Origin of the sequence: Flavobacterium sp. FlaQc-49 (assembly GCF_044005985.1) — a bacterium.
Classification (GTDB): Bacteria; Bacteroidota; Bacteroidia; order Flavobacteriales; family Flavobacteriaceae; genus Flavobacterium; species Flavobacterium cupriresistens.
In genome coordinates this window covers 57,672-115,342 of record NZ_JBIPCS010000010.1, presented here as the reverse complement: position 1 = coordinate 115,342, position 57,671 = coordinate 57,672, and the positions used below count along the sequence as shown (strand labels likewise).

At 35.2% G+C, this 57,671-nt stretch carries 53 protein-coding genes (2 of these 53 cut by a window edge); 28 read left to right on the top strand and 25 right to left on the bottom strand.

Annotated features, from left to right (window positions below; translation table 11 throughout):
- From ACHRV3_RS18335 to ACHRV3_RS18320, 4 genes are all read left to right on the top strand, one after another.
- Positions 1-218: the 3' portion of a multidrug efflux SMR transporter gene (locus tag ACHRV3_RS18335; protein ID WP_047778919.1), read on the top strand. It extends 112 nt beyond the left edge of the window; only the last 218 of its 330 coding nucleotides appear in the window; its start codon lies off the left edge, out of view; it ends in the stop codon at positions 216-218.
- A gap of 337 nt (positions 219-555) precedes the next feature.
- The gene (locus tag ACHRV3_RS18330) at positions 556-1,317 is read left to right on the top strand and encodes a sensor histidine kinase (RefSeq protein WP_047778918.1); all 762 of its coding nucleotides are present in this window, start codon (positions 556-558) and stop codon (positions 1,315-1,317) included.
- Positions 1,280-1,999: a LytR/AlgR family response regulator transcription factor gene (locus ACHRV3_RS18325; RefSeq protein ID WP_395435754.1), complete on the top strand. Its 720-nt coding sequence runs from the start codon at positions 1,280-1,282 to the stop codon at positions 1,997-1,999. The genes ACHRV3_RS18330 and ACHRV3_RS18325 overlap by 38 nt, the downstream gene beginning before the upstream one ends.
- A gap of 212 nt (positions 2,000-2,211) precedes the next feature.
- Positions 2,212-4,482 (top strand): cation:proton antiporter, encoded by a 2,271-nt coding sequence (locus tag ACHRV3_RS18320; RefSeq protein ID WP_047778916.1) that lies wholly within the window; start codon positions 2,212-2,214, stop codon positions 4,480-4,482.
- 535 nt (positions 4,483-5,017) lie between these two features.
- Here the strand turns inward: ACHRV3_RS18320 and ACHRV3_RS18315 are convergent.
- The 3 genes from ACHRV3_RS18315 to pyrH form a co-directional block, all read right to left on the bottom strand.
- Positions 5,018-7,513, bottom strand: coding sequence for a DUF5686 family protein (locus ACHRV3_RS18315; RefSeq protein WP_395435755.1), 2,496 nt, complete (start codon positions 7,511-7,513; stop codon positions 5,018-5,020).
- A 116-nt stretch (positions 7,514-7,629) separates the two neighbouring features.
- Positions 7,630-8,193: a ribosome recycling factor gene (gene frr / locus ACHRV3_RS18310; RefSeq protein WP_047778914.1), complete on the bottom strand. Its 564-nt coding sequence runs from the start codon at positions 8,191-8,193 to the stop codon at positions 7,630-7,632.
- 75 nt (positions 8,194-8,268) lie between these two features.
- Positions 8,269-8,976: a UMP kinase gene (gene pyrH, locus ACHRV3_RS18305; RefSeq protein WP_047778913.1), complete on the bottom strand. Its 708-nt coding sequence runs from the start codon at positions 8,974-8,976 to the stop codon at positions 8,269-8,271.
- Between the two features lie 191 nt (positions 8,977-9,167).
- Here pyrH and ACHRV3_RS18300 point away from each other — a divergent pair, with 191 nt between their 5' ends.
- The gene (locus ACHRV3_RS18300; RefSeq protein ID WP_395435756.1) at positions 9,168-9,785 is read left to right on the top strand and encodes a thioredoxin family protein; all 618 of its coding nucleotides are present in this window, start codon (positions 9,168-9,170) and stop codon (positions 9,783-9,785) included.
- Positions 9,786-10,147: 362 nt separating this feature from the next.
- On the opposite strand, the gene truB is transcribed toward ACHRV3_RS18300, so the two are convergent.
- The 4 genes from truB to ACHRV3_RS18280 all read right to left on the bottom strand — a co-directional run bounded on the left by truB (position 10,148) and on the right by ACHRV3_RS18280 (position 12,903).
- Positions 10,148-10,843 (bottom strand): tRNA pseudouridine(55) synthase TruB, encoded by a 696-nt coding sequence (gene truB / locus ACHRV3_RS18295; protein WP_047778911.1) that lies wholly within the window; start codon positions 10,841-10,843, stop codon positions 10,148-10,150.
- Positions 10,843-11,640: an undecaprenyl-diphosphate phosphatase gene (locus ACHRV3_RS18290; RefSeq protein ID WP_395435757.1), complete on the bottom strand. Its 798-nt coding sequence runs from the start codon at positions 11,638-11,640 to the stop codon at positions 10,843-10,845. The genes truB and ACHRV3_RS18290 overlap by 1 nt, the downstream gene beginning before the upstream one ends.
- Before the next feature lie 83 nt (positions 11,641-11,723).
- Complete coding sequence (locus ACHRV3_RS18285; protein ID WP_047778909.1) at positions 11,724-11,969, bottom strand: DUF3098 domain-containing protein; 246 nt, start codon at positions 11,967-11,969, stop codon at positions 11,724-11,726.
- 58 nt (positions 11,970-12,027) lie between these two features.
- Positions 12,028-12,903 carry an ABC transporter permease gene (locus ACHRV3_RS18280; protein WP_047778908.1) on the bottom strand — a complete coding sequence of 292 codons (876 nt, stop codon included), beginning with the start codon at positions 12,901-12,903 and terminating at the stop codon, positions 12,028-12,030.
- 747 nt (positions 12,904-13,650) lie between these two features.
- Here ACHRV3_RS18280 and leuS point away from each other — a divergent pair.
- From leuS to ACHRV3_RS18255, 5 genes are all read left to right on the top strand, one after another.
- A complete protein-coding gene (gene leuS / locus ACHRV3_RS18275; RefSeq protein WP_395435758.1) occupies positions 13,651-16,554 on the top strand; it encodes a leucine--tRNA ligase in 2,904 nt (967 codons plus the stop codon).
- A 383-nt stretch (positions 16,555-16,937) separates the two neighbouring features.
- Entirely contained in the window at positions 16,938-17,789 is an 852-nt protein-coding gene (locus ACHRV3_RS18270; protein WP_395435759.1) for an alpha/beta fold hydrolase, read from the top strand.
- On the top strand, positions 17,789-18,259 hold the full coding sequence (locus ACHRV3_RS18265) for an RNA polymerase sigma factor (protein ID WP_230003638.1): 471 nt from the start codon (positions 17,789-17,791) through the stop codon (positions 18,257-18,259). Before ACHRV3_RS18270 ends, ACHRV3_RS18265 begins: the two co-directional genes overlap by 1 nt.
- Positions 18,249-18,845 carry a hypothetical protein gene (locus tag ACHRV3_RS18260; RefSeq protein ID WP_395435760.1) on the top strand — a complete coding sequence of 199 codons (597 nt, stop codon included), beginning with the start codon at positions 18,249-18,251 and terminating at the stop codon, positions 18,843-18,845. The genes ACHRV3_RS18265 and ACHRV3_RS18260 overlap by 11 nt, the downstream gene beginning before the upstream one ends.
- A 99-nt stretch (positions 18,846-18,944) precedes the next feature.
- Positions 18,945-19,634, top strand: a complete 690-nt coding sequence (locus ACHRV3_RS18255) for a zinc metallopeptidase (RefSeq protein WP_395435761.1) — start codon at positions 18,945-18,947, stop codon at positions 19,632-19,634.
- 129 nt (positions 19,635-19,763) lie between these two features.
- Here the strand turns inward: ACHRV3_RS18255 and ACHRV3_RS18250 are convergent, their stop codons facing one another.
- The 3 genes from ACHRV3_RS18250 to ACHRV3_RS18240 form a co-directional block, all read right to left on the bottom strand.
- A complete protein-coding gene (locus ACHRV3_RS18250) occupies positions 19,764-20,234 on the bottom strand; it encodes an Lrp/AsnC family transcriptional regulator (RefSeq protein WP_047778902.1) in 471 nt (156 codons plus the stop codon).
- A 154-nt stretch (positions 20,235-20,388) separates the two neighbouring features.
- The gene (locus tag ACHRV3_RS18245; protein WP_047778940.1) at positions 20,389-21,138 is read right to left on the bottom strand and encodes a uroporphyrinogen-III synthase; all 750 of its coding nucleotides are present in this window, start codon (positions 21,136-21,138) and stop codon (positions 20,389-20,391) included.
- 14 nt (positions 21,139-21,152) lie between these two features.
- Entirely contained in the window at positions 21,153-21,821 is a 669-nt protein-coding gene (locus ACHRV3_RS18240) for a DUF4271 domain-containing protein (RefSeq protein WP_395435762.1), read from the bottom strand.
- Between the two features lie 105 nt (positions 21,822-21,926).
- On the opposite strand from ACHRV3_RS18240, the gene ACHRV3_RS18235 reads away from it, so the two are divergent.
- Genes ACHRV3_RS18235 through ACHRV3_RS18225 form a run of 3 tightly spaced genes read left to right on the top strand, consistent with a single transcriptional unit; the run spans position 21,927 to position 24,505 of the window.
- Positions 21,927-22,652, top strand: coding sequence for a polyprenol monophosphomannose synthase (locus tag ACHRV3_RS18235; RefSeq protein ID WP_047778900.1), 726 nt, complete (start codon positions 21,927-21,929; stop codon positions 22,650-22,652).
- A 10-nt stretch (positions 22,653-22,662) separates the two neighbouring features.
- Positions 22,663-24,003 (top strand): dihydroorotase, encoded by a 1,341-nt coding sequence (locus tag ACHRV3_RS18230; protein WP_230003635.1) that lies wholly within the window; start codon positions 22,663-22,665, stop codon positions 24,001-24,003.
- A 10-nt stretch (positions 24,004-24,013) separates the two neighbouring features.
- Positions 24,014-24,505, top strand: coding sequence for a DUF4296 domain-containing protein (locus tag ACHRV3_RS18225; protein ID WP_230003633.1), 492 nt, complete (start codon positions 24,014-24,016; stop codon positions 24,503-24,505).
- Between the two features lie 2 nt (positions 24,506-24,507).
- Here the strand turns inward: ACHRV3_RS18225 and ACHRV3_RS18220 are convergent, their stop codons facing one another.
- Positions 24,508-25,509 carry an NAD-dependent epimerase/dehydratase family protein gene (locus ACHRV3_RS18220; protein ID WP_395435763.1) on the bottom strand — a complete coding sequence of 334 codons (1,002 nt, stop codon included), beginning with the start codon at positions 25,507-25,509 and terminating at the stop codon, positions 24,508-24,510.
- A gap of 178 nt (positions 25,510-25,687) precedes the next feature.
- Entirely contained in the window at positions 25,688-26,935 is a 1,248-nt protein-coding gene (locus tag ACHRV3_RS18215; RefSeq protein ID WP_395435764.1) for an outer membrane beta-barrel protein, read from the bottom strand.
- 248 nt (positions 26,936-27,183) lie between these two features.
- On the opposite strand from ACHRV3_RS18215, the gene tyrS reads away from it, so the two are divergent.
- Complete coding sequence (tyrS, locus tag ACHRV3_RS18210; protein ID WP_230003628.1) at positions 27,184-28,479, top strand: tyrosine--tRNA ligase; 1,296 nt, start codon at positions 27,184-27,186, stop codon at positions 28,477-28,479.
- 39 nt (positions 28,480-28,518) lie between these two features.
- On the top strand, positions 28,519-28,863 hold the full coding sequence (locus ACHRV3_RS18205) for a hypothetical protein (protein ID WP_047778893.1): 345 nt from the start codon (positions 28,519-28,521) through the stop codon (positions 28,861-28,863).
- Here ACHRV3_RS18205 and ACHRV3_RS18200 read toward each other — a convergent pair.
- The 4 genes from ACHRV3_RS18200 to ACHRV3_RS18185 form a co-directional block, all read right to left on the bottom strand.
- Positions 28,860-29,840: an acyl transferase gene (locus tag ACHRV3_RS18200; protein ID WP_395435765.1), complete on the bottom strand. Its 981-nt coding sequence runs from the start codon at positions 29,838-29,840 to the stop codon at positions 28,860-28,862. The genes ACHRV3_RS18205 and ACHRV3_RS18200 overlap by 4 nt on opposite strands.
- A gap of 495 nt (positions 29,841-30,335) precedes the next feature.
- Positions 30,336-30,677, bottom strand: a complete 342-nt coding sequence (locus ACHRV3_RS18195) for a T9SS type A sorting domain-containing protein (RefSeq protein ID WP_230003622.1) — start codon at positions 30,675-30,677, stop codon at positions 30,336-30,338.
- Between the two features lie 106 nt (positions 30,678-30,783).
- A complete protein-coding gene (locus ACHRV3_RS18190) occupies positions 30,784-31,977 on the bottom strand; it encodes a hypothetical protein (RefSeq protein WP_047778890.1) in 1,194 nt (397 codons plus the stop codon).
- A gap of 339 nt (positions 31,978-32,316) precedes the next feature.
- Positions 32,317-35,088 (bottom strand): TonB-dependent receptor domain-containing protein, encoded by a 2,772-nt coding sequence (locus ACHRV3_RS18185; protein WP_395435766.1) that lies wholly within the window; start codon positions 35,086-35,088, stop codon positions 32,317-32,319.
- A 231-nt stretch (positions 35,089-35,319) separates the two neighbouring features.
- On the opposite strand from ACHRV3_RS18185, the gene ACHRV3_RS18180 reads away from it, so the two are divergent.
- The 3 genes from ACHRV3_RS18180 (at position 35,320) to ACHRV3_RS18170 (ending at position 38,777) form a co-directional block, all read left to right on the top strand.
- Entirely contained in the window at positions 35,320-36,003 is a 684-nt protein-coding gene (locus ACHRV3_RS18180; RefSeq protein ID WP_047778888.1) for a response regulator transcription factor, read from the top strand.
- 230 nt (positions 36,004-36,233) lie between these two features.
- Complete coding sequence (locus ACHRV3_RS18175; RefSeq protein WP_047778887.1) at positions 36,234-37,313, top strand: cell wall metabolism sensor histidine kinase WalK; 1,080 nt, start codon at positions 36,234-36,236, stop codon at positions 37,311-37,313.
- Positions 37,314-37,481: 168 nt separating this feature from the next.
- Positions 37,482-38,777 carry a porin gene (locus ACHRV3_RS18170; RefSeq protein ID WP_047778886.1) on the top strand — a complete coding sequence of 432 codons (1,296 nt, stop codon included), beginning with the start codon at positions 37,482-37,484 and terminating at the stop codon, positions 38,775-38,777.
- Positions 38,778-38,779: 2 nt separating this feature from the next.
- Here the strand turns inward: ACHRV3_RS18170 and ACHRV3_RS18165 are convergent, their stop codons facing one another.
- The 3 genes from ACHRV3_RS18165 to ACHRV3_RS18155 form a co-directional block, all read right to left on the bottom strand.
- Positions 38,780-39,850, bottom strand: a complete 1,071-nt coding sequence (locus tag ACHRV3_RS18165) for a glycosyltransferase (RefSeq protein WP_395428117.1) — start codon at positions 39,848-39,850, stop codon at positions 38,780-38,782.
- Between the two features lie 235 nt (positions 39,851-40,085).
- Complete coding sequence (locus ACHRV3_RS18160) at positions 40,086-40,637, bottom strand: hypothetical protein (RefSeq protein WP_395435767.1); 552 nt, start codon at positions 40,635-40,637, stop codon at positions 40,086-40,088.
- Positions 40,638-40,699: 62 nt separating this feature from the next.
- Entirely contained in the window at positions 40,700-44,131 is a 3,432-nt protein-coding gene (locus tag ACHRV3_RS18155) for a hypothetical protein (protein WP_395435768.1), read from the bottom strand.
- A gap of 376 nt (positions 44,132-44,507) precedes the next feature.
- On the opposite strand from ACHRV3_RS18155, the gene ACHRV3_RS18150 reads away from it, so the two are divergent.
- The 3 genes from ACHRV3_RS18150 to ACHRV3_RS18140 all read left to right on the top strand — a co-directional run bounded on the left by ACHRV3_RS18150 (position 44,508) and on the right by ACHRV3_RS18140 (position 47,859).
- Positions 44,508-44,894 carry a helix-turn-helix domain-containing protein gene (locus ACHRV3_RS18150; protein ID WP_395435769.1) on the top strand — a complete coding sequence of 129 codons (387 nt, stop codon included), beginning with the start codon at positions 44,508-44,510 and terminating at the stop codon, positions 44,892-44,894.
- A 101-nt stretch (positions 44,895-44,995) separates the two neighbouring features.
- Positions 44,996-45,913 (top strand): type IX secretion system membrane protein PorP/SprF, encoded by a 918-nt coding sequence (locus ACHRV3_RS18145; protein WP_395435770.1) that lies wholly within the window; start codon positions 44,996-44,998, stop codon positions 45,911-45,913.
- A gap of 11 nt (positions 45,914-45,924) precedes the next feature.
- Positions 45,925-47,859 (top strand): OmpA family protein, encoded by a 1,935-nt coding sequence (locus ACHRV3_RS18140; RefSeq protein ID WP_395435771.1) that lies wholly within the window; start codon positions 45,925-45,927, stop codon positions 47,857-47,859.
- A gap of 110 nt (positions 47,860-47,969) precedes the next feature.
- Here ACHRV3_RS18140 and ACHRV3_RS18135 read toward each other — a convergent pair whose 3' ends face one another.
- Both ACHRV3_RS18135 and ACHRV3_RS18130 read right to left on the bottom strand, forming a co-directional pair.
- On the bottom strand, positions 47,970-49,229 hold the full coding sequence (locus tag ACHRV3_RS18135; protein ID WP_047778994.1) for an aspartate kinase: 1,260 nt from the start codon (positions 49,227-49,229) through the stop codon (positions 47,970-47,972).
- Between the two features lie 66 nt (positions 49,230-49,295).
- Positions 49,296-49,769 (bottom strand): GNAT family N-acetyltransferase, encoded by a 474-nt coding sequence (locus tag ACHRV3_RS18130; protein WP_395435772.1) that lies wholly within the window; start codon positions 49,767-49,769, stop codon positions 49,296-49,298.
- A 171-nt stretch (positions 49,770-49,940) separates the two neighbouring features.
- Between ACHRV3_RS18130 and fbp the strand changes: the two genes are divergently transcribed.
- Complete coding sequence (gene fbp, locus ACHRV3_RS18125) at positions 49,941-50,948, top strand: class 1 fructose-bisphosphatase (RefSeq protein ID WP_047778992.1); 1,008 nt, start codon at positions 49,941-49,943, stop codon at positions 50,946-50,948.
- 106 nt (positions 50,949-51,054) lie between these two features.
- On the opposite strand, the gene ACHRV3_RS18120 is transcribed toward fbp, so the two are convergent.
- Entirely contained in the window at positions 51,055-51,486 is a 432-nt protein-coding gene (locus tag ACHRV3_RS18120) for a TerB family tellurite resistance protein (protein ID WP_047778991.1), read from the bottom strand.
- A gap of 171 nt (positions 51,487-51,657) precedes the next feature.
- On the opposite strand from ACHRV3_RS18120, the gene ACHRV3_RS18115 reads away from it, so the two are divergent.
- From ACHRV3_RS18115 to ACHRV3_RS18100, 4 genes are read left to right on the top strand one after another with little or no spacing between them, the layout of a single operon-like run.
- A complete protein-coding gene (locus tag ACHRV3_RS18115) occupies positions 51,658-52,251 on the top strand; it encodes a HupE/UreJ family protein (protein WP_047778990.1) in 594 nt (197 codons plus the stop codon).
- Between the two features lie 5 nt (positions 52,252-52,256).
- Positions 52,257-52,688 (top strand): dCMP deaminase family protein, encoded by a 432-nt coding sequence (locus ACHRV3_RS18110; RefSeq protein WP_047778989.1) that lies wholly within the window; start codon positions 52,257-52,259, stop codon positions 52,686-52,688.
- A complete protein-coding gene (locus tag ACHRV3_RS18105) occupies positions 52,689-54,266 on the top strand; it encodes a S41 family peptidase (RefSeq protein ID WP_230003605.1) in 1,578 nt (525 codons plus the stop codon).
- 16 nt (positions 54,267-54,282) lie between these two features.
- The gene (locus ACHRV3_RS18100; RefSeq protein ID WP_047778987.1) at positions 54,283-54,648 is read left to right on the top strand and encodes a nuclear transport factor 2 family protein; all 366 of its coding nucleotides are present in this window, start codon (positions 54,283-54,285) and stop codon (positions 54,646-54,648) included.
- Positions 54,649-54,904: 256 nt separating this feature from the next.
- Here the strand turns inward: ACHRV3_RS18100 and ACHRV3_RS18095 are convergent, their stop codons facing one another.
- From ACHRV3_RS18095 to ACHRV3_RS18085, 3 genes are all read right to left on the bottom strand, one after another.
- Complete coding sequence (locus ACHRV3_RS18095; protein ID WP_230005129.1) at positions 54,905-55,510, bottom strand: FAD-dependent oxidoreductase; 606 nt, start codon at positions 55,508-55,510, stop codon at positions 54,905-54,907.
- Between the two features lie 4 nt (positions 55,511-55,514).
- Positions 55,515-55,715, bottom strand: coding sequence for a hypothetical protein (locus ACHRV3_RS18090; protein WP_047778985.1), 201 nt, complete (start codon positions 55,713-55,715; stop codon positions 55,515-55,517).
- 104 nt (positions 55,716-55,819) lie between these two features.
- Positions 55,820-56,398 carry a MarC family protein gene (locus tag ACHRV3_RS18085; protein ID WP_047778984.1) on the bottom strand — a complete coding sequence of 193 codons (579 nt, stop codon included), beginning with the start codon at positions 56,396-56,398 and terminating at the stop codon, positions 55,820-55,822.
- A 258-nt stretch (positions 56,399-56,656) separates the two neighbouring features.
- Here ACHRV3_RS18085 and ACHRV3_RS18080 point away from each other — a divergent pair, with 258 nt between their 5' ends.
- Together ACHRV3_RS18080 and ACHRV3_RS18075 are read left to right on the top strand one after the other, a co-directional pair.
- A complete protein-coding gene (locus ACHRV3_RS18080) occupies positions 56,657-57,226 on the top strand; it encodes a DUF3109 family protein (RefSeq protein ID WP_047778983.1) in 570 nt (189 codons plus the stop codon).
- A 336-nt stretch (positions 57,227-57,562) separates the two neighbouring features.
- Positions 57,563-57,671, top strand: the start of a protein-coding gene (locus ACHRV3_RS18075) for a ribonucleotide-diphosphate reductase subunit beta (protein WP_047778999.1). It continues 881 nt past the right edge of the window; the window shows 109 of its 990 coding nt (coding positions 1-109); its start codon is at positions 57,563-57,565; the stop codon falls past the right edge of the window.

Genomic DNA, 57,671 nt, shown 5'->3' with positions numbered 1-57,671 from the left:
TTTTTGTTTGTCTTTCTATTAGTATGATTTTACTATATAAAGCAACTCAGGTTTTACCAATTGGTACCGCTTATGCCGTTTGGACAGGAATCGGAGCAGTAGGAACCGTTTTGGTAGGGATTCTGATTTTTAAAGAACCGGTTACTTTTTGGAGAGTTTTTTTTCTTTCGACATTAATTGCTTCGATCATTGGGTTGAAGTTTGTGTCTAGTCATTAAAAAGTTTAGCCACAGATTAAACAGATTTGTACAGATTGTATATTTCAATTCGTGAAATTTGCTTAATTCGTGGCGAAAAAAGGTCGCAGATTAAACGGATTAAACGGATTTACACAGATCGTATATTTTAATTCGTGAAATTTGTGGCAAGAAAACGGTTGTAGATTTAAAGGGTTTTTTAGGGCCAAACAAAAAAAATCCGCGAGAATCCGTTTAATCCGTTTAATCTGTGGCAGAACAACGCAACGAATGACATGAATTAAATGATTTTTTTAGCGTCAAAAGAGAGCTCAATTTGTAAAAATTCGTGAAATTCGTGTTGAAAAAAAATAGTACTATGCAGGAAAACGATACCATTACTTTTATTTTTTTAGCCATTATTTTATTATTGGTTGTCATCATTGGTTTTATGGTGTACCAATTAATGCATTCAAAAAAAGCAAAAGACGATGCCGAAAAAAGTTTTTATGCACTCGAGATGAAAGTCAATGACTTGCAACTGGAGACACTGGAAGCAAAACTGAATCCCCATCTTTTTAAGAATATTCTAAATTCGATTCAATCGCATGCCTATCAAACCTATTTTGCTTTAGATAAACTGGCGAATGTTTTGGATTATATTTTATACGAAAGCAAAAAGAAATTTGTCACCGCAAAAGAAGAAATTGATTTTGCATTGAATTTAATCGAAATCAATAAAATCAAGATCAGTCCGCTGTTTGAGTTGAAAATCAAAACCAATATCAACAAAGAGGATAAATTGTACGAGCAGCCTTTACTGGCACCCCTAATTTCTATTGATTTAATCGAAAATGCTTTCAAACATGCCGATTTGCAAAGTGCCGATGCTTTTATTTCTGTGATTTTTGAGTTTAAAGACAACGCGTTTTCTATGACCGTTTCCAATAAAATCTCAGATAAAAAAGTGCTGAAAAAAGAGCGAAGCGGCATTGGCCACTCGACTTTAGAACATCGTCTTCGGATTATTTACAGAAATAATTTCAAACTCGAGAGATTTGTAGAAAATGATGTTTACATTGCTCACCTAAAAATTGATCTACTTGAATACAAAACTGAAATGCTTGCTTCTGGACGATGAGTTACCCGGATTAACGTATTTGAAAATGCTTTGCGAACAAATTTCCGAAGTCGAAATCGTAAAAACGTTTAATAATCCCGAGAAACTATTGGCCGAAATGGACCAACTCGATTTTGATTTATTAATTTCTGACATCGAAATGCCGGGAATTAACGGTTTGCATTTGGCTGAAATGTTGCAAAATAAGCTGGTTATTTTCTGTACCGCTTATAAAGAATATGCTGTAGATGCTTTTACAATCGAGGCAGTAGATTATATCACGAAACCGGTAAAATTGGAACGTTTGCAGAAAGCGATCTCAAAAGCAGCAGAACGATTCCACAAACCCGACGCAGCCAAAAAATTCATACAGCTCAATACCGATAAAGGAAAAACTTTATTGTATTTTGATCAGATTCAATACATAAAAACCGCGATCAGCGACAGCCGCGATAAAACGGTACTGTTGACCGATGGTAGTTTTCTGAATTTGAAAAACGTTAAATTTGATACCCTCCTAAAAGAATTACCTGAAACCGATTTTTGTCGCGTAAACAAAAAAGAGATTGTCGCCGTAAAAGCCATTAAGTTTTTCAATCACAACGAAATTGTTTTGCATCATTTAGAAAAGAATGAAAAAAACAGCACCCTATTACTAAGCGAAACCTATCGTTCAGACTTCCTGAAAAAAACAAAAATATAACCTCTCAACTGTCAAGCTGAGCGGAGTCGAAGCTCAGGCTGAGCGAAGCCGAAGCCCAAGCTGAGCAAAGTCGAAGCTCTTTTTCATCAGCTATTCCAACTTATTACAAAGTTTTTCGGACTTGTTACATGGATTGAAAATTAGGTTTAAATTTACTTCTTGGATAAGAAATCACTTCTGATATTTGCCCCATAAAAATTAAAAGAGAAGTTATGAACAGCATAAAAAACTCAGCGTTTTACGTTACCATTATTGGAGGTTTTACTGCTTTGATATATTGGGTGATTGTTAAGGGCGCTTCGCTGGAAGTAGGCCGTGGAATTGTTCGCAAAAAAATAGAAAGCAATCATTGGAATGATTTTCTACATTCTATGGTCGAAAACCTGCAACATCCTTTGGCGATTTTGTTAGCACAGATTGTTACGATTATTCTGGTGGCACGTTTATTCGGGTGGATTTTCAGAAAAATAGGGCAACCTTCCGTTATTGGCGAGATGATTGCCGGAATTGTGTTAGGGCCGTCTTTGGTAGGAATGTATTTCCCGGAATTCTCCGCTACACTATTTCCAAAAGAATCTTTAGGGAATCTACAGTTTTTAAGTCAGATTGGTTTAATCCTTTTTATGTTCGTTATTGGAATGGAGCTGGACTTAAAAGTACTGAAGAATAAGGCCCATGATGCAGTCGTAATAAGCCACGCCAGTATCGTAATTCCGTTTGCATTAGGGTTAAGTTTAGCCTATTTTATTTACCACACTTTTGCTCCAATTGGCGTAGAGTTCTCTTCTTTCGGATTGTTTATGGGAATTGCCATGAGTATTACCGCATTTCCTGTTTTGGCGAGAATTGTGCAGGAGCGAGGTATGCAAAAAACAAAACTGGGTACGATTGCGATAACCTGTGCTGCCGCAGATGATATCACAGCCTGGTGTATTTTGGCTGTTGTAATTGCAATTGTAAAAGCGGGTTCTTTTACTAGTTCTTTGTATGTAATTGGTTTGGCGGTTTTGTATGTTATTATCATGCTCAAAATAGTTCGTCCGTTTCTAAAACGAGTGGGAGACTTAAACTCAACCCGCGAAAGTCTGAATAAACCGGTTGTCGCCATTTTCTTTATAACCTTACTATTTTCTGCTTATGCGGCTGAGCTAATTGGAATTCATGCTTTATTTGGAGCCTTTTTAGCCGGAGCCATTATGCCGGAAAACAATACGTTTAGAAATATTTTTATTGAAAAAGTCGAAGATGTTGCCATCATTGTGTTATTGCCGTTGTTCTTTGTATTTACTGGATTACGTACACAAATTGGTTTACTGAATGATCCTTATTTGTGGAAAATCACAGGTTTAATTATTGCCGTTGCCGTAGTTGGGAAGTTTTTTGGAAGTGCTTTTGCTGCCAAGTTTATGGGACAAAGCTGGAAAGACAGCCTGGCGATTGGTGCTTTAATGAATACGAGGGGTTTAATGGAGCTCGTAGTACTGAATATCGGATATGATTTAGGTGTTTTGTCTACTGAGATTTTTACTATGATGGTGATTATGGCGTTAGTGACCACTTTTATGACAGGCCCGGCGTTGGATTTTATAGGCTTTATTTTTAAAGATAAAATAACGGCCATTCCACAAGAGATTGGGAACAAAAGCAAGTTTAAGATCCTTCTTTCCTTTGCGACTCCCGAGAAAGGTAAAAAACTGTTGCGAATTGCGAACAGCCTGGTTAAAAAACAATCTGATAATTCTATTGTTACAGCGATGCATTTGTCCTTAAGTACAGAAGTGCATTCCTTTGATGTGAAAGATCAGGAACGTAAAATGCTGGTTCCGGTTATCGAAGAGTCAGAACGTCTGAATCAAAATATGGTTAGTGTTTTTAAAGTTACAAACGATATTGATACCGATATCATCGATACGGCCAATCAAGGGGACTATGATTTGTTATTGGTAGGTTTGGGGCAATCTATTTTTGAAGGGACTTTGCTTGGAAAAATACTTGGCTTTACCTCCAGAATTGTAAACCCGGATCGCCTAATTGATAAGTTCACAGGAAAAGAAGGGCTGTTTGAAAATTCTCCTTTTGATGAAAGAACACGTCATATTATTGCTAAAAGTAAAATGCCGGTCGGAATTTTTATCGACAAAGACTTAGAAGACGTCAACCAGATTTTTATGCCGATTTTCAATAAAGAAGATGCTTTTTTAATTGAATATGCTAAAAAGTTAATCAATAATAACGGTTCTCAGATCACGGTTTTAGATGCAAGCGGTGAAATGAAAAGCACCCGTGATATTCAGGAAACCATTCGTTCGATAGAGCAAATCGCTCCAAATCACATCATGATCATGCACGATCGAACAATCAAAAAAGAGTTTTTAGAAAGTCAGAATCTGATGATCATCAGTCTAGACAGTTGGAAAAAACTGATTGAATCACAAAGTATATGGTTGAATAATACGCCCTCAGTTCTGATTTTGAAACCATAGAGGGGGTAAATTCCAATCTTTTTAAATTCCAAATTCCAATTTTGTTGGGGTTTGGTTTTTTTTGGTTTTTTCCTTCCGTAGAGATGCACAGCAGTGCATCTAACTCAATACCCGAATATTTAATTTTATAAAATAGAAGGGGGATGAAATTCCAATCTTTTTAAATTCCAAATTCCAATTTTGTTGGAGTTTGGGATTTTTTTGTTTGTGTGATGATTGATTTTAGTGATAAAGAATCAAATCCAGAAGATGCGAGGAAGCAAATACAGAAATCATTTTAATCTGTGAAATCTGTGGCAAAAAACAAAAGCCGCAGATTTAGGGATCAAGTGTTAGTAAAACATTAAAACTGGCAATTTAGTTTATCTAAAAAAGACACCCCATTTGTCCTTTCGACAAAGGAGAAATCTCCGCAAGCAACTCCGTAAAGATAAGCTCAGTAAACGCAGATTTATTCACATTTAACAAATTTCAGAATCATAAAAAGCATTCCATTGGAATTTGGAATTTTAAAGGATTGGAATTTTAAAATTTTTTAGATCCCCAAATCCAATACATAAGAGATTTTAACCGCAATATTATTCTCAAATCTTGGCAGTTGATTTGGCCCATATCTATAGAATCCTCCTAAGCCGATGCCTTTATAGATTTTGTTTAATTCGATCCCGGATTCAAAGAAACCTTTGTCAAGTGTTTTATAAGCAGGGCCGACATGTTGTTGTGGATTTTCCATATTTCCCCACGCCATTCGGGTAACCAATACCAAAGAAGGACGAACTTTTCTGAGGATTCGGATTCGGTCAAAACCATGTTTAATTTGAAACATTACATATTGACTAGAGAAAAACTCATTAAAATACATGGTCTCAAAACTGTTTCTGCCGGCAAAAGTAATACGTTGAACAACCGTTTCTTTGGTCAGGTTATTCGGAGCCGTATTGTATAGGTGGGTAATCGGCACATCGCCAAAAGCATATCCACCTTGCAGTAGTACACCGGTTTTCTGACCGTTTAGATATTTTTTTTCATATTCAGCTTTGAAATCTATTTTGCCAAATTTAAAATCATTTTCAAATACATCGGGTAGCGATTGGGTATATTGAAAAGTAAACTTTGGAAACCTTTTATCCGCTTCGGTTCTTCCGGTTGGGGTTTGCATGAAATCACTAAACGGCGACCAGGCAATAGAAAGCATTGCTGTAGTCATTATGTAGCTTGAATACAGTTTTCCGTGTAGATTAAAAAGATAATCAAATTTAGGTTCGATGTGATTTCGTGATAATTCCAGAACAGCCTCCGTTTTCGGAATGATCTTAGTCTGAATATTACCCCTCCAGCCGACATACTGATAGAAAGTACTAATGTTTATCGGACGTGGATCATAAATTTTAAAAACGCGTTTGTCGACAGCAAAAACGGTACTCGCAATTTCCCGAACATCATCCGAGTAATACCCATTTAGCCATGTATTGGTGTTTTTATCGAGTAAAAAACCGGAGCCGATGCTGTATTTCGTTGTGCCGTCTTTTGTTCCGTAAGCGGCATATCCTTCAATTCGGAAATTTTTAGAAAAACGGTCATTCGTAATTCCGCCAAGACCCAGACGAAAGCCTTCGTAATTATTGTAGCTGATTAGTTTTTTTAAGTCGAAGTCAATTGGCCCCATCGGAATGTAACCGTTGATGATTTTTCGGCCAAGGCCCAAACGTTTTTCAATTCTTTTTTTAATAGAAATGCTGTCCAGTAATAAATAGGTTTTTTGACTTTTCAGATCAAGCGTTTCTTTGCGATATTCGTTCCAGAAAGCTTCCGGTTTTTTGCTGGCATCCTCTTTAATTTCGATATAAAGTGCCGGGTTTTTTATGACCGGATTAGTGTTGTAGTGAATATCAAAATTGTTGCTCTCAGAAAGCAAATAGGTGAAGTCGGACGCTGCTTTTTTTCTCGGTTCAAAGTTTTCTCCGGTATCTGCATCAAATTGAATAGTTCCTCCCAGAATTTTAATATCCTCGTCGTTTTTCCCTTTTACGATTTTGAATGTGGTACGGCTTTGAAACCATATTTTTTCACTTGGAACATATTCAAACTCATGAATTCCGCTAATGTCCAAAACACCTTTTATACGCATTACAGCTTTGGCGATAGCAAAATTTTCTGCGTCTATGTATAAAACACCTTCCAGACCCGATGCATTTCTTTTTTGCTTGTTTTTGTAATGGATCATGTAGGTTTCACGCCCCTGTACCGTCACCGTGTCAAGCAGCTTGTAGGTGTAATCTTTAAGTGCATTGTTTGAAATCGGGCTCTCATATTTTGTTTCCAGCAATTCGTATTTCGGATCATAAATAGAAATAGATTGCAGACTGAAAGCGATAATTTCGTACACAGGCTGTTTGAAACCCGCCATTTTTGTACCCAATACGGTTTCTTTAAGCCTTTTACTCCCAAATTGATATTGTGATATTTTTTCTGTTTGAAATAAATGTTGTTTACTTATTATTTCTTTGAATTTATAATCGGAAGAATCAATATTGATTTTCTTTTTCTTTAAATCTTTATAAGTTGCCGAAGAGTCAATGCGTCCGTCGATAGAATCAGGATTGGCAGTGACGATAAGTTTGTTGTAAGTTTTGTACTCAAAACTACTCAGCTTTTTCTGTGGATTGTTGCTGTTTTTATTGGAAATGACCTTTCTTAAAATGCTCAGCGCCGGGTTTTCATTTGAAATAACAACCTCTTTTAAATCATCTGTTTTTTGAGAAAGTGAAACGGAGTAGAATTTTTTGTTGTTTGTTAGGGTAATGTTTTTGGTCTCGAAACCAATATAAGAAACCGTAAAAAATCCGGTTTCAGAGGAAACCGTAAAAGAAAATTTACCATCAACATCTGTAATGGTGTTATTGTGGTCTGCTGTTTTAATGCTGGCAAAGGGAAGCGGTTTGTTGCCGGAGTCCGTAACAATTCCGTTTATTTGAAATTGCGCCTGAATGGTAAGCGTAAAAAACAAAGTCAAAAAACAAAATAGCTTCATACAGAGGATTATAGTTTCAGAAACGAAAACATTTAATTTTCAATAGGTAAAAATAAGAATAAAAAAATCCGTCTGGTTAAATATACCAGACGGATTTTGTTTTGTATCGAATAAAATTAAACTTTCATGATCTCAGCTTCTTTCGCAGCCAATAATTCATCAATTTTTTTAATATAAGTATTCGTTAAATTCTGAACTTCTTCTTCAGCAGATTTACAAACATCTTCAGAAGTTCCTTCTTTTTCTAATTTTTTAATATCAGTATTGGAGTCTTTACGTACGTTACGAACACCAATTTTTGCATCTTCTGCCTCAGATTTTGCTTGTTTAGCAAGGTCTTTACGACGCTCTTCTGTCAAAGGTGGTACACTGATAATGATCACGTCTCCGTTGTTCATTGGGTTGAAACCAATATTAGCAACCATAATTGCTTTTTCAATTACAGACAACATGTTTTTTTCAAAAGGTTGTAAGGTAATTGTTCTCGCATCAGGAACACTAATCTTTGACACTTGCGAAAGTGGTGTTGCAGATCCGTAATAGTCTACAAAAACACTTCCAAGCATTGCCGGTGAAGCTTTTCCTGCGCGAATGTTAAGAAATTCTTTCTCTAAATGCGCTATCGAACCATTCATTGATTCTTCAGTACTATCTAATATAAATTCTATTTCTTCAGTCATTGTTTTTTTAGTTTTCAGTTTTCAATCCTCATTTTCAGTTCAAGCAGTCTGGGACTGTAAACTGTCACTGAAGACTTATATATTAACTACAGTTCCTATGTTTTCGCCTTCGCAGATTTTTAATAAATTTCCAATTTTGTTCATATCAAAAACAACGATTGGCAATTTGTTTTCCTGGCTTAATGTAAAAGCAGTTGTGTCCATTACATTTAAACCTTTTTTCAATACATCATCAAAAGAGATGTAATCAAATTTTACTGCCGATGCATTTTTTTCAGGATCAGAATCGTAAACACCATCGACACGGGTTCCTTTTAGGATCACGTCAGCATTGATTTCGATTCCTCTTAAAACAGCAGCTGTATCAGTAGTGAAATAAGGATTACCGGTTCCAGCACCAAAAATTACAATTCTTCCTTTTTCAAGGTGACGATCTGCTCTTCTTTTGATGTAAGGCTCTGCAATAGATTCCATTTTCAAAGCAGTCTGTAAGCGCGTTTTCATTCCTTTATCTTCAAGAGCACCTTGTAATGCCATTCCGTTAATTACGGTTGCAAGCATTCCCATATAATCGCCTTGTACGCGATCCATACCGGCACTTGCTCCTGCAACGCCTCTAAAAATATTTCCTCCTCCAATAACAATAGCAATTTCTACTCCTTTAGTGTGAATTTGCTTAATTTCCTCAGCATACTCGGCCAGTCTTTTTGGGTCAATTCCGTATTGTAAATCACCCATTAAGGCTTCGCCGCTTAGTTTTAGAAGAATCCTTTTATATTTCATGTGTGTCTTGCGTTAATTTGTGCAAATATAGACATATTCTGATTTTTAGAAATAGTGTTTTAAAAATAATTTCGGATTGTATACTTTGCTCTTTTGAGAGGAGTCCGGTTTTATTTCTTTTGAATGTGATAAAAATCAATTCAAGGTCTTTTTAAAAATCGTATTTTTATGGTATTCTAAACAAATTAAGTATGAAAAGTATTGTAGCCAAAGCATTATTCAATAGTCACTCTTATTCTGAATATCGAAAACTTGTTACGGATTTATTATCCGACGGAAAATCAACAGGCGATGAACAATCTGAAAGTTTAACGCATTACACAAGTCTCAATGAAGCTCGAATGAACCGATTGGAGAAAACAATAAAAATTTCGGAAGAAACAATCGAAAAACTTCAAAAACTGGAGAATCATTATATCTGGTTGGTAATTTCTGAAGGCTGGTGCGGTGATGCAGCTCAAATACTTCCTATACTAAATAAGATGGCCTCATCATCAGATAAAAAAGTTGATCTGCGAATTGTTTTGCGTGATGAAAATGATGAATTAATGAGTCATTATTTAACAAACGGAGGAAGGGCAATACCCAAAGTTATTGTGATTTGTAAAGAAGCCGGAATTGTCCGTACCGATTGGGGACCAAGACCCAAAGGAGCCACAGAATTAATGGCAAACTATAAAAAAGAATTTGGTGTAATTGATGAAAAAATCAAAACCGATTTGCAGTTATGGTATCTGGCAGACAAAGGGCTTTCTGTTCAAGAAGAATTGCTGGAGATTATGGAAAATATCAAATACGATCGCCTGTAATTTTGGGTTGTGACGCCCTTAATTTACTGCTAATTGGTTGATATTAAATAGGCTAAATGTTTAAAATGTATTAAAATGTTTTTTTTATTTTAATACATTTTGTATCTTGCTTGAGGAATCCCAATTCTATTATTTACTTTTTATTTGCTCTTTTTATTGGTGTTTTTATTATTTAACAACTAAAAAATACCACCATTATGAAAAAGTTATTCGAAAGGTTTTATGATTTTATTTCAGGTTTTTTGTTTGGAAGTGAAAAAGCGACTCACTACTAGTCCAAAACAACAGCGGGGATAAAAATAGCACTATTCTAATGTAAGAGTAGGCACATTACTATTGTCTTTTGTAATGTGCTTGATGTCTTATTTTTGTTCCAAAGTTTCTTCAAACAAAGTGATGTCGATGGCGTTTTTTACATCGTAGTCACCAATTTTAGTTCGGCGTAAAACAGTTAAGTGTGAACCCGAATTCATTGCTTTCCCAAAATCAAAAGCCAGGGAGCGAATGTAAGTTCCTTTACTGCAAACTACTCTAAAATCAATTTCCGGCAATGCAATTCGCGTAATTTCAAACTCGTGAATCGTTGTTTTTCTACTTGCGATTTCAACAGTTTCTCCCGCGCGTGCATGTTCGTACAAACGAACACCGTCTTTTTTAATGGCAGAAAAGATAGGCGGTTTTTGATCAATTTCACCTAAAAATTGTTTGACCGTTTCATGAATCAGCGTTTCATCGATATGTTCGGTTGGAAAGGTCTGATCGATTTCGGTTTCTAAATCGTAAGATGGAGTAGTGGCTCCAATATAAAAAGTTCCCGTATATTCTTTGGCCTGACCTTGCAATTCAGAAATGCTTTTGGTGAATTTTCCGGTGCAGATTAATAATAATCCGGTCGCTAAAGGGTCTAAAGTTCCCGCATGACCGATTTTGAACTTTTTTGGAAGTCCGACTTTGTTGATTAAAAGGTATTTTAATTTATTGACTGCTTGAAACGAACTCCATTTTAAAGGCTTGTCGATCAATAAAACCTGTCCGTTTAAATATTCTTCAGGAGTCATTATATAATGGTAAGCGGGTGAATGAAAAAGTGAATGGCCAATAAAATGATTCCGGCAATTATTCGATAAATACCAAATACTTTGAAACCGTTTTTAGTAAGGAAACCAATGAAAGTTTTAATGGCTAAAAGTGCTACAATGAAAGCTACTATGTTTCCAATAATTAACAGATTGATTTGATCGTGAGATAATACAAATCCGTCTTTGTAATAGTCGTAACATTTCTTTACCGTTGCGCCTAACATGGTTGGGACAGCAAGGAAAAACGAAAATTCGGCTGCGGTAGTACGACTTAGTTTTTGTGACATTCCGCCCACAATACTGGCACCACTTCTGGAAACTCCGGGGATCATGGCAATACATTGAAAAAGGCCTATTTTGAAAGCTTGTAAATAGGTGATTTCCTGAGAAGCTTCAGTTACATTTGGCTGATTGAACCATTGGTCAACTTTTAGTAAAATAAGTCCTCCAATCAAAAGAGATACGGCAACTGTAACCGGGTTTTCTAACAATCCGTCTATAAAATCACTTAACAATAATCCTAAAACGACTGCAGGAATAAAAGCGACTAAAAGTTTAAAGTAAAAGTCAAGTGTCTGAAAGAAACGTTTGAAATATAAAACGACAACCGAAAGGATGGCGCCTAATTGAATAACTATTGTAAAGAGTTTAGTGAAATCGTCATGGGCAATTCCAAAAAAAGAAGAGGCAATAATCATGTGACCAGTTGAAGAAACAGGTAAAAATTCTGTAATTCCTTCAATAATGGCAAGGATAATAGCTTGTAATGTGTTCATTAAAAGTTTAGATTTTAGATTTTAGATTTTAGATCGGTTGCCTTTACTAAATGCAAGGAAGCGGAATGAAAATCTATAAAATGCTATTGTTTTGATTTTTTAAAAATCGAGTAAATCGTGATCCCAAACCCTATTAAAACAGTTGTTGGAGCTAATCGGATACGTCTGAAGTTAAAAATATCTTCGTTAAAAACATTCGGATTATCACTACCACCACCGGACATTAAGATAAAACCCAATGCAATTACCGCAATTCCGATCAAAAGGATTTTGTAGTTGATGCCTTCAAAAAGGAATTCTTGTTTTTGTTCTGTTGTATTATTTTTCATTGCTATTAAATTCGATTATAAAGTGACTGAAAACTGCGACTGTGACTGTTTTTATAAGTTAATAAAGGTCGTCAGTTCTTAAATTCAGAAAACGTTGTGTGGCAAAGTGTGTGCTTACCCAGGTGATTAAAACTCCCAATCCGAAAACAATAAGTAAGATCAAACCGGTTACCAGTTTATCGTCTAGAATTCCTAGTCCCGGGAAATTGGTTTCTACATAAACTAAAAGCGCAATCAAGGCAATAATCGCCAGACCAGCGCCCAACATGCCCAGTTTTACACTACGCATTACAAACGGTTTACGAATAAACGATTTTGTTGCACCAACCATTTGCATGGTTTTAATGATAAAACGATTAGAATGTATCGATAAACGAAGGGAACTATTGATTAGTAAAACCGCAATTACAGTCAGGAATCCGCTGATAATCAAAATCCACATACTCACTTTTTTGATGTTGTCATTAACCAGATTGACCAATTGTTTGTCATAAACGATATCAGAGATCATGGTGTTTTTACGCAGATGGCTTTCAATTCTCTGAATGCTGTCTCTTTCAACATAATCCGCTTTGAAGTGAATGTCGTAAGAATTCAATAATGGATTTTCTCCCAAAAAGGTCAGGAAATCTTCACCAATTATATCAGTATGCTCTTTAGCCGCTTTTTCTTTAGTTACATAAACGTATGATTTTGCAAAAGGAGCTCTTTTTAGTTCGGTATTAAAGGCTTTTATAACACTGTCATTCGCTTCGTTTTTAAAGAAAACAGTCATGGCGATTTTTTCTTTAAAATCGTCTGCCAGTTTTTTAGAATTAACGATGAACAATCCCAATACTCCTAAAAGGAATAGTACCAGAAAGACACTTAATACAACCGAAAAATAAGAGGAAATTAACCTGCGCTTTTGAAATTTATCAAAGTTAGAACTCATAGTTTGCTTAAATTATGTGGTAAAAATAATAAACAATTTCTTTATTTAAAGTTAATAACGATCAAAGTTTTAACTTTTGTACAATATAAGCAATTTTAGTGTTGCATTTTGTCGGAATAAGAATGAAGAAATTAAAATTTAACGCATTTTGGGTTATTTCGCTAAATTTATTTAATACATAGAGACATAGATTTAGGATCTGCTATTTGTGATGTTTCAAGGAAATCACAATTTTTTCATGCAGTCTTAATGCTTGTTTAAATTTCATCAGAAAGAATTTTAAATCCGTTTTAATCCGCGTCTTCGTGATAACGAATCTGTTTAATCCGTGTTTGAAATTAATTTGCAAGGTTTCTATGTAAAGATTATGCAGAATTGGACGCGGATTATGCGGATTTGCAAGGGCAAAACGCTGACGAAAACGGATTTTTTTATATTGAAAAGCAATAGTGATCGATTAAGATGGAGTGGTTTTATTTTTACGTTTAAGAATTTAGTGTGGTTTTTTCTTTTTGGAATCAGAAATTTAAACAAGCTCTGATGTGATTTATTTGGAGTGAAACGTCTTTTTTAAGCTTTGTTAGCTATGCTTCTATGTGTTAAAATTAATTGCACCCATTGAGTTAATTGTTTTATGTGTTAAAATACTTTTTGTTACAATCTGTAATAAATGTAAATTTGCGATCTTATTACATAATGCATTAAAACTTAGCAACTCAGTTACTCAGTAACTCAGCAACTCACAAAATGAAATACAATCCGAACGAAATAGAAGCCAAGTGGCAAAAATATTGGGCCGATAATCAAACTTTTGCAGCCGTAAATAATTCTGACAAACCAAAACACTACGTATTAGATATGTTTCCATATCCATCCGGTGCTGGATTACATGTCGGACATCCACTCGGGTATATTGCTTCAGACGTGTATTCGCGTTTCAAAAGACATCAGGGCTTTAATGTTTTGCACCCGATGGGTTACGACAGTTTCGGATTGCCGGCAGAACAATATGCCATCCAAACCGGGCAACGTCCCGAAGATACGACCCGTGTAAATATTGACGGTGGAGTAGATAAAGAAGGAAAAGAAATTGCCGGATACAGAAAACAATTGGATAAAATTGGATTTTCATTTGACTGGGCGAGAGAAGTTCGGACATCAAATCCGGATTATTACAAACATACACAGTGGATTTTCATTCAGTTGTTTAATTCGTGGTACAATAAAGAGGCTGATAAAGCCGAAGATATTTCGACCTTAGTTTCTGTTTTTGAAAAAGAAGGAAATACAAACGTAAATGCCGTTTCAGATGATAATATTGCTCCTTTTTCGTCAAGCGAATGGAATTCGTATTCAGAAGATCAAAAAGAAAAAATAATATTACAATACAGATTGACGTATTTGGCGGAAACGGAAGTGAACTGGTGTCCCGGTTTAGGAACGGTTTTGGCAAATGATGAAATTATAAACGGGGTTTCGGAACGTGGTGGTTACCCTGTTATTCGTAAAAAGATGACCCAATGGAGCATGCGTATTTCTGCTTATGCAGAGCGTTTGTTACAAGGTCTAAATGATATTGACTGGAGCGAAAGCATCAAAGAAAGCCAACGCAACTGGATTGGAAAATCTGTTGGTGCGATGGTTAAGTTTCAAGTTTCAAGTTTCAACTCTCAAAGTGAGGAAACTTCAAACGTGAAACCTGAAACAAAATTTATCGAAGTATTTACCACGCGTCCTGATACTATTTTTGGAGTTACGTTTATGACTTTGGCTCCGGAGCATCCTTTGGTAGCCGAAATTACAACTCCGGAACAAAAAGCGGCTATTGAGGGGTATATCGAGAAAACGGCAAAACGTTCGGAGCGTGAGCGTATGGCTGATGTTAAGACTATTTCGGGAGTATTTACCGGAGCTTATGCAGAACATCCGTTTACAAAAGAACCTATTCCAGTTTGGATTGGGGATTATGTTTTGGCAGGTTATGGTACTGGTGCTGTAATGGCAGTTCCTTGTGGAGATGAAAGAGATTATGCTTTTGCAAATTTCTTTAAAGGTCAAAACGGAATGCCGGAAATCAAAAATATTTTCGCGAATGTTGATATTTCTGAGGCCGCTTACGGTTCAAAAGATAATGTTGAAATCGCTAATTCTGATTTCCTTAATGGATTAAATTATAAAGCAGCTACTCAAAAAGCAATTGCTGAATTAGAGAAAATTGAACAAGGAACAGCAAAGACCAATTACCGTTTGCGTGATGCAGTATTTTCGCGTCAGCGTTATTGGGGAGAGCCTTTTCCTGTATATTATGTAAACGGTCTACCAAAAATGATTGACGCACAACATTTGCCAATTATTTTGCCGGAAGTAGAGAAATATTTGCCAACCGAAGACGGTTTGCCACCTTTAGGAAACGCAGCAGTTTGGGCTTGGGATACCAAAGAGAATAAAGTTGTAGATACTGATTTAGTAGATCATGCAACGATTTTTCCTTTAGAATTAAACACGATGCCGGGTTGGGCTGGAAGTTCATGGTATTGGATGCGTTATATGGATGCACACAACGAAACCGAATTTGCAAGCAAAGAAGCTTTAGCATACTGGGAAAGTGTTGATTTGTATATTGGTGGAAGCGAACACGCAACCGGACATTTACTATATTCTCGTTTCTGGAATAAATTCTTAAAAGACAAAGGATTCGCTCCAACCGAAGAACCATTCAAAAAACTGATCAATCAGGGAATGATTTTGGGGACTAGTGCTTTTGTTTATAGAGTTGAAGGAACAAATAGTTTTGTGTCTAAGAATAAAATTGGAGATCAGAGCGTACAACCAATTCATGCTGATGTTTCAATGGTAAATTCATCTGATGAACTAGATATTGAAAGATTCAAAGCCTGGAGAGAGGATTATGCTGATGCTGAGTTTATTTTAGACGATAACGGAAAATACATTGTAGGCCGGGAGGTTGAAAAAATGTCAAAATCGAAATACAATGTAGTAACACCGGATGATATTTGTAATGAGTACGGAGCAGATACATTACGTTTGTATGAAATGTTTTTAGGTCCGTTAGAGCAGGCAAAACCTTGGAATACGGCTGGTATCTCAGGAGTTTTCGGATTCCTTAAAAAATTATGCCGTTTGTATTTTGATGACAACGGTTTGATTATAACGAATGAAGAGCCAACAAAAGACAATCTAAAATCATTGCACAAAACAATTAAAAAAGTAGCAGAGGATATCGAGAATTTCTCTTTTAATACTTCTGTTTCTCAGTTTATGATTTGTGTGAATGAATTGTCGACTCAAAATTGTCATTCACGTGCCATTCTAGAGCCATTGGCAATTGTGGTTTCTTCTTATGCACCGCATATTGCAGAAGAACTTTGGAGTTTGTTAGGACACACCACTTCGATTTCGACAGTTGCTTTCCCTGTTTTCGAACCAAAATATTTGGTAGAAAGTAGTAAAGAATATCCGGTTTCATTTAATGGAAAAATGCGTTTCACGATCGAGTTACCGCTGGATTTAACAGCAGCACAAATCGAAGAAATCATTATGAAAGACGAAAGAACACAACGTCAGTTAGAAGGAAGAACTCCGAATAAAGTAATTATTGTTCCCGGGAAGATCATTAATTTGGTCGGATAAAGGGAATAAATTCCAATATTTTAAATTCCAAATTCCAATTCTGTTGGGATTTGGAATTTTTTTTGCCACAAATTTCACGAATGATCACAAATCAATTCGTGGAGATTCGTGTAATTCGTGGCGAAATTTTTTTTTCACCACAAATTTTCAAAAAACAATCCGTGCAAATCCGTGTAATCCGTGTTAAAATTTACCCGCACTTCAGAGACGCACAATGGTAGTAGAGACGCACAGCAGTGCGTCTCTACGATGTCGTTAAAAATTGGAATTTGGAATTTAAAAAATTGAATTTTAATTTTATTTTAAAAAATTTGTAACATTTTGATTTTTCCCGTATCCAAAAGGCGAATTTGATTCATTAACAATTTAAAAAGCTATTAAAAATGAAAAAGTATATCATCCTGGTTATCGCATTATTATTTTCTGCAGTATGTTTAAATGTGTTTGCACAAACAAAATCATATCCTTTTGAGGTTGTTAAATCGGGAAAAGGAAAACAGGCTATTTTATTTATTCCGGGTTTTGCTTCTTCGGGAGAAGTATGGAACGATACAAAAGCTAATTTTGAGAAGAATTTTACATGTTATACGCTTACCATGGCAGGATTCGCCGGTGTGCAGCCACAGTCCAATGCTTCTTTTAAAAATTGGGAAGATGCTATAGCAGGTTATATAAAAGACAATAAAATCGAGAAACCGATTATAATTGGTCACAGCATGGGAGGAGGATTAGCTTTAGCAATTGCTGCAGATTATCCCGATCTGGCTGACAGAATAGTTGTTGTTGATGCCGTTCCTTGTCTTGCTGCTTTGATGGATGCCTCTTTTAAGCCAAAATTAAATAACGATTGTAAGCCAATTGTGGATCAAATGACCGGCATGACCGATGAGCAATTTTTGGAAAATCAAAAAAAATATTTGGTAAGATTGACGGAAGACGCTTCTAAACATGACTTGTTGTTGGGTTGGAGTGCAAAATCGGACAGAAAGACTTTTGCTGAGATGTATTGTGATTTTTCTAATACAGATTTAAGAGATAAGATTGCTACTGTAAAATGTCCCGCATTGATTTTATTAGAGTCTTATTTTGCAAATATAAAACCGGCTATCGAAGCGCAGTATAAAAATCTTAAAACCGCTAACCTTCAATATGCGTCTAAAGGATTACATTTTATTATGTATGATGATAAAGAATTTTATTTCAAACATTTAAACAACTTTATAAAAGTTAAATAATGGAGTTTGAAAGCATTTATAAAATGTATTGGGACAGAATCTTCAGGCTTTGCATGGGTTTTGTCAATGATTATGATGCTGCACAAGATTTGGCTCAGGAGACTTTTATTATAGTCTGGCAGAAATTGGATACGTTCAGGAATGAATCAGGTATTGGAACCTGGATTTTTAGAATTGCGTCTAATAATTGTTTAAGGCAGATCGAAAAGCAAAAGCGTTTTCCTAAATCGGAATTGCCTTCTAATCTTACAGAGGAAAAACAGTATTCCATAGAACCACGGATCCAGTTTTTGTATAAGTGTATTGCTGAATTACCGGAAGCGGAGCGGATCATTATTTCTTTAGAATTGGAGGACGTCAAACAAGCTGAAATCGCTAAAATCGTCGGACTTTCTGAAGCTAATACAAGAGTTAAAATTCACAGAATAAAAGAAAAACTGACTCAAAAATTCAAACAAAATGGACAATAAGATAGATTTTAAAGATTTATGGAACAAACAGTCCGTAAGTCCACCCGATATAAAAGATTTGTTGGTTAAGTTAAGTCGTTTCAAACAGTCGAGTTTAAGGAAATTAATGCTAACCAATGCGCTGCTTTTGGCTACCTGTATATTTATTGTTTTTATCTGGTACCGCTTCAAACCCGAATTTATTTCGACGAAAATCGGAATTGTTTTGTGTGTTATTGCAATGGTAGTTTATTTGGCGGTTTATAATAGATTATTTGGTGCTTATAAGAAAATTGACGGTACGAAAAGCAATACAGAGTATTTGCAAAAATTAATTGAAATAAAAACGAAACAGAAATTCCTGCAATCGACTATGTTGAGTTTGTACTTTGTAATACTGGGAGCGGGGTTATGTTTGTATATGTTTGAATATACGTCAAGAATGACTGCATTCTGGGCTGTTTTTACCTATGCAATGCTGTTGCTGTGGTTTGGCTTTGTTTGGCTTTATCTGCGTCCAAAACAAATCAAAAAAGAGAATGCAAAAATCAATGCGCTGATTGAAAAATTTGAAACCATAAATAAGCAATTGACTACTGATTTTTGATTAAAGGCGCTTTCCATGACCTCTTGGCATTTTGTTAAAGTGGTTCGCAGTTTGCGGTTTGTTTTGTAACTTTAAAATTCAAACTAAAAAACGAAAGACATGGGGTACGGATATATTATAATTGCAGGTGTCATTATGTTGCTTAGCTGGATGGTAAGCTCAAAGCTGAAAAGTAAATTTGAACTTTATTCAAGACTACAATTAAGAAATGGAATGAGTGGCGCTGAAATTGCTGAAAAAATGCTAGCCGATAATGGTATAAATGACGTACGTGTTATTTCGACACCCGGACAGTTAACCGATCATTATAATCCATCGGATAAAACGGTAAATTTAAGCGAAGCAGTATATAGTCATCGCAATGCTGCCGCCGCTGCAGTTGCGGCGCACGAATGCGGTCACGCAGTACAACATGCTATCGGTTATCAAATGTTGACGATGCGTTCGACATTAGTTCCGATTGTTAATGTAGCATCCAGTTATATGCAATGGATTTTGCTGGCGGGGATATTGATGATTAATATTTTTCCACAATTATTGCTTATCGGGATTATCGTATTTGCATCAACAACTTTATTTGCGATCGTTACTTTGCCTGTAGAATATGACGCAAGCAATCGAGCGCTGGCTTGGTTAGAGAATAAACATATGCTGACACAAGAAGAGCAGGCGGGAGCAAAAGATGCCTTAAAATGGGCTGCACGAACTTATGTAGTAGCAGCGCTCGGTTCAATTGCAACGTTGCTGTACTATATCTCTATTTATTCCGGAAGTAACAGGAGGGATTAAATTTTAAAAAATAAATTCCAAATTCCAATTAAAAAAACAACCCGACAGGTTTTTAAAACCTGTCGGGTTTAATTCATCCCAACAAATTTGGAATTTGGAATTTGGGATTTGGAATTTTAGAATTTATCCTCAAAGTTGTATCTGTCGGTCAATTTGTTGGTCTAAGGATATAAAGGTTTCTGTTCTGGAAACGCCTTCAATAGCTTGAATTTTAGTATTTAAAAGCTGCATTAAATGTTCGTTATCGCGACAAATGATTTTTATTAATACGGACCAGTTTCCGGTTGTGTAATGGCATTCCAAAACTTCGGGAATTTTTTTCAGATCTTTTACGGCTTCAGAATTTCGAGAGGCTTTGTCCAGATATACGCCCACAAAAGCCATAGTGTTGTAACCTAATACTTTTGGATTTACAATAAATTTTGATCCCGAAATGACACCCGATTGTTCCAGTTTTTTTAAACGCTGATGGATCGCGGCTCCCGAAATGCCTATTTTATTGGCGATTTGTAGAATGGGTTTTCGTGCATCATCCATTAAATAACGAAGGATTTCTTTATCGATACCGTCAATTTCAATTAAGAGGGAGTTGATTTTCATAATTTACAATTTGAAACTATAATTAGTGTTTTGGGTTTTGAATAGAAACCAAATGTAGTTAAAATGCTGTAAAAAAGAAAATTCCAAATCCCAACGGTTAAGTTGGAATTTGGAATTTAGAATTTGGAATTTTTATGCTGTATATTCTAAAAGGTTATTTTCCTTTGTTTGCTTCGTTGATGTATTTTTCTAAAGCCATTGTCATAGAAGGAGTTTCAGGAGTTGGAGCAAGAATATCAATTCTTAAACCATAATCTAAAGCTTCTTTTTGAGTGGTGCTTCCAAAAACAGCAATTCGGGTTTCGTTTTGTTTAAAATCAGGGAAGTTTTTAAACAAAGATTTGATTCCTGTTGGGCTAAAAAAGGCTAAGACATCATAATAAACGTCTGCTAAATCAGATAGGTCGCTCATTACGGTTCTGTAAAAAATGGCTTGAGTCCAGTCTACTTTTAAATTGTTTAAAGTAACGGGTGCATCTGCATTTAATTGGTCAGAAGCCGGAAGTAAGAACTTTTCGTCTTTGTACTTTTTAATTAATGGAGATAAATCTGCAAAATCTTTTGCGCCTACATAAATTTTACGTTTTCTGTACACTACATATTTTTGTAAGTAAAACGCAACTGCTTCAGACTGGCAAAAATATTTCAGTCCTTCAGGTACTTTATAACGCATTTCATCGGCTACTCTGAAAAAATGATCCACGGCATTTCTGCTTGTCAAAATAATCGCAGTATAATGATTAAGATCGATTTTTTGTAATCGAATCTCTTTTGCGCTAACCCCTTCCACATGAATAAATGGTCTGAAATCAATTTTTATTTTGTGTTTTTGTTGGAGCTCAAAGTAAGGAGAATTCTCCACTTTAGGTTCAGGCTGTGACACCAAAATTGTTTTCACTTTCATATTATAAACTTTTACTAAGCCGCCTCTTTTGTAATCCAATAATAGATGAAATAATAAGGGGCTATTTCAAGAGCGCAAAGATATAAAATAAAATAAAATAACTTGCTGATTATTATATTTTGATGCGTTTTAATCGAAATAAAATAGGAGAATAGACTTATACACAGTGAAACACCGATGATTGCTAGTGGTACACTTTTCGGAATGTTGTCATAATAAAACAAAACCGCATTAAAAGGAAGGATTAAAACACCAATATACGTACGGTATGTTGCTTTTTGTAAGTTAAGAAGGTCTATAAAATCTTCAATATTGAATGAAGTAGCAACGATTTTTTCGATTAAATATTTTGCCAGAATAAAATATAATAAAAAAGTGGCGATTTGAATGAATAAAAACCAGTCCGTTTTTGAGGCATATCCAAAAGTATGCATCGTAAGCTGAATGAAAAAAGAAAACGAAATAATCTGTACAAAAAACAAACCAACAATAAAACTGCCTTTCAGATTACTTGAATCCCGATAGATTTTGGCATATTTATCAGAGAAAATAAGCTTGCTGAATTCGCTAAATCGGGATTCATATGCTGATTTAGTAATAGCAACAAGAGCAAAAGCCAACACAAATAAAAGTGTCGCCCAGTCTTTGTTTTCGATAATTCGGGGATGAAGTTGTTCAATCATAACGTTGCAAAATTAGTAATTTTTTGTATCAATACTTTTATTATAAATTTATTGTGAATCAAATGGCATAAAAAGTTTACTTTTGCGGTGAAATTACCCAGAAAAATGAATGATTGTATTGTCATAATTCCCACTTATAACGAAATTGAAAACATAGAAAGTATAGTTAGAGCTGTACTTTCTCAACATAAACCTTTTCATCTTTTAATTATTGACGATAATTCGCCGGATTTTACTGCGAATAAAGTAATTGCACTGCAGGAAGAATATCCCGATAGATTGTTTTTAGAAAAAAGAGCCAAAAAATCAGGTTTAGGAACCGCTTATGTTCATGGTTTCAAATGGGCTTTAGAGCGCAAATATGAGTTTATATTTGAGATGGATGCCGATTTTTCTCATAATCCAAACGATCTCGAAAAGTTGTACGACGCCTGTCATTTTGGTGGTGCCGATTTAGCTATCGGATCACGATATGTAAAAGGTGTAAATGTCGTAAACTGGCCACTAAGCCGTGTTTTGATGTCTTACTTTGCTTCCGTGTATGTCAAATTTATTACCGGAATGAAAATTCATGATGCTACAGCAGGTTTTATCTGCTATAAAAGAGTAGTTTTAGAAAAGATAAAACTCGACAAAATTAAATTTGTTGGTTATGCTTTTCAAATCGAAATGAAATATCGAACGTATTGTGCTAAATTTGAAATTACCGAAGTTCCGATCATTTTTACGGATCGTACCAAAGGGGTTTCGAAAATGAGCAACGCCATTATAAAAGAAGCAATTCTGGGTGTAATAACACTTCGATTAAAAAAATTATTCAATACTTTATAAAGTCACGGTGATGAACAGAATTTTAATAAAGAACGCTAAAATTGTAAACGAAGGATCCATTTTTGAAGGTGATGTATTGATCGAAGACGACTTAATTGTTGAAATTTCAGACAGCATCAGTTTAAAATCATCGGATTGTAAAGTGATTGATGCCGAAGGAAGTTATTTGATTCCGGGTGCAATCGACGATCAGGTACATTTTAGAGAACCGGGGTTAACACATAAAGGAGATATTGAGTCAGAATCCAGAGCCGCAGTTGCGGGAGGAATTACCTCTTTTATCGAGCAACCGAATACGGTGCCAAATGCTGTTACTCAGGAAATACTGGAAGATAAATATCAAATTGCTGCCGTAAAATCATATGCGAACTATTCGTTCATGATGGGAGCAACCAATGATAACCTGGAAGAAGTTTTAAAAACGAATCCAAAAAATGTTGCGGGAATAAAAATATTTTTAGGTTCTTCAACCGGAAATATGTTGGTGGATAATGAAGCCACTTTAGAGAAAATATTTTCAAGTACGTCAATGTTAATTGCGGTACACTGCGAAGATGAAACAACTATTCAAAACAATTTGGCCTTGTACAAAGAGCAGTATGGTGATGATATTCCGGTAACGGCGCATCATTTAATCAGAAGTGCTGAGGCTTGTTATATTTCGTCGTCTAAAGCTGTGGCCTTAGCCAAAAAGACAGGTGCCCGTTTGCATATTTTCCATCTTTCGACTGCTAAAGAAATGGAGTTGTTTACGAACAAAATTCCATTAGAAGATAAAAAAATAACGGCTGAGGTTTGTATACACCATCTGTGGTTTACAGATGAAGATTATAAAACAAAAGGTAATTTCATAAAATGGAATCCGGCTGTGAAAACGGCAGCTGACAGAAAAGTACTTTGGGAAGCTTTAAATGATGGTCGTATCGATGTAATTGCTACAGATCACGCTCCACATACAAAAGAAGAGAAAAAACAACCTTACCTAAATGCACCTTCCGGTGGGCCATTGGTTCAACATGCTGTTGTGGCTATGTTTGAGGCACATCACCAAGGGAAAATCTCTATCGAAAAGATCGTTGAAAAGATGTGTCATAATCCGGCTAAGATTTTCAAAATCGAGAAAAGAGGTTTTATAAAAGAAGGTTATTTTGCCGATTTAGTTATCGTGAATCCGAGCTTACCATGGAGTGTGAATGCGGATAATATTTTAGCAAAATGCGGCTGGTCTCCATTTGAAGGCTTTGTTTTCAGATCAAGAATCACACATACTTTTGTAAACGGAGAACTGGTTTACAATAACTTTAAGGTGAAAGACCTTCGCAATGGAAAAAGATTATTGTTTGACAGATAAAAAAGTATAGATGAAGAATTTTATAATACTAACATTGGTTTTGTTTCTTTCGGTGAGCTGCGAAAAAGAGTTGGTAAAACAACCCAAAGGGCTTATTGAGAAAGAGAAGATGCTTGATATTATGTATGATTTGTCTATTTTGGAAGCAGTAAAATACCAACATCCGTTATCCTTAGACTCGATTGATGCAAATCAAAAAAGGTTTGTTTTGCAGAAATATAAAGTAGATAGTCTGCAGTTTGCGCAAAGTAATATTTATTACGCAGCAGATTACGAAGGGTATAAAGATATGTTTGATGCAATTGCCAAGCGCTTGGAGAAAAATCAAAGAGCAGCAGATTCATTGGCTAAAATAGACGAGAAGAAAGCCATTAAGAAGAAAAAACAGGAAGAAAAATTGAGAAAATTGAATCCTGAACTTAAAGAAGCAATGCCGGCTAAAGCGAATATTGATTCGATAAAAACGGCGATGCATGCAAGAAGAATAAGGCAAACAAGATAGTTTTATAACTTAGAAACGTCTTTTACATATTGGTGTACATCCAGAAAAACCGTTCCCAGAGCGGTTTTTATTTTTTCATTACCATACAGATTTTTGGAATAAGAAGCTTTCAAAGTGGCTTTAGTGATGCTTCTTTTTTGGAAAAACAAAGTTGAAAATATTCCGTCTGCTAGCCAGGCTATAGTTAACAATATTGGTTTCGCGTGGATATTCGGCCTTTTTACTTTTAAGCTGTCGGCTATAGTGTTGAGGATATCTCGAAATACGATATTTTCTGCAATTAGCGTAAAACGCTCATTTTTGATACTGCTTTTCATTAATTCAAAAGCAATTTTTACTACATCATTTACAGTAATAAATCCTGTACTTCCAAGGGTATAGAAAGGAAGGCCTTTGGCAACTCTGGTGTAAAATTCAGCACTTCCCTGCTCGTTTGTTTTTGTAGTTGGAATTGGCCCCAAAATTACTCCCGGATTTATAATGATGACTTCTAAGCCTTCCTGAAGTCCACGCCAGACTTCCATTTCGGCACCATATTTTGAAATTGCATAATCGCTGTGTGGTTTCTCAGGATTCCATTCTGTTTCTTCAGTAATGGTGGTTTCATGGGCGGCCAGATCTCCTAAAGCGGCTATTGAACTCACAAAACAGAATTTTTTTATTTGTTTCGCAATAGAAAAATTAACCATATTGGCAGTTCCTTCAATATTGGTTTTTCGTAGTAAATCTTCGTCTTTTGGATCAAGCGAAATAAATGCGGCACAGTGGTAAACGTATTCAATGCCGATAAAAGCAATCTCTAATGAAGGAATGTCAAGAATATCAGCCTCCAACCATTCTATTTTCTCAAATAAATCGGCTTTTTTGTATAATTCAAAAACAGCTTTTGTTTTCTCAATTTTGTTTGGATTTCTATATATTGCCCGTACAGTTTCTCCATTTTCAATTAAATGAAGTGCTAAATGTGAGCCTACCAGACCTGTTCCTCCTGTTACTAATACCATTTTGTAAATATACTATTTTGGTTTAAAGGTGCAAAGTAGGGAAGGTGCGAAGTTTTTGTTTGTTTTGAAATTGGTAATCTTTGTTTTTATGCAAATGGTTTAAAAAAAAGGTGATGCAAATGAATTAAGAATTTTAATTCATTTGCATCACCTAGAGGTCGAATAATTTTATTGCTTACTAAAAGATAGTATAGGCAAATATGAAATCTATTGCATTGTATTTTGCCGAATAGGAGTTGTAGTTTACAAGCTCTTTTTTTGTATTCAATCTTGCTTCGACAGTGAATTTGTTGCTGAAATTATAGCCTAATCCAAAAGCTAAATTACCACTTGAATTACCTTCGAAACTGGTTATGTTATTTCCTGTTTTATTCGTGTACGTTATTTTGGTGTTGCTACCTAGGTCAAATGAATAGGCTGCGCTAATGAATATTTTTGATTTTTCATTTAAGAACATATAGTGTCTCACACCAATCGGTACTTGTACAGCGTTATAGTCTATTTTTACATTGTATTGTATGTCTGGAAACGCCATAAAGCCACTAGGAATAGTATAGTCATTTTCGCCCTGGTATTTTTGATAGACAGGATTGATGAAAACACTCCATTTGTTTTTATTATAAGGAAGTATGTATTCAGCCTCGGCACCAAATTTGAAAATCGTTTTGTTGTCAAATTCAGTATTTTGCTGCGGATTATCCTCATTGCTTAGTGATGATGTAACCATGCCTAGACCTGCTGTTACCTTAATCAAAAGCTGACCTTTGCTCGATTTTGCATTTTCTTTTTTCATAGCGTCAGGGCTGATGTTATTGTATTTCGAAAAATAAGCAACAAGATCTGCTTTTTTGTAAGTTAAATTCAGGATGCTTTTTTCGGTTGTTGCTGTAGTGGCAACATTTTTATAAAGCTGCTGTTTGTATTCATTATTTTCTGTTACTTTTTCAGCCCCTTCGTTTTGATCCGTCGTAAGGTATTTAACGTAGATTAGTTGTTCTGTAGGAACTGTTTTGGTAGCGTAAAAGTATCTGTTTGTATTGTCTTCTGTGTAGCTGTATAAAATTGCATCACCGGTTACAAGTGTTTTTAAAAATAGAGTTTCTTCTTTCCAATCCGGATTTCTGTTTGTTGTCATTTTTCTTGGATCATCATTGGAGCGGTCGATTTTTATTTTAAATCTTTTGTAGGTAGTTTCATTATCAATACCAAATTCCTGGGTTGTGGCAATGCTTTCTGTCTTGATTTCGGAATCGCTAAGTTGTGTTTTGTATTTGAAATCTGTTGGAGTGTTTTTCCAGTCTAAATTTTTAATATAACATTCTGTTCTGTTTCCGTCATTGGATATGAAGTATCCTTTTTCGAAGGTAATTTGTGCGTTAGTAAATGAGTAACAAAGTAATAAGGCAATCAGTAATAGTTTTTTCATAAAAAGGTTATTGGTTTTTCGCCAAAAGTAGCCAATGAAATTTGAAAAATATGTCAATTTTTAAGAATTTTTTTACGATTTAGAAAGGTTTGTCGTAATGCTTTCAGTATGAGTCTGATGCTTTGTTTTTTGCGTTGCCAGTTTGAGAATTAAAATAAAGTAGTAGTTAAAAAATCTTTTCGGATATAAAATTTTATAGTATCCCACTACTAGCGGAATTAATTATATTTGCACAAATTATTTTAAAAATGAAAAATCTAGTTGAAGAATTAAAATGGCGCGGGTTATATCATGACAGTATGCCTGGAACGGAAGAACAATTACTGAAAGAAGTAACAACGGCGTATATTGGTTTTGATCCAACAGCAGATTCACTTCATATTGGAAGTATGGTTCAGATTATTTTATTGGTTCATTTAAAGAATTTTGGTCATCAGCCTATCGCTTTGGTAGGAGGTGCAACCGGGATGATTGGTGACCCATCTGGAAAATCGGACGAAAGAAATTTATTAAACGAAGAGACTTTGGCTAAAAACGTAGCCGGAATTAAAAGTGTTCTGTCTCGTTTCTTAGATTTTAATTCGGCAGATAAAAATGCTCCGGTAATGGTGAATAACTACGATTGGATGAAAGAATTTTCGTTTATTGATTTTGCGCGTGAAGTTGGAAAACGAATCACCGTAAATTATATGATGGCGAAAGATTCTGTAAAAAAGAGATTGAGTGGAGAAGGAGAGGGAATGTCTTTTACAGAGTTTACATATCAATTGATTCAAGGTTACGATTTTTATCATTTATATAAAAACAACAACTGCCTTTTGCAAATGGGAGGTTCTGACCAATGGGGTAATATCACCACAGGTACAGAATTAGTGCGCAGAATGGGAGGAGAAAGTGCAAAAGCTTTTGCCTTAACAACGCCATTGATTACAAAAGCAGACGGATCTAAATTCGGAAAATCTGAAGGAGGAAACGTATGGTTGGATACTGATAAAACCTCAGTATACAAATTCTACCAATTTTGGGTAAATGCCACTGATGTTGATGCTGAAAAGTATATTAAAATTTTTACTTTTTTAGAGAAAGAGGAAATAGATGCCTTAATCGAAGAGCATAAAACAGCACCACACTTGAGAGTTTTACAAAAGAAACTGGCTGAAGAAATCACCATTTTTGTGCACAGTAAAGAAGAGTTGGAAAAAGCGATTCAAGCTTCGAATATCTTGTTTGGAAACTCGACTGCAGAAGATTTGAAACAATTAGATGAAGCTACTTTCTTAGAAGTTTTTGACGGAGTTCCACAAGCAGAAATTGCAAAAGCAGATCTTGAAAACGGATTGGAAATTGTAACTGTTTTAAATGAAAAAACAGGTTTCTTTAAATCAAACGGAGAAGCGAGACGTGCGCTAACAGCAAATTCTATTTCGGTAAACAGAGAGAAAATAAAAGAAGATTTTGTTTTAACGGCAAATGATCTGATCAATAATCAATTTGTGTTATTGCAAAGTGGAAAGAAAAACTATTTTGTGATTAGAGTAAAATAAGAATACTAACTTAACTACGGTTATTGTCTAAATTAATATATGTTCGGATTTATTTTTATTTATTGGATTTGGAAAGCTTTCAGCAATTTGGCGATTTTGTACAATAAAAATAAATGGAAATATTTCTTTTTAGGACTAGGGTCTTATTTTGGTTTGTCTTTTATATTCGCAGTAAGTTTTATGATTGTGATGGGACTTGTTGATGGATTTGAGACTATAGAAAATGGAAATTATGATAGCCCGGCTCATAATATATGTTATTCAATTTTAGGAGGATTAGGTTGTTATGCAGTCTATAAATCCCTTGAAAGCAAAGGCAAGAAAGAAAAAGAGTTACTTAGTAAAGAAGGAATAGATAGTATTGGTTTGTTGGAAGAAAATTAAAGTACCATCAAATTACAGCCACGAATATCAGAATTATCAAAACGTCCCAATACCTCGAAAGAGTTGTTGGGATATTTTTTGCCCAAATCCTGCGTTGCGATAAAAGAACAGGAATTGATATTGGCTAAATCGATCACATTTATTCCACCCGTTTTTCCTTCTTTTACATAGGTCAAAGCATCTTCAGGGTCGCGAACTAAAATGTTCATCCAAGACGGACATTCAAAGATACCTTCACCTAAAGAATAGGCCTGACCTAAAAGTTCGGTCATTCCATATTCGGAATGAATGGCCGTAACGCCAAAACCTTTGCAAAGTTGCTCATGCAGTTCTTCGCGAATCATTTCTTTTCGTTTGCCTTTCATTCCTCCGGTTTCCATGATAATGGTGTTCTGAAGTTGAAATTGATGTTTTTCAATTAAATCCAATAAAGCATAAGTTACCCCAATCAGAATGGTATTTTGTCCGGATTGGTCTAATTCTATTAGTTTTTGAGTAAGTTCTTCGTGGTTGTGTAAATAAAACCCGCTTTCAGCCTGATTGGATAGTTTTATCAGATCTTCTACCATGTAGATTAACGAAGAGCCCTCGCGTTCGAGATAAGACGGTAAAAGGGCTAAAACAACGTAATCCTCGATATTGCCGTAAAATTCAGAAAACCCTTTTCGGTAACTTTCTTCATATAAGGAAACATCGGTTACGATATGTCTGCTGGTAATCATTCCGGTAGTTCCGCTGCTGGTAAAAGTAACCTGAGCAGGATCTGCATTCGAAACAACATCATGACTTTTGAAAAACTGAATGGGTAAAAAAGGAATTTGTTGTATTGATTTTACCTGTTGTGGATTTACTTTTAAAAAATCACAAAAATCACGATATACCTGATTGTTCTCATGCTGAAAACGAAACACCTTTAAGGCTATTTTTTCAAATTGTTTCTGACTCGAAATGGTAAATATATCGTTGGCTGTAATCAAAACTTTTTTTGCGCAAAGGTAGGTATTATTGTAGATAGTTTTTAGTTTTCGGTCTCAGTTTTCAGTTTCGATACTCGTAAAGTCACCCTGAGCGAAGTCGAAGGGTTTTGGGTTAAGCAGGGCTTCGACTTCGCTCAGCCTGACATTAGGTTTTTTTAGTGTTCAGTCTCAGTCTCAGTCTTCCGTTTTCGGTTTTAGTTTTTACATTCATTGTCGCCCTGAGCGAAGTCGAAGGGTTTTGTATTTGATCCATGAGAATATTATTTTCCACAGTATTGTCATCTCGACGAAGGAGAGATCACACACGCAGATCACGTTCAGTTGAATGCGAATACTCCTCCGTCAATTGACAAAAAGGGAGCACGAGTGAATCATTTTAGAAGAATTAGAAAAGCAGATTTCGAAGAAAATTTAAGCAACCCCAAAAACCGAACCTGAGACCGACCCCAAAAACTAAAAAAGGCTGTTCAAAATGAACAGCCTTTTTTTTATTTTTTATCGAATAATCAACTTTCGCGTAGCGGAAACATTTTGTTCGCTTATTTTTATAATGTAAACGCCGGGAGATAAATCAGCAACGTTTAATTCTTTGGAGACTAAATGTGTCTGAATTACTTTTTTACCCAAGAGATCAAAGACAATAATTTCCTTTTCTAAATCGTTTTTAGAGGTGATATAAACCTTGCCATTTGTGACCGGATTAGGGTACAAACTTAGTCCCTCAATAGTGGCAGATCCATCTTGAGGTTTTGACGTTTGTTTACTGTCTTGTGCAGAAGAGCTAACAGTAAAGAAAAAAGCCAGTAAGATTATAATATAAAAGTAATTTTTTGCCATCGCATTTTTTTAGATAAGTAAATATACAAAAAAAATTACAAAAATTACACCAAAAAAAAACATCCTAAAATTTTAGGATGTTTTTAACATTATGTGTTCGAGGATATTAGAAACCTGTTGACCAACCAGCAGCCCATGTAGGTTGTGCTACACCATTTCCAGCTCCATTTGAAGCAGCAGATACAGTTGCAACAGCAGATACATCAGCAGCAGTTCCGTCAGTTTTCTTTCCTTTAGTTTGTTTAGCAACGTCAGCAATAAAGTTTACACCAGTTACTTTTAAAGCTGTTCCAACAAAAGCAATAGTCTCGTCATTTTCAACATCAATTCCAGTTGCCCAAGAGCTTAAAACTACATTTGAAATTAAAGCTTTAGTTCCTCTTCTTAATTTTATACCTTGGTTTTCAGCAAAGTTTGCAGCAGCAGCAGTACTTCCAGGACCAACTAAAGTTAAGTTTGTGATTGTTGGGTTAGAAATTGGAGCATAAGCATATCCAAATTCGAAGTTATCCGCTTCAATACCTCTGTTACCTTTTCCGAAATCTAATTTTCCGTACCAGTTTGTGTTTGTACCTCTCCATCCTTCAGTCCAGTCAAATTGGTCATCTTCATTACCAATAGAAATCATGTTTGAAGTGTTAACAGTTCCTCCGAAGAATTCAAATCCGTCATCAGCTCCGTGAATTGCCTCTACAAAATCAACAGTAGTTCCAGAACCAACTCCGAAGAAAGAGATTCCGTTAAATTCTTTTTCACTGTTAAAAGCAGCACCTGCATATTCTATTCTTAAATATTTGATAGATCCTGAGCTATCAGTATCGCTTGTTCCTCCGTAAGTTAACTCAGCAACTTCTGATACAGCAGTTGTAGTTTTACCATTGTCACGGTTTATAGTTGCTTTACCACAAATTACTAAACCTCCCCAGTCTCCGGCAGCTTTACTAGCTAATCCAGATGTCATAACTACTGGTTTAGCAGCAGTACCATTTACATTGATTTTTCCTCCTTGTGCAACAGCGATATATGCTTTTGTTCCACCTGTACCTTGAATAACTGTTCCTGCAGGTATAGTTAAAGTCGCTCCGTTGTTTACTTGGATCTTTCCTGTAAGCTTGTATATTTTAGTAGCATCAAGAACTACTTCTCCATCATTAATAACTCCAGTGAAGTTATCTGGATTAGCAACAAAAGTAGATGAAGGTGTTTTATCATCATTATTGTTATTATCACTTGAACAGCTAGTAAATAAACCTGCAGACAAAGTAACAATTGCCATTAATTGTACGATTGATTTTTTCATGGTAGTTTTAATAATTTTTGTGTGTGTTTAATTGTGTTTAATTTCTTGTTGCAAAGATGGGTCAGAATTCTTTTTGACGTGTTAACCCAATGTGAATGTTAGTTTAAGTTAAAGCTATTGTTGTATTACCTAAATGTTATCTGATTGTAATTAATAGGTTCTGCACTTGTAAGGTCTTTTTTTGGTCGTAGGTGTAAAACAGAAACCAGGATGCCTAGATGGTCAAAAAAGAGCTTGCAGGAAAACGACAATACCTAAATCAATTACTTAATAATCGAACTCAGGTTTTAAAAAAAAAGACAGCCCGAAAGCTGTCTTAGATATTTAAGGTTAATTTTTTTAAAATTCGTAGCTGAAGCCTAAACTTACATTAAGTCCTTTTTTGTAGCTTCTGATTAATACATCACCACTTGTATTTTCCTGAACGGTTTTTACTGTTGGATCTAATAAGTTTTTAGCAATAAAACTTAGTCCGAAGTTTTTATTCAGTTTAGATTTTGCGATAAAATCTAATGTTCCAACTGCTTTGTCTACTAAGTCTCCTTTATCTTGCGTACCAATTGCACTTACTCTGTCCGAAAAATAGTTGTAAGCAATAGTAGTTGTCAAATTACTGTTCTTATTATTCCATTCGTTAAAGAAAGACAAATCTGCATTTAATAATAAATCGGAAGCACCTGTAAATTTGCCGGTTTTATTTGTGAAATTTGTTGGAATCGTTCCTTTAGTTTCTTTTAATACTTTGGCATCGTTTAGTTCTTGGTTGCTATACAAATAAGATACGTTTAGACCTCCGGTTAATTTTTGTGAATTCTCACTGTCCAATGTCCAAAGCGTTTTTTTGTACTCTACTTCTGCACCCGCTGCGTAACCATAATCACCGGTATTAGCCCATGAAATATCGTTTGTAGAAGAGTTTACAGTAGTTTCGTTAATCGGATTTACGATGTATTTACCAAATGCTGTTACCGAAATTAACTCATCACTTTTAGGGAACATTTCCCATTTTAAATCTAAGTTGTAATCGTCTGACGCATATAAGTAAGGATTACCAAATTTTGCTTGTAAAAATTCTTCGTAAACAAATTTTGCTCTTTCTTTAAATTGAGGCAAAGTGTAAGTTTTGCTCAATCCTAAACGTAAGTTTTGTTTTTCGTTTAATTCGTATTTTAAAATTAAACTAGGTAAAAAAGCGGTTTTCTTTAGCTCATTGCTGTCTCCTGTAGGGTCTAAAGAAGTATTCCAGCTTACGTTTTGAAGAATGTGTTCTGCTCTTAATCCTACTACGGCAGTCAATTTGTTGAATCTGTATTCCGTGTTTACAAAAGCAGCATTAATTGTTAAATCACCACTATACACTTGCGGGTCTAGTGCGTCCGGCACTTGATATCCTCCACGGAAAGTAGAGATTGTGAAAAAGTTATTTGCAAAATTTGCCTGATTATAAAACAAATCTAAGTTGTTTGGATCAACAATGTCTCCTGAATGTGAAACAGGGAAGGTTGTAGTCTTGAAATTAAATTGAGTAGCATCAAAATCTCTGTTTTTGAATCTTCCGTTGTAACCAGCAGTAATTTTTCCTTTGTAAAGACCATCCTCGTCTTTTTTAAACTTATATGCTACAGATAAATTAGCAGCAGTTTCAGTTTCTTTTAAGTTTTGAAAATAACGGCTGTTATTTGGTGCCGATTGAGAGTTGATTACATAACCACCAGCCACTTTGTTCATGGTATTGTAAGTTCTGTCCGGAGTGTTCTGATTGATGATGTTGTACGATCCTCCCCAGTTAAAGATGGTTCTTTCGCTCAATTTATGCTCTCCTAATAATTGGTTTACCCATAAATCTGATTTCTCATAATCATTTCTACGGATATAACCATTTCCGTCATTTGCTAAATCAACTATGTATCCGTTTGATTCTTCTTTCTTTTGAGCAGAAGTGTTGATATATAGTGTATTGAAGTTAATTTTGTTGTTGTTGTTTATTTTGTAACCACCATTCAACATTGCAGTTGTGTTAGTGTTGTATGACAGATAATTGTAATCTAAGTCTTTACCGGCTACACCGGCAGCATTCACACTACCTTTTGCAATTCCATTTGTTCTGGATGCATATTCATTGCTGAAAGCAGCAGTTGCAAATAAGCTGATTTTTCCTTCATCACCTACTTTGTAAGTATCTCCGGCAGATAATCCAAATGAACCACCAAGAGGTGTTTTCTTGTCTAATTGTAAAGTGTTGAAGTTGTATTGAGTCAATGGGTTGTTAGGAATTGTAGCTTTACTAAATCCAAACGCACTTGGTCCATCCTGAAGTGTAAAGTTTTTTTCACCAACAGCGTTAGTGTTGATCTTTGATTCAGCATCGATTCTGAAAAATCCTTTTCCTTTATAATCTTTAGAAACGATATCTACATTTCCTCCTGCGAAATCTCCAAAGAATTTACTGTTGTATACTTTGTCGATAGAAACATATTCAATAATATCTGTTGAAAAGATATCCAAATTGATGTTTTTCTTTTCTGCATCATTTGATGGAATTGGCAAACCATTCATTGTAGTCGAGTTGTAACGATCTCCTAAACCTCTTACAAATATAGCTCCTGTTCCTTCTTGTTTGGTGATACCGGTAGTTTTTGCAACCGCACCCGATACATCACTTACTCCTTTTCTGGAAAGTTCTTGTGCTCCGATAGATTGTTTAATTTCTACAGCATTTTTTTGTTCTAACAATAAAGCAGATTCTTTTTGCTTGCTTACAGCAGCAGATTTTACAACAACATCCTTCAATGTATAACCTCCCGAAGAAAGGATCTGATTTACGGTTACGGTTTGACCTGCGGTTACTGTTACGGGTTGTTCAACAGATTCATAACCCACAAAACTGAAAATAATAGTATAGTTTCCAGGGTTTACATTTAAGGAATATTTTCCGTCAATGTCAGTGTTTGCGCTAATTTTTGTTCCTTTTAGTAAGACATTAGCAAAAGGTAGTGATTGATTATTCGATTCTTTATCGGTTAATACACCAGAAATTGTACCTTTGTTTTGAGCGATCGAAATCGAACAGATAAATAATGTGATTAATAGAAATTTAAAATTGAATTTCATTTGAGTTGTGTTTAATTTATTTTTTTGCAAAGAAAGAACCGCCCTGTAAAGTTCATGTTACGCACTTGTTATGTTTTTGTGTGCTGTAGATTATCAAATTGTTACCAGATTAAATTACCGTTAACAGCAATTTTTAACGGTCGTTTTATCGTTATATTTACCATCGCAATTAAAAAACTATCGGATTTTAAGATATGAAATTTGATAAGAAAACTCAATTTTTGCTATTTTATGAAAAAAACACAAACCAAGATTTTATTAGTTGATGATGAGCCGGATATCCTGGAAATTGTTGGCTATAACCTTGCTCAGGAAGGCTATCAGATTGTAACTGCTTCAAATGGAAAAGATGCAATCGCAAAAGCTCAGAAAGAAATACCGGACCTAATTATTATGGATGTAATGATGGCCGAAATGGATGGAATGGAAGCTTGCGAACACATTAGAAAAATACCGGAATTAAATAATGTAATCATAACCTTTTTAACCGCAAGAAGTGAGGACTATTCTCAAGTTGCCGGTTTTGATGCAGGTGCAGATGATTATATTACCAAACCAATAAAACCAAAATTATTGGTAAGCAAAGTAAAGGCTTTGTTAAGAAGGTTAAAAGAACAAGAAGTTGTTAGTGACACCTTAAACGTGGGTGGAATCGAAATTAACCGAGAAGAATACAAAATCATCAAGGGAAATGTAGAAATCGCTTTGCCAAGAAAAGAATTCGAATTGTTCTATCTATTGGCTTCAAAACCGGGAAAAGTTTTTAAAAGAGATGAAATCCTTGATAAAGTTTGGGGCAATGAAGTAGTAGTAGGAGGAAGAACAATCGATGTACACATCAGAAAGTTACGTGAAAAGATTGGAGAAGATCTTTTTAAAACAATTAAAGGTGTTGGTTATAAATTTGAAGTTTAAACATCCTGTAAAAATTTGAACCTTATAAATAATATAAGTTCATTTTAAATTATAGGGTACATACTTTTGTAATTGAAAATTTATCTTTGTCAAAGTTTTAATTTTGACAAAGATTTACTTTTTTAGGTTGTTATCTAATCCTTAGAAATAAGGTTTTATAGGTAATGAACTTATATCGCTTATCTGATAAAAAAAAGTAATCCCTATAGTTTATTATTTTAAATGATCCAATGAAAATTAATTTTAAAAAAACCTACAAATTTGCTGTAAAGTCAGCATTGTATATCAGTCTTTTTACAACAGGATTTGTATTGATTCTGATGTCTCTGTTTTATAAGAACCAGCTAAAACATCAGATTGCGTTTGGATTAGTCTTTATTATCTCGGTTTATATTTTTTCCTTTCTGGTTTTACAATATCGAGTAGAACGGTTTATATATAGGAGAGTAAAAAAAATATACGATGAGGTTTCCTTGTTAGAATCTACAACCCTGATCAATCAGCCCATAACAACCGACATGGAAACGCTTTCACGCGAAGTGAAAAAGTTTGCCACAGATAAAAAACTCGAAATCGAAATGCTCGAAATTCGGGAGCAATACCGAAGAGAATTTCTGGGTAATGTTTCGCACGAACTTAAAACCCCTTTGTTTACTGTTCAGGGGTATGTGTCGACTTTGCTTGATGGGGCGATGGATGATAAAACGATTCGTAAAAAATATCTGAAACGTGCCGAAAAAGGAGTAGAGCGTCTCATCTATATTGTAGAGGATCTGGATATGATTACCAAATTGGAGTCAGGTGATTTAGATTTGTTAATTACAGATTTCGATATCGTCGAACTGATCCAGAATGTTTTTGATTTATTGGAAATGAAAGCTGATAAAAAGAAAATCAAATTGGCTTTTGAAAGTAAAAATGTGCATTCTGTTATCATACGCGGAGATAAGGACAGAATCCAACAGGTATTAGAAAATCTGATTGTAAATTCTATTAAATACGGTAAAGAAGGTGGTTTGACAGAAGTTGGTGTGGTAAACCTAACGAAGAAAAAAGTCTTAATCCGTATTAGTGATAATGGCGAAGGAGTTGAAAAACAAAACATTCCAAGACTTTTTGAGCGTTTTTACAGAGTTGACAAAAGCGGAACCCGTTCTGAAGGTGGTTCCGGACTTGGACTTGCCATTGTAAAACATATTATTGAAGCACATAAAGAGAAAGTATACGTAGAAAGTGAGTTCGGAATTGGTTCTGAGTTCTCTTTTACGTTAGAAAAAGCGTACAAAAATCAAAAAGCTGAAGTTAAGTAAATGTAAGCTTTATTGAGACGAAGTACTATAAAATCTGGGCTTGCGAAAGGGGTTCATGATGGCATAACTATTTCGAAACAAATCTTCTTATTATAGTAACGTCTTGTTAATGATATCTTAACATAGGTGATACATCTTTGCACCTGAAAATTAAGTGCAGTCGTGAAAATGATAAAAACAAAAATAATCGCAGTTTTATTGCTGATTACAGGTGCAGTAAATGCCCAAGATTTAAAGAAAGAAGACGTAAAGAAAGAAGTAATCCGTCTTATGGATTCTATAAACAAAGCAAAAGCTTCTGAGGTAAAAGAAGAAAGTGGTACTTCTGAACATTGGTACGATAAAATTTCTCTAAGAGGTTACGCTCAAATCAGATACAACGGTTTACTTTCTACAAACGATAAAGTTTCCTGCGAACAGTGTGATAAATCCTGGGGAACAACTTCAACAGCACCGGATGCAAAAGCCAATAATGGACTTTTTATCAGACGTGCACGATTAGTGTTCTCAGGGCAAGTACATCCAAATGTATATTTTTATTTTCAACCTGACTTTGCAAGCTCACCGGTTACCGGAATTCAGAATTTTGTACAAATTAGAGATTTGTATTTTGATCTTTCTTTCGATAAAAAAAGAGAATACCGTGTTCGTGTAGGGCAAAGCAAGATTCCTTACGGGTTCGAAAACATGCAGTCCAGTTCTCAAAGGTTAACATTAGACAGAAGTGATGCAATCAATAGTGCAATATTGAACGAACGTGACTTGGGACTTATCTTCTATTGGGCACCAAGCGAAATCAGAAAACGTTTTGCTATGCTGGTAGAGGATGGTTATAAAGGTTCAGGTGATTATGGTGTTTTTGCTTTTGGAGTTTACAACGGACAGATAGCCAATAAATTGGACGGAAACAGAGACCTGAATGTTGTGGCAAGAGTTACCTATCCTTTTGTAATTGGTAATCAGATTATAGAACCGGGGATTCAGGCGTATACTGGAAAATGGGCTTTTACCGGCGAAATTTCTTCAGGAGTTACCGTTAATGATCCGCAATATGTGAAAGACCAAAGATTAGGAGCGACCTTCGTTTTATATCCAAAACCTTTTGGAATCCAGGCAGAGTATAATATTGGAACAGGACCAAGATACAATACCCTTACCAAAACGGTTGATGAAACAAGTTTAAACGGAGGTTATGTATTATTAAATTATAAGTTAGATTTCAAAAAACAACATTTATATCCTTTTGCAAAATTTCAATATTATGACGGAGGAAAGAAATACGAGAAAGATGCCAGAAGTTATGTTGTGAGAGACTTCGAAATAGGAGTTGAATGGCAACCAATCAAAGCGCTTGAACTTACCGCAGAATATGTTATTGCTGACAGGACTTTTGAAGACAGCGTTCTGCCTATCAACAGACAACAAGGAAATGTATTGCGATTACAAGCGCAATTCAACTTCTAAAATTACGCTTCAAAAATAGAAAATAACGAATCCCAGTCGATGTTATTTTTAAATTGAGATAAGCCTTTAAACGATTTTACTTTTGAAAGATCTTCAATCGTAAAGTCGTTTTGCGTTGCATAAGGTACCAGATTCTCGTCTTGAAGTTTTATGGCCAGATATTCCTGCTCATACTGTCCCGGGGTTGGAATAAAAAAGGCTTTTTTACCCAGTTTCGCCAAATCCATAACAGTGGTGTATCCCGAACGACATAAAACCAAATCGCTTTCGTTAAAGGTCTGTTCCAATTGTTTTGAATTCATGAAATTGTAGTAGGTAACATTTCCAATTTCTTGTTTGGTTTGTGTTTTCTCTACTACTCCTTTTACAAAAACAACTTTGCCTTTATAATTTTTAACCTCTTCTTGTAGTTTTTCGTCCAAATAAGTACGTTGAGGTTCAGGTCCCGACAGTATAACCATCAGATCATAAAGTTTAGGCGTTTCCTTTTTACGCATTCGGCTTAATGGACCAATATACTTTAAATTCAGCTCATTGGTTTCGAGGTGTCCTAAAGTACCGGTTAAGTTTACGACTTCATTAGTATCAGGAACCCAACATTCAGCGTATTTTTTTATAATGTGTTGATGGCATTTACTGGTAAACCAGGTGGTATTCCCCGTCATCACATTGAGCTGATGTGTCATAAAAACCGATGGAATCTTTTTGCTGAAAACGCCCAATCGGTTATCGGATATAATACCGTCAATTCCGTGTTTTTTTATTAGTCCCTTCACCATTTTTTTCTCATCTAAAATGGCTGTAATCATTTTAGGTAAGTTTTTAATTAGTTTCCATTTGAAGTTTTTGCCGTTTTTGGCATATTCTATATGATAAGAAGGCAACTCAAGTGTTTCTATGTATGGAAATTCTTTTCGCAGTAAAGCCAATGCAATTCCGTCAGAAGCGATTATTGGGATGTAATTGTTTTCCTGAAGCGCTTTTATGATAGGAATACATCTTGTTGCATGTCCTAAGCCCCAATTTAACGGAGCTACTAAAATAGTTTTGTTCGCAGAATAGTCAATGCTCATAATGTAGCGCTTTTTAAGACGAAGATAAAGAAATATGTTTTTTGTGTTATTTCGTACATATTACTAAATTATTAACTCTATACAGCTGTCAAGGCCGCAAAATTACTTTAAAGAGAAGTGGGAATGACATGATTTGCAGACAAAGTTACTCGTATGTTAACAGTAGATTTGTTTTTTAAACAAAAAAAAGAACTGTTTGAGCAGTTCTTTCTTTGTATCGTAGTAAAAAAATGATTTAATCCTGAATATAAGTTTTGTTTCCGTTAGAGTTGATATAGTATCTACCGCCTTTAGGTCCTGTATATACTTTTTTTCCGTTGTACTCTCCGGTAACTTTATCGGCCACTTTTGGTGCTTTTTCATTAGTCTCTTTGACTTTTTTAGTAGTCGTTTTTGAGGCAGCCGTTGTGGTTTTTGTAGCTTTATCTAGTGTTGCTTTTGAACTCGCGTTTACTTTATCAGCACTTGCTTTAGTTTTGTCTGCACTTGCTTTAGTTTTTACAGCGGTTTTGTCTTTAGTTTCTTTGGCGCTGGCATTTACTTTATCGGCACTTGCTTTTGTTTTGTCTGCCTTTGTTTTTGTAGCGTCAGCAGCTGTTTTGTCTGCTTTTTCTTTTGTTTTTGTGGCTTTATCAGTAGTTTTTTTAGCATCGGCCTTCGTTTTGTCAGCGCTTGCTTTGGTTTTCTTTGCCGAAGCCTCGGTTTTTTTCGCTGTTTTCGTGACGTCCTGAGCGTAGAAATTAGTAGATAAAACTACTATAAGACAAAGTAATAATAATTTTTTCATAAGAGTATCGTTTAAAATTCAATTAAAGTTAAACAATTTATTGACAGGTTTTTCGCAACACGTTAAAAATAAGCACGTAGCTGCACGTTGCCCGTATGAATAGTGGAACCCGTCTCACTTTTTCTCCCCTGATAATTTAAATTGACATCTAAAAACTGCGTTAGATTCTTCTGTAAAAGGAGTTTCCAGACTAAATTTTGCCCGGCCTGCAGTCCCTCTAACATCTGGAATCCTACTGAAGAGAATTCGTTTCCGGTAAATTTATTTTCATAAAAAGAAAACTCTCCGTTTACCGTTACTTTTTTGTCTCCCGCATAAGAAAAAGAGGTTCCCAGTCGGTTTTGTGCTAAAGTCTCGAAGTTTCCAATCTGATTTTTTTTATTTTGTAATTCGTAAAAGAAATCCAAACTAGTGTTTTTAGAAAACAAATAGCTGATTTTCGGGGCAATCTGATAGCCTTCCAAATTATAATTCTTTTCGGTAAAATCTTCAGAAACTAAGGTGGTTTTAATTGTTTTGGTAAAGAAATTAAACAACCAGCTTTTTTGATACAGATGCGTGTATTGCAGTTGATGCGATTTGTTTCGGACATCCTGCGAGCCAATCGAAAGCAGGTTTTTTCCTTTATTAATGAGGTACGAATAGGTTACCGAATGTTTTTGCTTGCCACGGTTGTAAAAAAGACTGTTTCTAAAACTTGAATTGAGGCCCAGTAAATTTTCATCCGAAGAATTAAACGGATTGAGTTCAAAACGACCGCCGTTATTTTTTACTTTTCGATCCATAATAAACGAAGTCTGGTTGTAAAAATAGGAGGCCAATTTTTTGAAACCGGTTTCGTTTTGCCATTGCAACGGATTCAAAGTCACCGATTGCGAGAATTTATTCTGGTTGGTTTTGATGTAAACTTGGTTGGGTAAAAAGAGACGTATAAACTTTGCCTGATCCGGAAAAAGAGCAACTTCAAACTCTTCTAATTCCTGTATGCCGTTACCATTATAATCATTCCAGGTATAAACTCCTTGTCCCGTTGGAACTTCAATATAAGTAAATTCCTGTTGTGCAATAGTTCCCGAACTGGTCTCGTAAACCGTTCCGATTTGCAAGAGCTGATTAAAAAAACGATCGTTATAAAGTACTCTGGAATTTAACGAAGGTTCATTCTTTCGGGAAGGATCCGTAAAGGCCAGTGTTCGGTAACTGGCATAAACCGCCAGATCTGTTTTTTTGTTTTGAATTAATTTTGATTTCAAAACATACATTTTCGAATCGTTTACGTGTTGTAACAAACCATTTTGCAAACTGTCATTGCGACGTTGCAAATAACCCAGTTCTACAAAAACTTTGGTACTGTCGCCACGGCCAACAAAAACACCGTACTCTGAAAACCGCTGACTCAAGGCCGAAAACTGATTGGTAATTTTGTCTTTTTGTTGGTTGTCTTCTATTTGAATGCTTCCACCAACCCAGTTTTTACCAAAATGATACTTGGTTTTAGTTAGATTTCGAATAAATTTAGAAGTCGAAGTAGTAGCATCAGAATTCAGGAAACTACCCTGATTTTCAATTGTCCATTTATTTAATTTAGAGAAAACATTTACCGTATGTCGTGATCCGGAATAGCTTGCTGTGAAATCTAATTTCTCAAACTGATAGGTAATAAAAGCAGTATTGGCAGTTTTTTTCTTGGCGAATAAATCAAAATTTAATCCTGTTACCAATAAACTCTGATTGCCATAAAGGTTTGTGTTTAAATTCCAATCCCGATTAAATTCAATCGTATACAAACGTTCTACAGATCTGAAATCGTCTTGCACAAATTGATAATTGGCAAAAGCATCCAAGGTCCATTCTCTGGAAAAAAGACGTTTTTTAATAGTGGTCTTTAGGGCAATTCCTGTGTTATCGGAGTCATCAATTTGAGAGAATAAATTTTTATCGTTATTGCTCATGGCGATTTCAAAATCAACCAGTGTCTTTTCATTTGGATTGTATTTCCCTAAGAAAGTGGCCACCTGAATTTTCATAGGAGCTACCAGTTTTACGATTGGGTCGTAATTTCCTTGTAAAATTCCGTTTATCGGATCTACGTATTTGTAGATGCGTTCTACCGAATTGTTGTTTTGTATGATGTAATTTCCCAGATTATTTCCAACCAGACTAAATTTTACATTGTATAAAACATCAGTAGGAATGTTGGAATACTCGTAAATTTCAATACCGTTAAGAGTTGTTTTTTTGTATAAAATTTTATTGTCCGCATATTTGTCTTCATAAGCCGATGGCGCGGTCATTAAATTCGGATCATCTCCGGCCTGGCTTAAAATCTGAACCTGTTCTGTAGAAAGGTTTTGTTGTAAAGGCTGATTTTTTAAGTCATTCTCGGAATACAAATAACCACCAAAACTCCAGCTTTTGTTTTCATGCGTTGCACCGGCATAGGTTACCAGTCGGTTGTAATTACGATCTGAATATTGGTATTCTATAGTGATTCGCATTTCTGAAGTAATAGGGAAGAGTGAAGTGAAAACAATTTCGCCGGCATTATAATCAATCACATAGTCATTGTTTTCACCACGTTTGAGCAGTATACCATTGACATAAACACGCTCAGAACCTGAAATAACTAGAACATAAAGCTCGCCATTCTGACCTTTTAATTTATAAGGACCCTGATTGCCTTCCTGACCGGTAAAAGTGCTTTTGGCGTATTGTCCTTTTACAAAAGCAACCGAGGCAAAAATATTGGTTTTGCTTTTTTCGGTATCAAAATTAAAACTTGTTGAGAGTCCTTGTACTTTTTTGTTAAAATTCAAAAATTGCGTTTTTCTGTTTTCTAAAAAGACATCACCCGCACGAATGTTCCAGTCATCGCTGAAAAGTTCCATGAAAATATTATCAAACTGATCCAGTTTTTGAGAATAACCACCATCCTGTAACGGAATATTACTGTCCTGAAGTGAAGCTCTTAAACTGACTTTGTCGGATATTTTTCCGGTAATCTGAAGATCTAAATTTGAATTTAAAACGGCATTCTGGTTATTGCCAATGGTCACACCGCGAGTAATGCTCCCGGAAGTATTTAAACCATCAAACGGAGTGGCTTTTTTTGAATTGGTATTCTCCAGTTTGTAGAGTTTTTCGGAACCAATATCATTGCTAACCACCTGACTTTCGTTATAAAGCCCATATTCTTTGGTTAAAAAATCAGGGTATTTTAAATAGTTTACAATTAAAGTATCGGATGCTGAGGTGAATTTTTCGTTGAGAAGTAAAGTTCCCTTTTGGAAGTCAATTTTATAGAAAGTAGAATCAATAGGTTCTTTTTTAGTATTTAAAAGCTCAAAAAAACTGGAATTGATGCTGAATTTTTCGAGGTGAATGGTATCCCGCGTTACAATTACTTTTTTGGTTTGGTATGCTGATTCTGTATTCTGGGCCTGTAGTCCGGAATACCAAAGAAACACCGCAAAAAACAGTAATTTTTTCAACATAAATACTTTAACTCTAAAAAGTCAAAAGTAGTATTTATAATTGGGAAATCAGGGCGCTTTTATGCCACTGTGATTTAGTGGAATTGGCTGGGTTGTTTTGATTTTGTGACTTAATCTTTTTCAAAGGAGCGCCTTTAAGTATTTTTTTAAAGAGGATTCGCTTTTCTATTTTACTCACTATGGAAAGGGCACAATAATGTATCTATTGCAGATAGTTATTTCTGACTGTTTTTTTGTACGGTCAGTTTTTATTCATTAACAGAAATAAAGTAGATGTGTTGATCTGTAAAATAATTGTATGGTAAAGAATAATCTTAGTTTAGGTTTGAACGTAAATAAAGGAACAACTTGGTAAGATTTTATTTTTTTATAGACAATGAACTTATTTGTAGGTTATAAATTAAAGATTCTCAGAAAGAATATAGGATGGACACAAGAGCGGATGTCTGATCAATTATTTATTTCGCAGTCGGCATATGCTCGCATGGAAAATGGTCAAAGTCAATCGTGGGCAGGTCATATTGATAACATATGTAAAATCTTTGAGATAAAACCAAAACCAGAAGCGTTATTTAGAAGGGAAGAAGAAATAAAGAGCGTGGAAACCGGACACGATGAAATGACCCAAAATGCTTTACTCAGTGTTTATCAAAAAATAATAAAGAAATATGAAACGCAAATCTTAGAATTGGAGCAAACAATTAGAGATTTAAAGGAGGATAACAGTAATAAAAAAGGTTCGACTTGTAGTGAAACCGCATAAGCCGAATCAGAGCGCTTAGAGACAAGAAATAAGAACAAATAGAAAAAAAGAGATCGAATCACAAACATTGATAAAAACAATTGGTATAATAAATAACTACTATGAGAAGAAAATTAATTTTATTCGTCATACTGTTTACTGCAATTGCCAGTCATGCACAACAAGATGCACAGTATACGCAATACATGTATAACACCATAAACATCAATCCGGCTTATGCTGGATCCCGAGGAGTATTAAGTGTTTTTGGTTTATATCGTACACAATGGGTGGGACTTGACGGCGCACCTGAGACGGGTACTCTTTCGGTTAACACACCTATAAACAATAGTCATGTGGGAGTTGGAGTTTCATTGGTTAGCGACAAAATCGGACCGACCAATGAAAACACGCTTTCTGCAGATCTCTCGTATAGTGTTCAGGTCTCTGCCGAATCTAAAATTTCGTTTGGGATCAAGGGATCTGCGAATTTATTCAATTTAGATATCAATAAATTGAACCTAGCCGATCAGGGAGATCCGCAATTTCAAGATTTCAGCAATAAATTCAATCCAAATATCGGAGCCGGGGTTTACTGGCATTCTGATAAAGCTTATGTTGGACTATCGGTACCAAACTTTATTGAAACCAATCGTTATGATGACAATGATATTGTGATCTACAAAGATAAAATCAATTATTATTTCATGACCGGTTACGTTTTTAATTTAGATGATTATCAATACATCAAATTTAAACCGGCTGCACTGGTTAAAATGATACAAGGTGTTCCTTTACAAGTAGATGTTTCTGCCAACTTTATGTTCAACGATAAATTTGTTGCCGGTTTAGCGTACAGATGGAACGCTTCACTGAGTGCGATGGCCGGATTTCAAGTCACAGATGGTTTGTATATTGGATATGGTTACGATCGTGAAACTACGAGGTTAAACAACTACAATTCAGGATCGCATGAAATATTCTTACGATACGAATTCTTCTCCAATAAAGGTAAAATGATAACTCCTCGTTTCTTCTAAAAATGATAATCATGAAAAATTATATCCTACTTTGTCTGACAGTTATTATTGTTTTTTCATTTGACAGTTATTCTCAGCAGTCGGAAGTAAATTCCGGCGATAAAAAATACGATCATTATGCCTACGATGCCATAAAGACTCATGAACGTGTGGCCAAAAAAGGATACAAGTCTGAAGAGATGTTTAAAAAACTAGGTAACTCCTATTATTTTAACTCTGAATTTGAAGGTGCGGCAAAATGGTACGGCGAATTATTTGCCATGAATACCAATGTAGAATCGGAGTATTATTACAGATATGCTCAATCTTTAAAGTCAACCGGGCAGCTGGATAAAGCAAATAGAATTTTGGATGAATTTGATACAAAATTCAAAAATGACAGCAGAGGTAAACTTTATCTAGAAAATTTAAACTATCTCGATCGGATTAAAGAAAATTCCGGTCGTTATACCATTGAAAATGCAGGTATTAATTCAAAGTATTCCGATTATGGAACTTTTGTACACAACAATAAAGTCTATTTTGCTTCGGCTAGAGACACCGGAAATTTTTCGCAACGCAAACACAAATGGACAAATGATTATTTCACCAACATCTACATGGCCGATGTGGATTCTGTTAAAGTATCAAAGATAAAAAATACGTTAAACACAAAATTTCATGAATCTTCACCGGTCTTTACTAAAGATGGCAAAACGATTTATTTCACAAGAAACAGTTATCTAACAGGGAAAAAAGGAAGAGATGCCAATAAAACTACTTTAATAAAAATATACAAAGCGACTCTTGAAAATGGTAAATGGGCCAATGTAACACCATTATCTTTTGATAGTGACAATTACAGTACTGCTCATCCTGCTCTGAGTCCGGACGAGAAAACATTATACTTTGCTTCTGATATGCCCGGAACATTGGGACAGTCTGATATTTTCAAAGTAGCTATAAACAGTAACGGTGATTTCGGAACGCCCGAAAACTTAGGTAACAGTATCAATACCGAGGGTAAAGAAACCTTCCCGTATGTAACAGCCGAGAATGAAATCTATTTTGCCTCTGACGGACATCCCGGACTTGGTGGTCTGGATGTTTTTGTCGGTGAAATTACAAAGGACGGAACGGTCCGTAATATTCAAAACCTCGGAAATGATGTTAATTCTCCAAAAGATGACTTTGCCTACATCATTGATCCTGTTTCGAGAAAAGGGTATTTTAGCTCCAATAAGGAGGGCGGACAAGGCTCTGATGATATATATAAATTTTTGGAGACCAAAAGGCTAAAATGTATCCAAGAACTAAGCGGACTCATTACTGATGCTGAAACAGGAGCCATTTTACCCGGAGCAAAAGTAACTTTGTTTAACAATCAGATGGAGATAAAAGCTACGACAATTGCGGACGCTACCGGATCTTATAGTTTTCCTGTCGAATGTGGTATAACCTATAATGTAAGAGTCGAAAAAACCGACTATACCACCAGAGAAGTGAGCATTACAATTGAAAAAATAACCGGAAAAACAACCGGAAAAACAGCCTTATCTATTGCTCTTGAAAAGTCTATCCGTAATGTAACAGTGGGAGATGATTTAGGAAAATGTTTTGGTATAAAAATGATCTATTTTGACCTGGACAAATATAACATTCGTCCTGAAGCTGCTTTGGATTTAGAAAAAATACTGGCTACATTAAATGATTATCCAACAATGAAAATTGATATTCGTTCTCATACCGATAGTCGCGCCAATTTTAAATACAATGAGGTTTTGTCTGACAACAGAGCTAAATCTACTCTGCAATGGCTTGTAAAAAATGGAATAAATCCGGACAGATTAACAAGTAAAGGTTATGGAGAAACACAATTGGTAAACAAATGTGCTGATGGCGTTCCTTGTACAGAAGAGGAGCACCAACAAAACAGACGAAGTGAGTTTATTATCACAGCCCTTTAAAAAGAGCTTAATTTTGAGCCTTTTTAAAAAGAACAAAAAAGAAGCCGTCTTAACACTAATTAGTATTGAGACGGCTTCTCTTTCGCAAATTATTTTTTAACCTAAAAAAACTAATTAGATTCTTTAGTAACGATTTGCATCGTTTCACGGCTTACCTGCTTCAGTAAGACTTCTTTGTTTTCTTCAACTGTTTGCGCAGCTTGTTCCGTAAAGTGACGGATTGTATATAAAGTCACATTTTCGCTAAAATCTACTTTGAATTTTTTCGACAGTATCGTATTCAATTCATTAAAATTCCCAAATTTATCTTCCACGCAAACCGAGAAACTAATCGCTGAATTTTGAATTAAGTTCACTTTGATTTTAAACTCATGAAACAAAGCAAAAATTTCACTGATATTTTCCTCCATAATAAAAGAGAAATCGATCGAAGAAAGCGAAATTAAAAGTTGATCTCTTTTTACGATAAAACAAGGATATTGTGGCTCTAAATCTACGCCCTTAGAAACACAGGTTCCTTTTAATAAGGGGTTAATAAACGATTTTACGTATAACGGAATTTCTTTTTTCTGTAAAGGTTGCAGCGTTTTCGGGTGAATAACCGTTGCTCCGTAAAAAGCCAATTCGATAGCTTCACGATACGAAATCTGGTTTAACAAACTCGCATTTTCAAAATAACGCGGATCGGCATTCATAACTCCCGGAACATCTTTCCAGATTGTTACACTTTCAGCATTTAAGCAATAAGCAAAAATTCCGGCAGTATAATCAGAACCTTCACGCCCTAAAGTGGTAGTGAAGTTATTTTCATCAGCACCCAAAAATCCCTGAGTGATGTTTAATGTTTTTCTCGGAACATTTTTGCTGATGTTTTGTTGTGTAACTTCCCAATCTACTTCTGCATCTCTGTAGTTTGCATTGGTTTTGATGAAATTACGAACATCAAGCCATTGTGTTTTGATGCCCATGAAATTCATGAAATGACTCAGAATCGTCGTTGAAATCAGTTCACCAAAACTTACAATCTGATCGTAAACAAAATTATAGTTAGGTGATTTGTTATGTGTTAAGAAAAATTCTAACTCAGAAAAATGCTCTTTTACAGCTGTAAAAACGGCATTTTTTTCATCTTCAAATAAATCTAATAAAATCTGATTGTGGTATTTCTTTATTTCCTGAACAGATGAATTTAACTCCTGAGATTTATCAAAATAATTCTTGATCACTACCTCGAGCGCATTTGTGGTTTTTCCCATAGCCGAAACTATTAAAATCACATCTTCATAGCCTACTTTTTGTAAAACGTCGTATACGTTTTTTATTCCTTCCGCATCTTTTACCGATGCTCCACCAAATTTAAATACTCTCATTATATTAATTTTGTATTGTGGAGATGCACTGCCGTGCGCCTCTACGGTATTTAATAATTTTTATTTTTATAATTTTTCTAAAAACGAATTAATTCCGGCTTCGTCCATTTGAACAACCTGCCATCCGTCAAGGATTTTTGCTCCTGAATTTTCGTAGAATTTAACCGCCGGTGTATTCCAATCCAGCACATTCCATTCCACTCTTCTTACCTGATCTCTTTTTCCCTGTCTCATAATTTCAGAATAAAGGGCAAATCCCAAACCGGATCCGCGCATTTTGTCCTTTACAATCAGATCTTCCAGATGGATAGTTTTACCTTTCCACGTAGAGTAACGATAATAATACAATGCAATTCCAACAATCTCGTTTTCGACCTCTGCGACAAAAACATGGAACAAAGGATTTGTGCCAAAACCATCACGTATTAAATCATCTTCCGTTATGGTGACCGCTTCAGGTTCTTTTTCGAATACAGCCAACTCCTGTATTAGTCCTAAAACCGATTTCATGTCTTCAGGATTCCCTTTTCTAATATTCATATATTCTTATTATTAAGCGATTATTAGCTAAAATATTATGTTTTTATCGGTTGCTTTTTGCTTTTGTTTAGCAAATATACAATAGTAGCAAACTAACAAAATAATTTTTAAATCATTCTCACAAAAAAAACGATATTTGTGACTTAAAAATAAAACTACAACGATTTAGTAATGGAAGAACGCAATAAAACACTGGGAGAGTTTATTATTGAGAATCAAAAAGCATTTCAATACTCGTCAGGGGAGTTATCCCGGATTATCAACTCTATACGTTTGGCGGCGAAAGTCGTGAACTATAAAGTAAACAAAGCAGGATTAGTGGACATCGTTGGCGCTGCCGGCGAGCAAAATGTTCAGGGAGAAGATCAGCAGAAATTAGATGTTTATGCAAACGAAGTATTTATCCAGACGTTAATTAACCGTGAGATTGTCTGTGGTATTGCTTCTGAAGAAAACGATGATTTTATTACTGTTCAGGGTAGTGATAACGCCCATAATAATAAGTATGTGGTTTTAATGGATCCTTTAGATGGATCTTCAAATATCGATGTGAATGTTTCTGTAGGAACTATCTTTTCGGTTTTCAGAAGAGTTACACCAATTGGAACTCCGGTTACGAGCGAGGACTTTTTACAGCCGGGAGTTAATCAGGTTGCGGCAGGTTATGTCATTTACGGAACATCGACAATGTTGGTGTATACGACAGGTCATGGTGTAAATGGTTTTACTTTAAATCCGGCTATCGGAACGTTTTATCTTTCACATCCTAATATGAAATTTCCGGTTGACGGGCATATTTATTCGGTAAACGAAGGGAATTATGTGCATTTTCCACAAGGAGTAAAAAACTACATAAAATATTGTCAGAGAGAAGAAGAAGACAGACCATATACTTCAAGATATATTGGAAGTCTAGTTTCTGATTTTCATAGAAATATGATTAAAGGCGGAATTTATTTGTATCCAACAAGCTCAAAAGCACCAAAAGGGAAATTGCGTTTGCTGTATGAATGTAATCCAATGGCCTTTATTGCAGAGCAAGCAGGCGGAAAAGCAACAGATGGTTTTGGAAGAATCATGGAAATCCAACCAACTGAATTGCATCAAAGAGTACCGTTCTTCTGCGGAAGTTATAATATGGTTGAGAAAGCTGAAGCATTTATGGCCGAAGCTCAATAATAAAAAAAACAAACCCGACAGGTTTTTGAAACCTGTCGGGTTATGTTTTTTTGTTTCAGTATCCAGTCTCAGTAACTGATTACTGCGACTGTATACTGCAAACTTTCTATTTGTTCATATTCTCCATTTCGAATGAAAAAGTATCTAAATCTACTTTTTTATCTACCAGGCTTAGTGCTTTAGAAACAATATAATCTACATTACCCGGAGTAAAACCTAAAGCTAACCCCATACGTCTTAACATAATTTCTTGTTGATCTCCCAAATGGTGGTCGATATGTACCATACGTGCTAAGTCATACAAACGCTCTATACGTTGTATGTGTAAGTAAGGAGGGTTTATTGGATGTTTCCAAGGCTCACTAAGGATTTCCTTGTATTCTTCTTCTGAGATTTCTAATCTTGAAGCTAGTTTGTCCAAAAAGGCTTGCTCTTCGTCATTAATTTTTCCGTCAGCAAAAGCTACACGAACAATTGCAGAGAAATGGCCTCTGTTTCTTTGTTTGAATTCGTTATCAAATAATTCTGAAAATGGCATAATTAATCGGTTTTTTATAAAACAAAGATAAATCTTATTTTAATTTAACAATTTTAAATTTCTCATAAAATTAAGCATAATTTTTCTAAGTTGTTTTACTACGGCCGCTCTTTTAGTTTTCAAAATTAATCGTAAGTTTACAGACCCTTAATCAATAATAGTAGAATTTTTATGTCACAGTTTTGGATTTATTTTCAAATAGGATTAAAGCATGTTTTAGATATACACGCCTATGATCACGTTCTTTTTTTAATCGCATTAACAGTTCCTTATGCCTTCAAGGATTGGAAACGTATTTTGCTTTTAGTTTCTGTTTTTACAATTGGTCATACAGTGGCTTTAGTGCTTTCTGTTTTTGGCATTATTACGGTAAAAGTAGATCTTGTTGAATTTTTGATTCCGATTACGATTTTAATAACCGCTTTGTATCATTTGTTCACGGCAGGAAAGACATCTAAGAATGATGGTGTGAATTTATTGTTTTTTGTGACCTTGTTTTTTGGAATTATACACGGACTTGGATTTTCGAATTATTTCAAGACGATATTAGGTGGTTCGGCAACTTCAAAATTACTACCTTTGGGAGAGTTTGCTTTAGGAATTGAAGTAGCACAGTTAGTTGTCGTTTTTGTGGTTTTGATACTATCTTATATAGTGCAGACTGTTTTTCGTTTTTCAAAACGCGATTGGGCACTGGTAATGTCGGCTTTTATTGTGGGAGTTGTCATTCCCATGATTATTGAAAGCCCTATTTGGAACAGATAAAATAAATGGAATTAAAAAAAATAAATAAATACGATAAAGCGTATTTGCGAATTGCCAAAGAATGGAGTTTGCTCTCTTATTGTAAGCGCAAGCAGGTAGGAGCTATTATCGTAAAAGACCGGATGATTATTTCTGATGGTTACAACGGAACACCATCGGGATTTGAGAATTGCTGCGAAGATGAAGAAGGTTTGACGCGCTGGGATGTTTTGCACGCTGAGGCCAATGCCATTCTGAAAGTAGCCAGATCAACGCAATCTTGCGAAGGAGCAACTTTGTATATCACGTTGTCTCCTTGTAAAGAATGCAGTAAATTAATCCATCAGTCGGGGATCAAAAGAGTGGTTTATCAGAATGGTTACCGCGACGATTCCGGAATTCAGTTTTTAATAAAAGCAGGTGTAGAAGTATTACATATTCCCGTTTTAGAAGAATAGATGAAATTTAATTCAAAATACTTACCCATTGTTGTAGGAGCTGTTTTTGCTCTTGGCATAGTTCTAGGAAGCCTGATGAATGCTCCCGTAGAGGATCAGCTGTTGGCTAGAAATTACTCCAAAACAAAACTCAACAAACTTATTGATTTTATCAATAATGAGTATGTTGACAGTGTGAATACCGACTCGATCGTAAACTTGACGGTCGATAATATCCTTTCAAAATTAGACCCGCATTCCGTTTACATTCCACCAACAGAACAAGCAGAAGTGGCTGAAAGCATGAAAGGTGATTTTGTGGGTATCGGAATTAACTTTTATATGTACAAAGATTCCGTTGCGATCATTAGACCTGTTGAGAACGGACCTTCAGCAAAAGCCGGATTAAAATCGGGCGACCGGATTTTATTTGCCGGTAAAACGAAATTATTTGGCAGAAGACTACCTTCTGATAGTTTGTTTTCAAAACTAAAAGGAATAAAAGGTTCTGAAATTGAATTGACCGTTTTTAGAAAATCGGAGCAAAAGAAACTTAAGTTTAAAATTAAAAGAGATATCATTCCAATAAAAAGTGTCGATGCCTCTATATTGCTTGATAAAAGTACGGGTTATATAAAAATTAACCGTTTTGCGGAAACAACCTATAAAGAATTCAAAACAGGTTTAACCCGTTTACAGCAAAAAGGAATCCAATCCCTGATAATTGATCTTCGTGATAATGGAGGCGGTTATATGGAAGAAGCCGTGGCTATTGGTGATGAGTTTTTAAAAGACAAACAACTGATTGTTTTTACCAAAAGCAAAAATGGATCTACCGAAAAAACATTCGCCAATAAAGGAGGAAGTTTTGAAAATGGTAAAGTATACGTTCTGATTAATGAAAACAGTGCGTCAGCAAGTGAAATTCTGGCCGGAGCACTTCAGGACAATGATCGTGGAACTATCGTAGGTCGTCGTTCTTTCGGAAAAGGATTGGTGCAACGCGAAATGGATTTCAACGACGGATCAGCCGTAAGGTTGACGGTTGCGAGATACTATACACCAACCGGAAGATCGATTCAGAAGCCTTATAAAAAAGGAAATGAAGAGTATTACAAAGAGTCCGAAGATCGTATTAAATCAGGTGAACTTTATGCGAAAGACAGCATAAAAATAGCCGATACCTTAAAATTTAAAACGCCAAAAGGAAAAATCGTCTATGGCGGCGGCGGAATCGTTCCGGATGTTTTTGTACCGATGGAAGCAGAGCATGGAAATGAAAACGTAGCTTATCTGCTTCAAACCGGAATCGTAGGGCATTTTGTTTTTGAGGAACTCGATAAAAACAGAAACACTTTTGCAGGACTTCATTTTAATGAGTTTTTGGTAAAAATGAAAGACTCAGATGTGTATTTTAAAAAGTTTAAAAATTACATTCTGGCCACAGGTTTGGATCTGAAATTAGATAAAACCAAGGCATTGGTAAATCGTTATATCACGGCGGAATTTGCCCGTCAATTGTACGGCGAATTGTATTATTATAATGTGATTCTAAAAGACGATGCCATGGTCAAAGCAGTTTTGAACTCAAAAAAGTAACTTAAACTCTTTTTTTATGGAAGATAGCAATGTTGTAAATGCAGAGATTGAACTTTTATTGGCGGTTAAAAATGCAGATGTGTCTGCCTTAGAAAGAATGTTGCATGATGACTTGCTTTTTAATTTACCTGGCGGACAAACGATCACTAAAGAGTTTGACTTGAATTCGTATCGTTCCGGTTTAATGAAAATTGAGGTTATTGAAGCATCAGATCAACTGATTAATGTTATTGAAGATACAGCTGTTGTCAGTGTTTCCGTTTTGCTTAAAGGAGCCTACGATAATCAGCCTTTCGATGGTGTTTTTCGATACATTCGTGTTTGGAAACAATTCGAAGAAGGTTTAAAAGTAATTGCCGGTAGCTGTACAGAACTAAAGTAAGTTCTGAATAGAAATTTTTGTAGTGCTTTATCCTTAGGGAAATAAATCTTAAAAACTTGTGATTAGCTTTCTCTCGCAGATTTTGCAGATTTAGCGGATTATTTTTTTAAGAGAAGAAAGCAAAAAAGGCAGCGTTTCGATTATTCTGAAACAAGTAAATCTGCTAAATCTGTAGAATCAGCGTGCATAAAAAACCTTTGCGAACCTTGCGTAAATCACCGCGACCCTTGCGGTTAAGCATAAGAAAGTTGTATCTCTATCGAATACTATCATGTGCATGAGTCTGCACACCATTATTCCATAAAGTAAGAATATCTGTAGCAACGGCGGCGCCACTTCCGGCTGCTATTGCCAATTGACTTCTCCAGCCTGCTAAAGTTCCGATCACATAAATACCATCTGTTACTTTATGATCGTCATTTTTAAGCTGAATGCGTTGTTTTTCGGGAAGTGCTTTTTTGTGAGGTTCAATGTACTGTAGTAAACCTTCAATGTCAAAAGTATTGGCAGAACCAATTCCAATAACAATGCTTTTGGTTTGGTACGTGCTTTTATTTGTTGTAACCGTAAATTCAGGATAAGCTCCTTCAACTTTGATTACTTTTTCGTTTGGAATCTGTGTAATGTGTGGGTAGCTTTGAGCTAAATCCTGTGTACTTTCAAAAAGTAATTCTGAGCCTAGTTTACCGGGAGATATACCGTAAGCATTATAGAAGATAGCCTCCTGTAAAGAAGAATTTTTTTGATGTGTGAAAATCCCTATTTTTTTATCGGTAACAAAAGCTTTGTTTTTAGCTGATCCTAAAACGAGAGCGCAAGAAATACCTGAAACGCCTCCGCCGATAATTAAAGTGTCAAACATATTATTATCTGCCATTTGTTTTTTCTTCGATTTTTTTGGAAATTCTAAAAATCAAAAGAATCAAAACGGCGCAAAATGAAGCTGCGATTCCAATAAAAGCTACCGCACTGTCTCCTTGAAAAGGATTCTTAAAGTCCAATAACGTAATATTAAAAACAATTAAAGCTAATGCTAAAAGCACTAAGATTGAAGTGAAAATTTTCATATGGCTGTTTGTTTGTCTAAAATAACAAAATGAAATTTTACTGCAATACATGCTGTAAAACCACTTGTTTTAAATTTTATGGGGTAAATTTATAAAAATATCTGTTAGACGAACAAACCTTTAACATTAGCAGCGAATAATTTAACAGCAATAGCTAAAAGGATCACTCCAAATGTCTTGCGAACCACTCCAAGTCCATTTTCTCCTAATAAAGTTTCGATTTTTTTAGATGATTTCAAAACAATATATACTAAGATGATATTCAGTACAATGGCTATAATAATGTTGATGGTGTGAAATTGTGAGCGTAAAGAAAGTAAAGTCGTCATCGTTCCGGCTCCTGCAATCAGTGGAAAAGCCAAAGGAACAATAGAAGCTGATCCCGGTTCTTCGTCACGATAAATACGGATTCCTAAAATCATCTCTAAGGCAAGAAAGAATAAGACAAACGAACCTGCAACGGCAAAAGAATGCACATCAATACCTATAATGTTAAGGAAGCCTTCTCCGACGAAAAGAAAAACAATCATGATGATTCCGGCAACAAGAGAAGCTTTTTCAGATTCGATGTGGCCAACCTTTGCTCTTAAATTTACAATGATCGGAATAGATCCCACGATATCAATTACTGCAAAAAGTACCATTCCAACAGTGATAATTTCCTTAAAATCAATTTCTAACATACCTTATTTGTTTAGAGGTTAAATGTGGTGCAAATGTAAATAATAAAGTTAGGGCTTTTATTGTTTAAAATCTAATCCTGCATTTTTGTTATAAAAACATGTTTTTTAGATTAAAAAAGTGATATTTATAACATTTCACGATTTGTTTTGTTGATTTGTAGGTGAAATGCAGGGATTATTTTTGCTTTGGATTTATCGCACAGACATCAAGATAGTTTGACTATCTTTGCACTTTATAAATTCAGTATTTTTAGTATCATGTTTCAATTAGGAAAAACCATTATTTCAGAAGATATTCTTGAAAAAGAATTTGTGTGCAACTTGTCAGCTTGCAAAGGGGCGTGTTGTGTCGATGGAGATGCGGGGGCACCTTTAAGTGAAGCGGAGACAAAAATCTTAGAAGATATTTACGATAAAGTAAAACCTTTTTTGAGAAAAGAAGGGATTGCAGCCATTGAAGCGCAGGGAACCTGGGTAAAAGGAACTGATGGTGATCTTGAAACACCGTTAATCGACAATAAAGATTGTGCGTATGTTATTTTTGACGGAAAAACCGCTCTTTGCGGAATCGAACAAGCGTATAATCAAGGAATCGTAGATTGGAAAAAACCGGTTTCTTGCCATTTATATCCAATTCGTGTAAAAGATTTTACAGAGTTTGCAGCAGTTAATTATGATAAATGGGAAATTTGCGACGATGCTTGTTCTTTGGGTAAAGAGTTAGAAGTTCCGGTTTATAAATTTGTCAAAGAAGCCTTGATTCGTCGCTTTGGAGAAGACTGGTATATGGAACTTGAAAAAGTAGCACAAGAGCTTAAAAATTCATAAAAATTCGGCAGCCTTTACTATTGCTGAGAAATGCTTCTAAATGGATCGAAAAAAGCAAAAGTAACGATTGAAAAAAGTTTAAAAAACAATCCTAATTTCCTTGTTTTTTTAAATAAAAAGTCTATGTTTTATGGGCGTGCGGGGTCTTGATATGGGTTTTAAAATACTCATTTACAATATTTTAACACTTGTATGAAAAATATCCTACTTTTTGACTGTTGTTAAAAACTACGCCCGATTGTGAATAAGTTTGGCTTTTATTTTTGGCTACAAATGACAATCTTTGTACTCTACTGAATAAGTAAAAAAAGAGTGCAGAAATTAAACATAAAAGCCATGTCACAAGTCGAGCCAATATTGCAAGAAAATAAAAATCGTTTCGTAATTTTTCCTATCAAACACCACGATATTTGGGATTGGTATAAGAAGATGGAAGCTAGTTTTT

Bases quoted from the DNA above. Each gene is read 5' to 3' on its own strand.
- ACHRV3_RS18330 (WP_047778918.1), top strand. From the start codon at position 556: ATGCAGGAAAACGATACCATTACTTTTATTTTTTTAGCCATTATTTTA.
- ACHRV3_RS18320 (WP_047778916.1), top strand. From the start codon at position 2,212: ATGAACAGCATAAAAAACTCAGCGTTTTACGTTACCATTATTGGAGGT.
- ACHRV3_RS18315 (WP_395435755.1), bottom strand. From the start codon at position 7,513: ATGAAGCTATTTTGTTTTTTGACTTTGTTTTTTACGCTTACCATTCAG.
- frr (WP_047778914.1), bottom strand. From the start codon at position 8,193: ATGACTGAAGAAATAGAATTTATATTAGATAGTACTGAAGAATCAATG.
- pyrH (WP_047778913.1), bottom strand. From the start codon at position 8,976: ATGAAATATAAAAGGATTCTTCTAAAACTAAGCGGCGAAGCCTTAATG.
- ACHRV3_RS18300 (WP_395435756.1), top strand. From the start codon at position 9,168: ATGAAAAGTATTGTAGCCAAAGCATTATTCAATAGTCACTCTTATTCT.
- truB (WP_047778911.1), bottom strand. From the start codon at position 10,843: ATGACTCCTGAAGAATATTTAAACGGACAGGTTTTATTGATCGACAAG.
- ACHRV3_RS18290 (WP_395435757.1), bottom strand. From the start codon at position 11,640: ATGAACACATTACAAGCTATTATCCTTGCCATTATTGAAGGAATTACA.
- ACHRV3_RS18285 (WP_047778909.1), bottom strand. From the start codon at position 11,969: ATGAAAAATAATACAACAGAACAAAAACAAGAATTCCTTTTTGAAGGC.
- ACHRV3_RS18280 (WP_047778908.1), bottom strand. From the start codon at position 12,903: ATGAGTTCTAACTTTGATAAATTTCAAAAGCGCAGGTTAATTTCCTCT.
- leuS (WP_395435758.1), top strand. From the start codon at position 13,651: ATGAAATACAATCCGAACGAAATAGAAGCCAAGTGGCAAAAATATTGG.
- ACHRV3_RS18270 (WP_395435759.1), top strand. From the start codon at position 16,938: ATGAAAAAGTATATCATCCTGGTTATCGCATTATTATTTTCTGCAGTA.
- ACHRV3_RS18265 (WP_230003638.1), top strand. From the start codon at position 17,789: ATGGAGTTTGAAAGCATTTATAAAATGTATTGGGACAGAATCTTCAGG.
- ACHRV3_RS18260 (WP_395435760.1), top strand. From the start codon at position 18,249: ATGGACAATAAGATAGATTTTAAAGATTTATGGAACAAACAGTCCGTA.
- ACHRV3_RS18255 (WP_395435761.1), top strand. From the start codon at position 18,945: ATGGGGTACGGATATATTATAATTGCAGGTGTCATTATGTTGCTTAGC.
- ACHRV3_RS18250 (WP_047778902.1), bottom strand. From the start codon at position 20,234: ATGAAAATCAACTCCCTCTTAATTGAAATTGACGGTATCGATAAAGAA.
- ACHRV3_RS18245 (WP_047778940.1), bottom strand. From the start codon at position 21,138: ATGAAAGTGAAAACAATTTTGGTGTCACAGCCTGAACCTAAAGTGGAG.
- ACHRV3_RS18240 (WP_395435762.1), bottom strand. From the start codon at position 21,821: ATGATTGAACAACTTCATCCCCGAATTATCGAAAACAAAGACTGGGCG.
- ACHRV3_RS18235 (WP_047778900.1), top strand. From the start codon at position 21,927: ATGAATGATTGTATTGTCATAATTCCCACTTATAACGAAATTGAAAAC.
- ACHRV3_RS18230 (WP_230003635.1), top strand. From the start codon at position 22,663: ATGAACAGAATTTTAATAAAGAACGCTAAAATTGTAAACGAAGGATCC.
- ACHRV3_RS18225 (WP_230003633.1), top strand. From the start codon at position 24,014: ATGAAGAATTTTATAATACTAACATTGGTTTTGTTTCTTTCGGTGAGC.
- ACHRV3_RS18220 (WP_395435763.1), bottom strand. From the start codon at position 25,509: ATGGTATTAGTAACAGGAGGAACAGGTCTGGTAGGCTCACATTTAGCA.
- ACHRV3_RS18215 (WP_395435764.1), bottom strand. From the start codon at position 26,935: ATGAAAAAACTATTACTGATTGCCTTATTACTTTGTTACTCATTTACT.
- tyrS (WP_230003628.1), top strand. From the start codon at position 27,184: ATGAAAAATCTAGTTGAAGAATTAAAATGGCGCGGGTTATATCATGAC.
- ACHRV3_RS18205 (WP_047778893.1), top strand. From the start codon at position 28,519: ATGTTCGGATTTATTTTTATTTATTGGATTTGGAAAGCTTTCAGCAAT.
- ACHRV3_RS18195 (WP_230003622.1), bottom strand. From the start codon at position 30,677: ATGGCAAAAAATTACTTTTATATTATAATCTTACTGGCTTTTTTCTTT.
- ACHRV3_RS18190 (WP_047778890.1), bottom strand. From the start codon at position 31,977: ATGAAAAAATCAATCGTACAATTAATGGCAATTGTTACTTTGTCTGCA.
- ACHRV3_RS18185 (WP_395435766.1), bottom strand. From the start codon at position 35,088: ATGAAATTCAATTTTAAATTTCTATTAATCACATTATTTATCTGTTCG.
- ACHRV3_RS18180 (WP_047778888.1), top strand. From the start codon at position 35,320: ATGAAAAAAACACAAACCAAGATTTTATTAGTTGATGATGAGCCGGAT.
- ACHRV3_RS18175 (WP_047778887.1), top strand. From the start codon at position 36,234: ATGAAAATTAATTTTAAAAAAACCTACAAATTTGCTGTAAAGTCAGCA.
- ACHRV3_RS18170 (WP_047778886.1), top strand. From the start codon at position 37,482: ATGATAAAAACAAAAATAATCGCAGTTTTATTGCTGATTACAGGTGCA.
- ACHRV3_RS18165 (WP_395428117.1), bottom strand. From the start codon at position 39,850: ATGAGCATTGACTATTCTGCGAACAAAACTATTTTAGTAGCTCCGTTA.
- ACHRV3_RS18160 (WP_395435767.1), bottom strand. From the start codon at position 40,637: ATGAAAAAATTATTATTACTTTGTCTTATAGTAGTTTTATCTACTAAT.
- ACHRV3_RS18155 (WP_395435768.1), bottom strand. From the start codon at position 44,131: ATGTTGAAAAAATTACTGTTTTTTGCGGTGTTTCTTTGGTATTCCGGA.
- ACHRV3_RS18150 (WP_395435769.1), top strand. From the start codon at position 44,508: ATGAACTTATTTGTAGGTTATAAATTAAAGATTCTCAGAAAGAATATA.
- ACHRV3_RS18145 (WP_395435770.1), top strand. From the start codon at position 44,996: ATGAGAAGAAAATTAATTTTATTCGTCATACTGTTTACTGCAATTGCC.
- ACHRV3_RS18140 (WP_395435771.1), top strand. From the start codon at position 45,925: ATGAAAAATTATATCCTACTTTGTCTGACAGTTATTATTGTTTTTTCA.
- ACHRV3_RS18135 (WP_047778994.1), bottom strand. From the start codon at position 49,229: ATGAGAGTATTTAAATTTGGTGGAGCATCGGTAAAAGATGCGGAAGGA.
- ACHRV3_RS18130 (WP_395435772.1), bottom strand. From the start codon at position 49,769: ATGAATATTAGAAAAGGGAATCCTGAAGACATGAAATCGGTTTTAGGA.
- fbp (WP_047778992.1), top strand. From the start codon at position 49,941: ATGGAAGAACGCAATAAAACACTGGGAGAGTTTATTATTGAGAATCAA.
- ACHRV3_RS18120 (WP_047778991.1), bottom strand. From the start codon at position 51,486: ATGCCATTTTCAGAATTATTTGATAACGAATTCAAACAAAGAAACAGA.
- ACHRV3_RS18115 (WP_047778990.1), top strand. From the start codon at position 51,658: ATGTCACAGTTTTGGATTTATTTTCAAATAGGATTAAAGCATGTTTTA.
- ACHRV3_RS18110 (WP_047778989.1), top strand. From the start codon at position 52,257: ATGGAATTAAAAAAAATAAATAAATACGATAAAGCGTATTTGCGAATT.
- ACHRV3_RS18105 (WP_230003605.1), top strand. From the start codon at position 52,689: ATGAAATTTAATTCAAAATACTTACCCATTGTTGTAGGAGCTGTTTTT.
- ACHRV3_RS18100 (WP_047778987.1), top strand. From the start codon at position 54,283: ATGGAAGATAGCAATGTTGTAAATGCAGAGATTGAACTTTTATTGGCG.
- ACHRV3_RS18095 (WP_230005129.1), bottom strand. From the start codon at position 55,510: ATGTTTGACACTTTAATTATCGGCGGAGGCGTTTCAGGTATTTCTTGC.
- ACHRV3_RS18090 (WP_047778985.1), bottom strand. From the start codon at position 55,715: ATGAAAATTTTCACTTCAATCTTAGTGCTTTTAGCATTAGCTTTAATT.
- ACHRV3_RS18085 (WP_047778984.1), bottom strand. From the start codon at position 56,398: ATGTTAGAAATTGATTTTAAGGAAATTATCACTGTTGGAATGGTACTT.
- ACHRV3_RS18080 (WP_047778983.1), top strand. From the start codon at position 56,657: ATGTTTCAATTAGGAAAAACCATTATTTCAGAAGATATTCTTGAAAAA.